Origin of the sequence: Pseudomonas sp. BF-R-24, assembly GCF_019947335.1 — a bacterium.
Lineage (GTDB): Bacteria > Pseudomonadota > Gammaproteobacteria > Pseudomonadales > Pseudomonadaceae > Aquipseudomonas > Aquipseudomonas jessenii.
Window position 1 is genome coordinate 57,672 of the sequence record NZ_JAGYGG010000007.1, and the last position, 56,986, is coordinate 114,657.

The following is a 56,986-nucleotide window of genomic DNA, read 5'->3' on the forward strand; positions in this document are numbered from 1 at the left end:
ACTTGCTGTCCAGGCGCTTGAACAGTAACAGCGCCTCGTCAGCATCGACGGGCCGATTGATGTCAACTCCCGAACGGTCGAGGATCTGCTCCACGGCACTTTTCGGCAAACCTTGGTACTCACGCTGAAACAGGCGAACCCACTCCTGGTCCGAGTGCTGGAGCGCCTGATATCGGGCATTGAACAATCCGGCCCGTGCTTGCGGGTCGGCGACGATTTCGAGTTCCTGATCGAGCTTGAAGCGTGTGATGGTGTCGGCAAGCAACGGCGTCGGCGGACGGCCAGTCTGCATCAGGCGCAGCATATCGTCGTCGACCGTACTGACCCGGGCGATCTGCGCCAATACCTCATCACTGAAGGCAGCAAGGGGTGTGCAAACGCCACGCATCAGCTCCACACGTGTCGACACGGGCGCCGGAGCCGATCCGGGTGTGGGCTCGGCCGGCGTTTCGGGATGCGGCTCGCTCCCGGGTTCCCGGGGTACGTGCAACGTTCCGGCGATTTTTTCTTCGCCCTTGAGCGCCGCCACCGCCCCGACCAGCGGGAGTGCATTGAGCAAGCCGAACACCGTGCGCGTCACGCCCTCGGAGCGCTGCTCCGGTGTTTTACCGTTGACGGCCTGATCGAGGCCATAACCGGCGTCGATCAGGCCGGCCAGTACCAGGACGCCTTCGCCTCCCGGAATGAACAATGCCAATGGCCCCAGCCGGTTGATCCACTGCACGAGCGGTTCCACCACCGCGCTCAGGTTGTCGCGATTGACCTGGGCATCGTCGCGGATGGTTTTGACGCTGGCCATGGAGGCCTGCTTCATGGTCAGCACCAATTGCGCGAACGGGTCGGTGTCAGTCGGCGCACGCTCAAGGTCGATGTAGTCCTGCGGGTCCCAGAAACCGTCGTTGTTGAACAACCCTGCGTTCTTTTTCAGCCAGTGTTCCTTCGGGTAAACCGCCATGCCCTCCAACGCCGTCGACACCCCCGCATGGAAGGTACCGTCTTCACGATCGTCCTCGGCAAAATGCGCGACCAGCGCTTGCCGTGTGGCGGCAGCCCTGCCTTGGTCCACGATCCATTGGCGCAGGTGCCGGAAGTCGGCGAATTCATGCAAGGGTGAGGAGTTGCCGGGAATGTTCAGCAAGACCCGGCCGCTGTGACGGTGGCGATAACACCAGATATCGTCCGACGTATAGCGATAGATCGTCAGCCGCCCGACCTCGATCGGTGCGCTGATGCGGGTGGGCGCCTGCACCTGGCCGATGGTCAACGCATTCCAGGTCTGCTGCGCTGGCAACCCGGCGGCCTGCATGGCCAAGACCAGGCCTTCCTGACTCAAACTGCCCTCCTGATGTTGCAGGCAGGCGCTCATGATAAAGGCGGCCTTGGCTGAGGTTCTCAGGTCGTACGGCGCCGCCTGGACGATACGCTTGTCGGAGGGCCACGCACGATCAAGGTAAGCCTGATAGCGGGTTTGCAGATCCAGATCCCATACCCACTGTTTGAACGCCGCTGGCCTCAGGGCAATTTGCGTTGCCGGCCCATAGACCTGGGGCGTGGTCTGGCGATAGATGCCTTCGTAGGTGTCGTGATTGCCATTGCCGTGGTCGGCGAATTCATCGACATGCTCCACGATGCGAACGGACGGACCGACATCGGGCGGTGTGTACAAGCCAAATGCGCTTTCGGCAAAACGCCCGTCACCGACGGTCTGGTAGTTCGCCAGCAACGCCTGCACCAGGGTTTGCGTGTTTGCCACCTGGCCTTGCTCGATACCGTCCTGCGGTGGGTGCCCGCGATAGCGGTAATCCAGGGTGACCAACAGGGCCTTTTGCGGGTCGATGTCTTGCCCCCATTTTGCCTTGATCAACTGGGCACCGAACTGCTCGGGAGACTGCGGCAAAGCCGCGCCCACCACAGACGTCAGTGTTTCGCGCAGCGGCGCAAGATCGGGATGAAGCGGTGTCTGATGGTCATTCATATGCGTTCCATGGCAATTATTCCGGAACACCAACATAACCAGCCGCCACATTACCGAAAGCAGGAACGGTCGCCTGCTGCCTACAGAGATTTCGCCGGGTCGTGGAGGACATCAGGCAAGTATTCGCAGGCAAAAAAAACCGGGGCAAATGCCCCGGCTGGATGTTTTGCAATATCTCCTGCCCCGTTACCAGAAGCGTTGCTGGGTCAAACGGCTCCACCAACTCAGCAGCACACGATCGACCGAGCCGCTGGCGGCCATGCCAATGCGCTCTTGCAGGCTTTTGCGCTCGGCATAGTGCAGGTGATAAAGCTCGGACTGCCTGGCGCGTTCGGCGAGGTACTCGTCGCTGGTCTTGAGTTCGTCGACCAGGTGTTTTTCCAGCGCCGCCACGCCAAGCCAGATTTCTCCGGTGGCCACTTCATCGATCGCCAGTTGCGGGCGATAGCGCGACACGAAGTTCTTGAACAACTGATGGGTGATGTCCAGGTCTTGCTGGAACTTCTCCCGGCCCTTCTCGGTGTTTTCGCCAAACACGGTCAGTGTGCGCTTGTACTCACCGGCAGTCAGCACTTCGAAGTCGATGTCGTGCTTTTTCAGCAAGCGGTTGATGTTGGGTAACTGCGCCACCACGCCAATCGAGCCGAGGATCGCGAAGGGTGCGCTGATGATCTTCTGGCCGATGCACGCCATCATGTAGCCACCGCTGGCCGCGACCTTGTCGATGCATACGGTCAAGGGCACGCCGGCCTCACGGATACGCGCCAGTTGCGAGGAGGCCAGGCCGTAGCTGTGAACCATGCCACCGCCGCTTTCCAGGCGCAGCACCACTTCGTCCTTCGGTGTGGCCAGGGTCAGCAAGGCAGTGATTTCGTGGCGCAGGCTTTCGGTGGCCGAAGCCTTGATATCGCCATTGAAATCGAGCACGAACACCCGGGGCTTGGCCTCGGGTTTTTTCTTCTGTTTCTTGTCGGTTTTAGCCTGGGTCTTGCGCAAGGCCTTGAGCTGATCCTTGTCGAGCAACGTCTGCTCCAGACGTTCGCGCAGCCCTTTGTAGAAATCATTGAGTTTGCTGACCTGCAACTGGCCCGACGACTTGCGCCGCCCCTTGCTGCGCAAGGCCGCAAAACTGGCCAGGACCACCAGAATGGCGATCACCAGGGTCACGGTCTTGGCCAGAAAAATGGCGTACTCGGAAAAAAACTCCACAGGGACTCCTCAAACGATGCGCGACTTGAACGCGCGCGGGATACCTCCAGCATACCCATGCGCCGACCTTGCTACCAGCCGTGAAAGCTCTGGTAACAGGCCTGTAACGGGCATTTCAAACAAGCGTATGTTTTTTCATTGACAGCACACCGCCATCCTCATAACCTCGCCAAACCTTCAACGTACCGGGAAGACGCGGACGTGGGCAGTATCTATTTGATTCGACATGGCCAGGCCTCCTTCGGTGCAGACGACTACGACGTGCTGTCGCCGACCGGTATTCGTCAGGCTGAAATTCTGGGTCGGCACCTGGCCGAACTCGGGATCAGCTTCGACCGCTGCCTGGCGGGGGATCTGCGCCGCCAGCAGCACACGGCCAACAGCGCGCTGGAACAATTCGCCGCGGCAGGCCTGCCGGTGCCGGTGCTGGAAACCGACTCCGCCTTCAACGAGTTCGACGCCGATGCAGTGATCCGCGCGCTGTTGCCAGCCATGCTGCCGGACGAACCCGAGGCCCTGGACATCCTGCGCAACGCCGCGCAAAACCGTGGTGAGTTCCAGCGTATCTTCGCCCTGATCATCGAGCGCTGGCTGGCCGGCACCTACGACACACCGGGCCTGGAGAGCTGGCTGGGGTTTGTCGAGCGGGTACGGGCCGGTCTGCACCGCATTCTCGACCAGGCCGACAACACCCAGAAAATCGCCGTGTTCACGTCCGGCGGCACCATCACCGCCCTGCTCCACCTGATTACGCAAATGCCTGCCCGGCAGGCCTTTGAGTTGAACTGGCAAATCGTCAACACCTCGCTCAACCAGCTTAAGTTTCGTGGTCGCGAGGTGTCCCTGGCTTCCTTCAACAGCCATGCGCACCTGCAACTGTTGAAGGCCCCGGAACTCATCACGTTTCGCTGAGTCCGGATTACTGTGACCCTGGCTGTAATCACCCAGCTCTTATTACCCAAGAAAGGATCGAACCATGACCTCCGTAGCTGATGCCGTACAAGCAATGAAAGCCAAGTTCAACCCAGCCGCTGCTGCCGGTCTGGACCTGGTCTTCGGTTTCCGCATCGACGACACCAAGAACTTCTCGCTGATCGTCAAGGACAGCACCTGCGAGCTGCAGGAAGGCGAGAACCCGGACGCCCAGGTGACCCTGGTGATGGACGGCGAAACCCTGCAAGGTATCGTCGACGGTTCGACTGACGGCATGCAAGCGTTCATGGGCGGCAAACTGCGCGCTGAAGGCGACATGATGCTGGCGATGAAACTGTCCGAGCTGTTCCCGTCGTAAGCACCTGGTTCCCGAACTTCGGGAGCGTGCCTGCTGCAAACGAATCCCGCCCTTAGTGGCGGGATTCGTCGTTTTTGCTGGTCCTGTGGCGAGGGGGCTCGCCCCCGTTCGACTGCGAAGCAGTCGCACAACCAGAGATTTCGACTTGTCGGAAGGACGTCAAGGGCCGCTTCGCGCCCAACGGGGGCAAGCCCCCTCGCCACAGGTCAGGTGGTGCTCTTACAATGCGGGTACTTACACCACCGGCCACCCCATGGACATCGACCTCGCCCGCACCTTCCTCGAAATCGTTCGCCATGGCAGCCTGGCCGCGGCTGCCGAGAAGCTCCATGTCACCCAGACCGCGATCACCGCACGGGTGCAAAAACTCGAGAGCCAACTGGGCAGCACCCTGTTCGTGCGCAATCGTGCCGGCGCCCGTCTGACGCCCAATGGCGAAGCGTTCGTGGTGTATGCCAATCAGCTGGTGCAAACCTGGGAAGCCGCGCGGCGTGATTTGCCGTTGCCCGAAGGTTATCGCGATGTGCTGCACATCGGTGGCGAGGTGAGTCTGTGCAACCCGTTGATGCTCGGCTGGGCCGGCGAAATTCGCAAGAACATCCCCAGCCATGCCCTGCGCATGGAAATCCGCGACGGGGAAAACCTGCTGCGCCAACTGGAGTTGGGCGTTCTGGATGCCGCGCTGGTGTATCAGCCCGAATATTGGCCGCGTCTGCAGGTCGAACAGATTCTCGAAGAAAAACTGATTCTCGTGCGCCTTGCCGACAAGCCCGATCCTTATGTGTACATCGATTGGGGCGCTGATTTCCGACGCCAGCACGACGCCGCGCTGCCGGAGAAGGCCAAGGCTGCGCTGAGTTTCAATCTGGGCCCGCTGGGCTTGCAGTATCTTCTCGAAAACGGCGGCAGTGGCTACTTCCGCACCCGCGTCGTGCAGAGCTATCTGCAAAGCGGCGCCCTGGAACGGGTGCCCAAGGCACCGGAATTCAACTACCCGACCTATCTGGTCTACTCACGCGATCGTGACTCGCCGACGCTGCAACACGCCTTCGACCTGCTGCGCAAAGTCATCGACTCCGACGAAGACTGGTCGCAGCGATGGGATCCGCTGACCTGAGACCGGTTTGCACCGGATCATGGCCGTTGTGTCCTTAAGGTTCGGTCCGTCAAATCACCGGGATCGGCTAATCTGAAAGAGATAACAAAAACGACAGGTGATTGCAGTGAGGCAGACCACCGAAGGATTCCGCGGCCGTTACCGCGCCGACATTCATCCACTCTACAACCCCTGGCTGCATGGCGCGTTTGTCCTCGTGTTCGGGGCACTGGCAATCAGCGTGTTCTGGAGCAACGTACAACAGGTGCGGCCAGCGGAATGGCTGGCGGTGCCCGTCACGCTGCTGCTGTTCAACCTCGGTGTGTACATGGTGCATCGCCACCTGGGGCATCATAAAAAGAGCTTCGCCCGGCTGTTTTACGCCCGTCACGCAGGCGACCACCACAGCTTCTTCACCCCCGGCCACATGACCTACGACAGCGCCCGCGACTGGCGGGTGATTCTGTTTCCGGCGTGGCTGATCGTGCTGCACACCCTCGCCGTCGCCCTGCCCCTCTGGTGGCTGCTCAAGCACATCAATACCAACGTCGCCGGATTGGTCGGCGGCCTTCTTGTCCTCGGCTACCTGACTTATGAAGTGTTTCATGCCTGCGAGCATCTGCCGTCGCGAAACCCGCTCACACGGCTGCCGTGGATCCGCCAGATGCGCCGGCTGCACGAACTGCACCACCGCCGTGAACTGATGCAGGCGCGTAATTTCAACATCGTTTTCCCGCTGATGGACTACCTGTTCGGCACCCTCTATTGGGAGCCGGAACCTGAGCCGCTCAACCCGACGAGAACCCCCATGACCCGTATGCAGCATCAGGTTGTCATTGCCGGAAACCCGATCCAGGTACTTGCCTACGCCAGCACCGTGACCCTTTGGCCGCAATGGCATCCGTCGTCGCTGCGCATCGACGGGCCAAAAGGCCCGCTGCATGCCGGCGCACGTTTCGAGGAAGACATCCGTGCCGGCGGGCGCGACGGGCACTTGCGCTGGGAGGTGGCGGAGTACCTGCCCGGGCGGCGCTGGAGCGCCGAGGCCCGGGGTGACCACGGCCTGTCGCTGGTGGTGACCTATGAATGCGATGCCACAGGCGAAGACACACGTTTCGTCCGCACCCTGGAATATCAATTCAGCGGCCTGGCAATGCGCATTGCCAACCGCTTGTTGCTCAAGCGGCGCATCGACCGGGAATCGGCGGCGTCGATGCTGGCATTGCGCGACATGGCCCAGAAGTATCTGGCCGCGACAGGAGTCGGCGTGTGAGCAGAACCTTCAAATGTCTGTTGCTGGTCATCGTCGTCATCGGCGCCTTCCTGCTGCTGATGCCGACCAAGGTGCGGCCGGTGGCCTGGACACCACAAGCCGCGCCGTCCCTCACCAGCGGAATCTACGCCGACAATCAGCGGCTCAAGGAGGTGGAACGCGTTGGCGCCGCCAATATCGACGGCCCGGAAGCCTTGTTGCTGGAAAACGACACGCTCATCACCGGCCTGCACGACGGGCGCCTGATCCGTACGAGCCTGGACGGCAAGACCACCAAAATCCTGACCGATACCGGTGGCCGGCCACTGGGCCTGGCCCGGCATCCCAATGGCCTGCTGGTGATCGCCGATGCCGTCAAAGGCTTGTTGTCCCTCGACGCCCAGGGACGCCTGGTGGCCTTGACCACAGAGGCCGACGGCGTTCCCTTCGGTTTTACCGACGACGTGGCCATCGACAAACCCGGTCACTACGCTTATTTCAGCGATGCTTCGAGCCGCTTCGGCTATGGCCAAGACGGTGAGGCCGTGATCGAACACGGCGGCGACGGTCGACTGCTGCGCTACGATTTCCAGACCGGCAAAACCTCGGTTGTGCTGGATAAGCTGGAGTTTGCCAACGGCGTGACCCTGGGACCGGACGATGCCTATGTACTGGTCAATGAAACCGGCGCCTACCGCATCACTCGTTATTGGCTCAGCGGTCCGAAGGCCGGCACCCACGACCTGTTTATCGACAACCTGCCAGGGCTGCCGGACAACCTGTCGTTCAATGGCCACGACCGGTTCTGGGTGGCGCTGTATGCCCCCCGAAACCCCTTGCTCGACGCCACGGCGGCGCATCCGTTCGTGCGCAAGATGATCGTGCGGGCCATGACCGTGTTGCCCAAGCCCGTGGAAAAACACGGATTTGCCCTGGGCCTGGACCTTGATGGCAAAGTGATCGCCAACCTGCAGGACGGCAGCAGCGACAATTACTCCCCCATCACCACCGTGCGCGAGTATGGGGACTGGTTGTATTTCGGTTCGCTGAAAGCCCGGAACATGGTGCGATTGCCGCTAAGCAAGGCATTGCAATGAACAGTCCCCCTTCCTGAATTCACCGAAGCCCCCCTGTAGGAGCGAGCTTGCTCGCGATGGACTCAAAAGCACTGCGTTTAGTCAGTAAACACGCGGCATCGTTAACGACCATCGCGAGCAAGCTCGCTCCTACAGAGGGCGGTGTTCACTCTGGATCGATGTCGACACCCTCATCATCCGGCCACTCATCGATGCCCGGCTCTTCCTCGGGATTGACCGTGGTGTGTTCGGGGCTCAGGGGTTCGGGATGTGTGGGGATAGGGTCGTAGCCACCCTGTTGTTCACTGGGGTATTTGGGCTGGGTCATGAGGCACCTCGTTGAGAGCCATAACAGCGGTCTCTGAACATTCGAGGTGCCGGTTGTGATGCCGTTCCAACTTTCCCGCCACCGGTCGTCGGTGGCAGCACGCTGGGTCAGGACGACGAGCCAAGTTGCTTGACGATCTTGTCCTTGACCAGCAGACGTGCCTCCTTGAGCTTCCTTACGGTGTCATCGTTGGACTTGGCCTCCTCTGCTTTCACCACTTCGGCATCCGCCTGGGAATACTTGTTAAGCAGTGAATCCAGTAACGGATCCTTGGTGCGTTTCTGCTGGACTTCTTCCTTTGAGCGTTTCAGATCCTGATAAAGGTCATGGGGCACCGGCATGGAACACCTCCGTTTGTTGATCGGCAGCGAAACGCGATCAATTGCGTTCACCAACTATCAGAATGGCCTCGGTTAGCCCGTTCTGTCGACCACCTGTCAGACCAGCGGTGTCCGTTCGTCGTCCGGTCGCCAATGGGATAAAACCTTGCCTGCGCCGGCGCCTCCACCGGTTGACGATCACTCGGTCACCTTTGAAAACCTGCGTGGAGAATCACCTGTTTTTGTCAGCCGTTAAGCACCGTGCGCACCATCTGCGTCAGTGCTTCGGGGTTGTAGGGTTTGCTCAGCAGGTGGGTGTCGGGGCTGAGCTGGTGATTGCGCGAGATGATGTCGCGGGTATGCCCCGAGGTGAACAACACAGCCACCGGTGGCTCCTGCACTTTCGCCCAGGCCGCCAGGTCCGAACTCTTGATCAGGCCGGGCATGACCACATCGGTGAAAATCAGGTCCACCGCCAGCCCTTCCAGCAACATTTTCATGGCGATGTCACCGTTGGTGGCCGTGAGGACCTGATAGCCCTCCTCGCGCAACAACTCCACCGCCGATACCCTCACGGCCTCATTGTCCTCAACCACCAGGATGCGTTCGTGCCCACCCCGTTGCGGCACATCAGGGCCCGGCGTTTCGCTGGGTGCCGCGCGTAAGGTGCGGGGGAAGTACAGCTGCACCCGGGTCCCTCGCCCCACGTCGCTGGCGATTTCGATATGACCGCCACTCTGCTTGACGAAGCCAAACACCATACTCAAGCCCAAGCCGGTGCCCTGCCCGTCGGCCTTGGTGGTGAAGAACGGCTCGAACGCCTGGGCCAGCACCTGCGGCGGCATGCCGACGCCGGTATCCGTCACGGACACCCGTACATAGTCCCCGGGGGCAATGCCCTTTGCGGCGCAAAATTTTCGATCCAGGACGATGTTTTCCGCGCACAGGTCAATCCTGCCCTCGCCTTGAAGGGCGTCACGGGCATTGATCGCCAGATTGAGAATGGCGTTTTCCAGTTGGTTGCGATCGACAAACACATTCCAGGAATCTTCGGGTGCCGTCATGTGAACCTGAAGGGTTTCACCCAGGGCACGCAGCAACAGCTCCGCCAGGCCATCGAAAATCTGCCGCAATGTGAAGACCGCGGGTGACAACGGTTGGCGGCGGGCGAATGCCAGCAATTGCGAAGACAGCTTGGCACCGCGCTCGACGGCGGCAATCGACGCCGAGACCCGGCGCTGCACATTGGCGTTACCCGGTTCATGGCGCGCGAGCAGGTGCAGGTTGCCGGCGATCACTTGCAACAGGTTGTTGAAGTCATGGGCCACACCACCGGTGAGACCGCCGATGGCTTCGAGCTTCTGTGACTGGCGCAGTTGTTCTTCCGCCGCCAGCCGCGCCTCGACCTCATCGGCCACCCGCTGTTCCAGGTTGCGGGTGAACTTGAGCAGGGACTCTTCGGCGGTCTTGCGTTCGTGGATGTCGATCAGCACGCCGGGGAAACGAAACGCCTCGCCCTGCTCATTGAACTCGCAACAACCACTGGCGAGTACCCAGAGGTAGCTGCCATCCGGGCGCCGGATCCGGTATTCGACGTTGTAGGGCTCGCCCGTCTCCACCGACAGTGTGACTCGTTCCTGAACCCAACTGCGGTCATCCGGATGGATCCGGCTTTCAGCGATTTCCTGAGACAGGTTTTGCAGGTCTTGCCCGGGTGGATAAGAGAACGCGCGAGCGAAGCGCTCGTCACCCGACAGCACGTTGGCCTTGATGTCCCAGACAAAGGAACCGAGCAAGGCGCCGGCGTTGAGCGCCAGGCGTACCCGTTCGTTGTCGGCGCGGTAGGCGTCTTCAGCCGCCTGTCGCCGGTGTTCGGAGATCACCCGATCGGTGGTTTCCACCACCATGGCCATGACCCCGGCCGGGCGCCCGTCATCGTCGGCCACCGGGCTGTAGTAGAGGTCCATCCAGACATCTTCCGGAACCCCGTCACGCAGCAGCACCAGTTCTTTGTTGCGATAGGACAAGGTGCCGCCCGCCAGGCAGGTGTCGACCACGTGGCGATTGAATTCGGCAACTTCCGGCCAACCCAGTTCCACGGCAGAGCCGAGCAGATACGGATGACGCCCACCGGCAAACTTGGAATAAGCGTCGTTATAGATCATGTACCCGGACTGGCCCCAGAGCATCACCATCGGCAATGGGGACGCGAGCATCAACTGCACCGCGCTGCTCAGGCTCCTGGACCATGAATCGAGCGGGCCAAGTTCGGTCCGGCTCCAGTCGAACGCACGAATGCGCCCGGCCATTTCGCCGTTCCACCCGGAGCACCCGTGGCTTTCCTCTAGAAACTGCATCGGCTGGCTCTATCCCGGTAAATTGCACCCGTTTGTTTCGAGCATCCTGCACGCTATTCGTTTCATAGAGGTATAGCTGATTCTCGCGGGCCACTGGAGATCCCTTGTGGGAGCGGGCTTGCTCGCGAAGGCGGTGTGTCATTCAACATATTCGTCTGCTGATACACCGCTTTCGCGAGCAAGCCCGCTCCCACAATTTGGTCCTCGGTAACCGAGAGTCCGTGCACTACACCTCGATCAAGTGCTTTAGCGGGTTGTAACTGCTTTTCAGCGTGGCCGCGACATCCAGAATGGCCTTCTCGATGCCATTCAAATGCATGCAGGTCAGCTCGATGGCCGCGCTCTGGTTGCCTGCTTCAATGTATTCGATCAGCCGCAGGTGTTCATCGTCGCGACAGGCTTCGTGGCTGTCGTCATCCAGAGCGGCGGCATACAGCGACGCCCGGGAAATCAGCTTCTGGAACCAGTCCAGCAGTACCGGGTTGTTCAGGCTGCGGGCCAGTTTGATGTGGAACTCGCCAAGCAGGTGAATCAGCCGTTCATGATCACCGCTCTGATGCGCTTCGTCTTCCAGCAGCAAGTGATCGCGCAGGTCCTGGGTCACCGCCGTATCACGCCGACGGCACAGTTCGCTGACGATGCCGATCTCGACCAGGCGACGGGTTTCGAACAGCGAACGGATCTCTTCGTCACTGGGCAGCGACACCGACGCACCTTTGTTGGGCTCGGTGGTGACCAGCCCGTCGGCTTCCAATTGCTTGAGCGCGGCCCGGACAGACGTACGGCTGACATTGAACAGCTCGGCCAAAGAGGCTTCGCCGAGCTTCATGCCCGGACGCAACGAACGCTTGCTGATCGCCTCGTAAACCCCTTGGTAGACGCGGTCGACCGTGGTTTCCAGTTTCTTTTCCGTCATTCATCAACTCCTTGCGCCCTGTGCAAACGACCCTGGCGAATGAACAGCCATTGAAAAAGGGGCTTGCATGGACAGATTAATCCGGGTATTTCTAAATTGCATCCAGATTTTGCATACAATAATTAGAGGAATGCACCATAATGGGTCATCCAACAGCAATCGAAGTGCGAAACGTCTCAAAGCGATATTCCGACGATCCGGGGCTGGCACCAGCCCTCGATAACGTCTCGGTAGACATTGCCGACAACGAATTCTTCACCCTGCTCGGCCCCTCCGGCTGCGGCAAAACCACCCTGCTGCGCACCATCGCCGGCTTCGAGCATGTCAGCGACGGTGAGATCCGCCTCGCGGGCGAGCCGGTCAACGATTTGCCGCCGTTCAAGCGTCGGGTCAACACGGTGTTCCAGAGTTACGCGCTGTTTCCGCACATGAGTGTTGCGCAGAATATCGCCTTCGGCCTCGAGATGCAGGGCCTTGATCGCAAACTGATTCCGCAGCGGGTCGATGAGATGCTCGCGCTGGTGCAAATGCAGCACCTGGCCAAGCGTAAACCGGCCGAGCTGTCCGGCGGCCAACAGCAACGGGTGGCTCTGGCCCGGGCCCTGGCGCCAAAACCCAAAGTGCTGTTGCTGGACGAACCGCTGTCGGCCCTGGACCTCAAGCTGCGCAAGGAAATGCAGGTCGAACTCAAGCGCGTACAGAAAGAAGCCGGGATCACCTTCATTTTCGTCACCCACGATCAGGAAGAAGCGCTGACCCTGTCCGATCGCATCGCCGTGATGTCCGCCGGCAAGATCCTGCAAATCGGCTCGCCCAATGAAATCTACGAACGGCCGCAACACCAGTTCGTCGCGCAATTCATCGGCGACATCAACTTCCTTCCCGGCCATATCAAACGTGGCCAACAGAACGAAAAGCTCTTCGTGCCCAACGGCATGCCCGTGGAAATCCCCTGCCCGGCCCATGGCTTTGACGGCAGCAAGGTGCAACTGGCTTTCCGCCCCGAGCGTTCGCAACTGGTCGAGCCGACGCAGCCGCATCACCTGCGCGGTGTGATCGAGGCCGTGCTGTATGTCGGCACGGCCACGCTCTATCAATGCCGCCTGAACAACGACATCAAGGTCATGCTGCGCGAGAACAACGAAGGCCTGAACCACGGTCGGGTGGTGGGTGATCGCGTCGCGGTCAACCTGCCGCCCCACGCCTGCCTGTTGATGGAGGCCTGAGATGAGCGTCAGCAGCACTTCCCCAGCCCTCAACCGCGCGCTGTTGCTCAGCCCGGTGGTCCTGACCCTGCTGGCCCTGATCGCCATTCCGCTGGGCATCATGGGCTACATCAGCCTGCTGCCGCGCAACGTCTATGGCGGCGTCGACTGGCAGGCCGACTGGCAATTGCAAAGCTACGTGCAACTGTTTTTCCAGGAAGGTTTCGACGGCGAACTGGAACTGAACTGGGTCTACGCCCAGGCATTGCTGCGTTCGGTGTTCCAGGCGGGTGGCACCACGGTCCTGTGTTTCCTGTTCGGCTTCCCCGTGGCGTTGTGGATGTCGAGCCTGACACCCCGTCGACGCAACCTGATGGTGTTGCTGATCACCATCCCGTTCTGGACCAACCTGCTGATCCGCAACTACGCCTGGCTGATCATCCTGCGCGAGCACGGCTGGGTCGCCCAGAGCCTCAACGCGCTGTTCCCCCAGGCCGGTGGCATCACCCTGCTCTACAACGACTTCGCGGTCAGCGTCGGCCTGGTCTACAGCTTCCTGCCGTTCATGATCCTGCCAATCTACTCGACCCTGGAAAAACTCGACTGGCGTCTGGTGGAAGCCGCCTATGACCTGGGTGCCAATCGCTGGCACGCGTTGCGGCGGATCATCCTGCCACTGTCGATGCCGGGGGTGATCGCAGGTGCCTTGCTGGTGTTCGTGCCAAGCCTGGGAGCCTTCATTACCCCGGCGATCCTTGGCGGCGGCAAGACGCTGATGATCGGCAACCTGATCCAGCAGCAGTTCGGTACCGCGCGCAACTGGCCGCTGGGCAGTTCGCTGTCGTTCCTGTTGCTGGGGATCATGTTGCTGTCCCTGGTGCTCTACGCCCTCTATAGCCGCAAAGCCGCCAAGACCCAACGCCCGGGAGCACAAGCATGATCGCCCTGCACCTGAAGAAACTGCCCCTGACCCGTGAAGTCAGCCTGTTGATGCTGGCCTACCTGTACCTGCCGATCTTTGTATTGATCGCCTACAGCTTCAACGCCAACCGCTCGGCGACGGTGTGGACCGAGTTCTCGTTCGACTGGTACGGGCGAATCCTGGCCAACCCGTCGATCCAGACCGCGGCGCTCAACTCGATCATCGTCGCCAGCATCGCTACGGTCTGCGCCACGGCGATTGCCCTGCTCGCGGCACTGGCGACCTACCGGCCGTTCTACGGACAGAAAATGGTCGAGGGCGGGATCAACCTGCCACTGATCCTGCCGGAGATCGTCACCGCCGTGGCCACCCTGCTGCTGTTCATGGCACTGGGGATCAAGCTCGGTCTGCTGACGGTGATCGTCGCGCACATCGGCTTCTGCATTCCCTTCGCCTACCTGCCGATCCGCGCGCGGCTCAACGACCTGGACAAGAGCCTGCTGGAAGCGGCGAACGACCTGTACGCCAACCCCTGGCAGGTGTTTCGCCGGGTGACCTTGCCGCTGCTGTGGCCGGCGGTGCTGTCCGGTTCGGTGCTGGCGTTCGTGGTCAGCCTCGACGATTTCATCATGACCTTCTTCGTCGCAGGTCCCGGTTCGACCACCCTGCCGGTGTACATCTTCTCGGCGATCAAGGCCGGCGTAACACCGGAGATCAACGCGATCTCGACCCTGATGCTGGTGATTTCCATCGTGCTGGTAGTGCTGGCCTTCTGGCTGGGACAGCGCGGCAAACAACAATAAGCCTGGAGACTTCTATATGAGCAAGAAAGTGAAAAGCATGCGTTTCGCCGTTGCCGGTCTGGCCTTGAGTTGCTTCACCGCGTTCACGGCGTTCAGCGCCCAGGCCGCCGAGCCCAAGGAACTGTTCTTCTACAACTGGACCGACTACTACCCGGTGGAACTGCTGGCCAAGTTCGAAAAGGAGACCGGGATCAAGGTCACCATGGACGGCTACGACAGCAACGAAACCCTGCTGGCCAAGTTGCAGGCCGGCGGCGCGGCGTACGACGTGATCGTGCCGTCGCAATCGATCATGCGCACCCTGATCAACCAGGACCTGCTGCTGGAAATCGACGCCTCGGCCCTGCCCAACTTCCAGTACGTCAAGCCGGCGTTCCGCGACCCGAGCTTCGACCCCGGCCGCAAGTTCTCGGCACCGTACCTGTGGGGCACCACCGGGTTCTCCTATGACAGCGCCCGGGTGCCCGGCGGCAAGCTCGACGACTCGTGGAAAGAGTTCTTCGAGCCGCGCAAGGAACTGCAAGGTCAGCTCGCCGCCCTCGACACCTCCAGCAGCGTGATCAACGCCGCCAGTCACTACCTGAATGTCGACGAGTGCAGCGAAAACCCGCAGGACGCCAAGCGCATCCTCGAACTGCTGCAAAAACAGAAACCCTTCCTGAAGATGTACAGCTCGGACAACACCGTCGACCGCATGGCCAGCGGTGAAGTGATCATGATGCAGAACTGGAACGGTTCCACCGCGCGGGCCACCTTGCAGAAGAGCACGATCAAATACGTGTATCCGAAGGAAGGCCTGGCGATGTTCCAGGACAACTTCGCCGTACCGAAAAGCGCGCCACACCCCGGCAACGCGAAGATCTTCATCGACTGGATGATGAAACCGGAGAACGCCGCCGCCGTGTCCAACGCCATCGCCTACGCCAACGGCATCCAGAGCGACAAGCTGATCGACGCCAAATGGCGGGTGATGGACGCCATCAACATGCCCGACGAATTCGCCGCGCGCCTGCGCCCGGAAAAGGAATGCAGCAACAAGGCGCGGGAGCTGCAGGACCGCATTTGGGCCAAGCTCAAGGGCTGATCGTCTGACTTGAAACCGCGTCGCGGCCTTCGCGAGCAAGCCCGCTCCCACAAGGGATCTCCAGTGTTCACACGGATATGTGGGAGCGGGCTTGCTCGCGAAGAGGCCAACACAGACACCACAGAATTCATTGAGGTTACTCATGACCCAACCCCGCTGGCTGCGCAACGTGCGCCCCTACGGCGCCACCGCCGAAGACCTGCTGATCGAAAACGGCCGCTTCAGCCAACGCCGACCCGCTTCGAACGAAGCCCTGTCGGCCACCGACATCGACGGCCAGAACCAGTTGCTCACCCCCGCCCTGGTGGAAAGCCACGTGCACCTGGACAAAACCCTCTGGGGCCAGCCCTGGCGCCCCAACAGTGCCGGCCCGACCCTCAAGGACTACATCGCCAACGAACGGCGCATCCTGCGTGAAGTCACCACACCGATTGCGCAACGGGCCGGCGCCCTGCTGGAAAACTGCATCGCCCGCGGCTCGCTGACCATGCGTTGCCACGTCGACATCGACCCGGAATTTGGCCTGCGGCATGTCGAGGCCATGCAGCAACTGCGTGAAAACTACCGCGACCTGATCGACCTGCAACTGGTGGTGTTCCCGCAAACCGGCCTGATCAGTCGCCCCGGCACCGCCGAACTGATGCGCGAAGCCATGGCTCTGGGCGTGGAGAACGTCGGCGGGCTGGACCCGTGCGGTATCGACAACGACCCTGTCGCACAACTGGATTTCGTCTTCAAACTGGCCAGCGAATTCGACCGGGGCGTCGACATTCACCTGCATGACAAAGGTGAGCTGGGGCTGTGGCAGATCGCCCTGATTGCCGACTACACCGAGCGCTTCGGCCGCCAAGGCCAGGTGATGATCAGCCACGCGTACTGCCTGGGGATGTTGCCGTGGAGCCAGGTCAAACCGGTGGCCGAACGTCTGGCCACATTGGGCATTTCGCTGATGAGCTCGGCCCCGGCCGATTGCGCGGTGCCGCCGTTCCTGGCCCTGCGCGAAACCGGCGTGAATGTGTGCCTGGGCTCGGACGGTATTCGTGATGCCTGGTCGCCCATGGGCAACGGCGACATGCTGGAGCGGGCGATGTTGCTGGCGTTCCGCTTCGACTTGAACAAGGACAAAGAACTGGCGACAGCGTTCGAGGCGGCGACCGTCAACGGCGCCCAGGCGCTGGGTTGCCAAGCCAATCGCCTGGAGATTGGCCAGCCGGCGGACTTCCTGTTGATGCCGGTACAAACACTGGGTGAGGCGGTGGTTTCACGGCCGCTGCGTCAGGTCTATCGCGCGGGTCAGTTGATTGCTGCGGGTGGCCGTTTGCTGGAAAGCCGTCTGTGAAGCGCATCGGCTTGCGGGCCAGTTGCGTGGTCGGCTTCGACGGCACGCGGCATGTGCTGTGGCGCGATGGCGAAGTGGTGTTCGAAGGCGCGCGCATCGAGTTTGTCGGGCGTGGTTATGCGGGGCCGGTGGATCAGTGGGTTGATTACGGTAATGCGCTGATCGGTCCCGGCTTCATCGATCTGGATGCCTTGGGCGATCTCGATTCCACGGTGCTGACCCTGGACAACGGCGACGAGCGCGACATGGGCCGGATGTGGTCGGCGCAGTATCTGGCGCGTGGATCGCGGGAAAGCTACAGCCCCGAAGAAGAAGTCTTCAAATACCGCTACGCCTTCACCCAACTGATCCGCAACGGCATCACCACGGCCATGCCGATCACGTCGATGTATTACCGCGAGTGGGCCGAGACCTACGACGAATTTGCGGCGGTCGCAGGTGTGGCCGCCGAACTGGGGCTACGCACTTACCTCGGTCCCTGCTACATGAGCGGCATGAGTTACTGGCAGGCCGATGGAACCCTGGCGCACCACTGGGACGAAGCCCGGGGCATGGCCGGGCTCGACGCCGCCGAGCGGTTTTTCCGGGATTTCGACGGCGCGCACAACGGCCTGATTCGCGGTGCACTGCTGCCCGATCGCATCCAGACCTGCACCCCGGCGTTGCTGCAACGCACCGCCGCGCTGAGCCGCGAACTCAACGCACCGATGCGTTTGCACTGCTGCCAAGGCCTCGGTGAAGTGGCGATGGTCGAGCAACTGCGCGACACCTCGCCACTGGGCTGGCTGCAGCAGCTTGGGCTTTTGACCCCGCGCAGCCTGCTGCCCCACGGCATCTACACCCGCGGCGATGACGACCTGCAACGGGTGGTGGATGGTGGCGCAAGCCTGGTGCATTGCCCGGTGGTGTTTGCCCGGGACGGCGAGGCGCTGAATTCGTTTGGTCGCTATCGGGCCAAAGGCATCAACTTCGCCCTGGGCACCGACACCTGGCCGGCGGACTTGCTGGACAACATGCGCCAGGGCCTGAACATCGCTCGCCTTATGGAAGGCGGTAACGATCTGACCAGCACGCTGGACCTGTACAACGCCGCGACCCTCGGCGGTGCCAAGGCACTGGACCGCGACGATCTCGGACGCCTGGCGCCCGGGGCCAAGGCCGACATCACCGTGTTCAACCTGCGCGGGATGCACCTGGGGCCGCTATTCGATCCACTGAAAAATCTTGTTCTGGCCGGTCGCGGTGACGACTGTATCGCCAGCTACATCGACGGCCGCTGCGTGATGCGGGACGGCCAGGTCGAGGGCCTCGACTACCCCGCCCTGCAAGGCCAGGCCCAACGCCAATTCGAAAAATTGATGCGCAGCCACAGCGACCGGGCCTTTGGCCAACCGGACTGGAAAAGCCTGTTCCAGCCCGCCATCCCGTTCGCCGACGACTACAGCGCACAGGCGCCACTGAGCGCGATTGATCCACTTCTCTAGAGATTTCTGCCCATGCAAAGCTTCGACTTCAGCACATTGAGCCCACGGGACAAATACAAGATCCTGATCGGCAGCGTCGTGCCACGGCCGATAGCCCTGGTCACCACCGTCGACGGCGAAGGCCGGATCAACGCGGCACCGTTCAGCTTCTTCAATGCGCTTTCCGCCGATCCACCGATCCTCGCCCTGGGCGTGGAAAACTACGGCGACCAAAGCCCCAAGGACACCACTCGCAATATCCAGCTCAATCAGGAATTCACCGTGAACATCGTCAGCGATGCCTTGGTGGAAGCCATGAACGTCTGCGCCGTGCCCTTCGCCCCCGGTTTCGATGAACTGACCGCCGCCGGCCTCACCGCCATCCCCGGCACCACGGTCAAATGCCCGCGCATCGGCGAAGCTCCGGTGGCGCTGGAGTGCCGGCGGATGATGGCCCTGTCCATCGGCCAATCCCGGGAGATTATCTTTGGTGAGGTGCTGATGGCCCATGTGCGTGACGAACTGATCGATCCGAAAACCCTGTACATCGACCAGTTGGGGCTGGATGCGATCGGACGCATGGGCGGGCATGGCTATGCGCGTACGCGGGATTACTTCGACTTGCCGACACGCTCGTTGCAGGCCTGGACGGATGCGCCGGGGGGTGGGGAACGGTTTTGGCCTGCCACCAAATAACCAGAGATTGCACAAAACCTGTAGGAGCGAGCTTGCTCGCGATGGTCGTCAACAATACCGCTGGTAACCTGACACCCCGCGGCGCTCTCAGGTTCATCGCGAGCAAGCTCGCTCCTACAGGGGAACGCGTCGTCAGCGGAAATCGCGACTGCGCACACTGATACCGTCCAGTAGCGGGCTCAAATCACTCAAGCGTCCGGCTATCAGATGCCGGACCTCACCCTCTTTCTCCCAGCGCCCATCGACCTTGAGCAACTGCGAGCCGACCAGCACCTGGCGCTGACGCTCGGCCAGGTCGCGCCACACCACCACGTTGACGTTGCCGAACTCGTCCTCAAGGGTGACGAACGTCACGCCGCTGGCGGTGGCCGGGCGTTGTCGGCCGGTGACCAGCCCGGCAACGCTGACTGGCCGACCGTGCTCGACGTCCAGCAACTCCTTCGAACTGCGGCAGCGCCGCGCCTTCAACTCACCGCGTAACAGGGCCAACGGATGCGGCCCGAGGGTGGTGCCGACACTGGCGTAATCGGCCTGCAGGTCCTCGCCCACAGTGGGCATTGGCAACGACACCGCGTCCTCCTCCCGGCTCGGCAGGCCGGCAAACAAACCCAGCTGCTTTTGTACCCCGGCCACTTCCCAACGTGCCCGATGCCGGTCGCCGGCCAGGCCACGCAACGCGCCGGCATCGGCCAGTTGCTCCTGGGCGCGGGCATCGAGTCGCGCCCGTTCGCCGAGGTCGGCAATGTCGGCAAACGCCCCTTTGGAGCGTGCCGCCTCGATGCGTCGGGCATCGTCCTCGCGAAAGCCCTTGATCATGCGTAGCCCCAAGCGAATCGCCGGTTGCGCACCGCTGATCGGTTCCAGACTGCAATCCCAGTCGCTGGTGCGCACGTCCACCGGGCGAACCTGCAAATGATGGCGCCGGACGTCCTGCAGAATCTGGTCCGGGCTGTAGAACCCCATCGGCCAACTGTTGATCAGCGCACAAGCGAAGGCCGCCGGCTCGTGGCATTTCAACCAGCAACTGGCGTAAGTCAGCAAGGCAAAACTGGCCGCGTGGGACTCGGGAAAACCGTAGCTGCCAAAACCCTTGATCTGCTCGAAGATCTGCGCGGCGAACTCCGGCGTGTAGCCTTTTTTCTTCATGCCGGCGGCCAGTCGATCCTTGTGCGGTTCGAGCCCGCCGTGGCGTTTCCAGGCAGCCATGGAGCGGCGTAGCTGGTCGGCCTCGCCGGGGCTGTAGTCGGCGGCGACGATGGCGATCTGCATCACCTGTTCCTGAAACAGAGGAACGCCAAGGGTGCGTTTCAACACCTCCCGCAACTCTTCGGAGGGGTAGGTTTCAAGCTCTTCCTTGTTTCGACGACGCAGGTACGGATGCACCATGCCGCCCTGGATAGGTCCGGGGCGAACGATGGCCACCTCGATCACCAGGTCATAGAACTTGCGGGGCTTGAGCCTGGGCAGCATCGACATTTGCGCCCGGGACTCGATCTGGAACACGCCGATGGTGTCTGCACGACCGATCATGTCGTAGGTCTGTGAATCCTCGGAGGGCACCGTTGCCAGGCTCAAGTCCCGGTTGCGATGACGGCGCAGCAAGTCGAAACAGCGACGAATCGCGCTGAGCATGCCCAGGGCCAGGATATCCACCTTGAGCAACCCGACCGCATCGAGATCGTCCTTGTCCCACTGGATGATAGTGCGCTCGGCCATCGCGGCGTTTTCCACCGGCACGAGGTGATCCAGCGGCTGCTCGGAAATGACGAAGCCGCCGGGGTGCTGGGACAGATGCCGGGGGAAGCCGATCAGTTGCTGCGTCAAGCTCAACACCCGGCGCAACACCGGGCTTTCAGGGTCGAAACCGCCTTCACGCAGGCGCTCCACGGGCGGCGTTTCATCACTCCAGTGACCACAGCAATCGGCCAGGGCATTGATCTGGTCTGGCGGCAAACCCAACGCCTTGGCCACATCACGCACCGCACCGGCCGCATGGTAAGTGCTGACCACGGCTGTCAGTGCCGCGCGGGTCCGACCATAGCGCTGGAACACGTACTGCAAGACTTCTTCGCGGCGTTCGTGCTCGAAGTCCACATCGATATCCGGTGGCTCGTTGCGCTCCCTGGAGAGAAAGCGCTCAAACAGCATGTTCATTCGCTCGGGGTCGATCTCGGTGATGCCCAAGGCGAAACACACCGCCGAGTTGGCCGCAGAGCCTCGGCCCTGGCAGAGAATCTTCTCGCGCCGGGCGAAGGCGACGATGTCCTGAACGGTCAGGAAATAGCTTTCATAACCCAGCTCGGCGATCAGCCCGAGCTCCTTGTCGATCAGCCCGCGAACCTTTTCGCTTGCACCGTCGGGCCATCGCTCGCGCATGCCGCGCTCGGTCAACGCCCGCAGCCAGGACTCTGCGCTGTGCCCTTCTGGCACCAGTTCGCGAGGATATTGATAACGCAACTGGCCAAGATCAAAGGTGCAGCGCCGGGCGATGTTCAGCGTTTCTGCCAGCAAGCCGGGCGGATAAAGTTCCCCCAGCACGTCCAGGCTGCGCAGATGGCGTTCGCCGTTGGGATGCAGGCGCAACCCGGCATCGGCCACCGGCAGGTGATGACGGATCGCGGTCATGGTGTCCTGCAAGGCGCGCCGGCCGCGAGCATGCATGTGCACATCGCCACTGGCCACGGCCGCAATACGCAACTCCCTGGCCAGGCTCAGCAGATCGTTCAGGCGCCGGGCATCGTCCTGACCGCGGTGCAACTGCACCGCCAGCCACACGCGCTCGGCGAAGACCTGTTTGAGCCAGCGCCCCTGTTCAAAGGCATCGACAGCGTCCGGAACCCACAACGCCAACAGGCCCGGCAGCGGTTCGCTGAAGTCTTCGCGCAGCACCTGATACTGGCCTTTCTGCGTTCGCCGCCGGGCGCGGGTGATCAATCGGCACAGCGCCTGATAGCCCTCGAGGCTCTCCACCAGCAGCACCAGTTTCGGACCGTTCTCGATGCGTATTTCACTGCCGATGATCAGCGGCAACGCCACGGACTTCGCCGCTTGCCAGGCGCGCACGATGCCCGCCAGGGTGCATTCGTCGGTGATCGCCAGGGCTTGATAACCCTGTTTTTTCGCGCGCTGGAACAGCTCGAGGGCACTGGAGGCACCGCGCTGGAAGCTGAAGTTCGACAGGCAGTGCAGTTCGGCATAGTCGATGCTCATGCGAACCAGCCCTGCAACCACAGCGGGCCGTCCTCACCGACCGCCCGGTAGGCCCAGCCCTGTTGGCCTGCACGGGTTTCGATCAGGTAATAGTCACGGCGTACGTCGTCACCGTCCCACCAACCGGACTCGATGCGTTCCGGCCCCATGAGGATCCGCGCCGAGCCCTGATGCACGGCCAGCGGTTCAGTCAGCAGCCAGCCCGGCCGTTTCACCGCGGCCGGCACCACGCAAGGCTGGCTGTCGGCACTGGCCTGCCATGCACACTCGGGGCGGTGATCGGCCTGGAAGCGCAGGCCATGTACCGCGTCATCCCCCAGCCGTGCACGCAGGCGTTCGCGCAGTTGCTCCCAGGGCAAGGACTGCTGCGGGCGATCGTCGAACAGTTCCTGATACTGGGGCACGAAGGTCGGCAAATCCTCGGCGCGCAGGCGAAAGCCGCGCACCGGCGCCTCGACCTGGACTTGCTCCAGCCGCCCCCGGGCCAGTTCGAAGAGCATCGCCGGATCGCGCTCGGCGCTGAGCAGGCCGACCTTGATGAGCGTATCCGGCAACCCGGCATGTTCCAGATGCAGGTCGAAACGCTGTACGCCGCTGTCGCGACCACAGAGGAACGCCGACAGGTCGCCGGTCAACCGGCGCAACGGAAACAGCAAGGCTTGATGGGACTGCACATCGAAATTGAGCTCGATCCGCACATCGAAGCGATCCGGCGGCAGGTAAAACGCCAGCGCCAGCCGCCGCAAACCCGACAGGGCATCCAGATGCTTGAGCACCTGAGCCTCGAAACGCCGGGCCAGGCTATGCCGGGGTAGCGCCTGCACCTGGCTCAAGGTGCGCAAGCCCATGCGTGACAAGGCCGTGGCGACCGAGGTTTCGAGGCCGATCCGGTCGACAGGCATTTGCCCCAGGTGATGCTGCAAGGCTTGATCGTCCGGCACCACCAGACCGTCATAGGCGTTGGCCAGCACCCGCGCCGCCACCGGGTTGGGCGCGGCCACGATGCGGTGCCGAAACCCCAGCTCACCGAGCTCACGGCGCAAAAGCGCTTCGAATTGCGGCCAGGCGCCGAACAAACCGAGGCTGGATTCGATCTCGAATACCACGGCCCGGGGGTAATGCACGCTGACCTGGGAGCTGAAGCGATAGGCCCAGGCGGCGAGAAACTGCTGCCAGTGTTCGATGTCGGCGGCGTCGTATTCAGCCGTGGCAAAGCCTTTGCTCAAGGCCTGTGCCGCACTCATGGACTGACCGGGACGCAACCCCAGCGCCCGCGCCGCGTCGTTAACCGCCTGCAGCACCCGGCGCTGAGCCGGGCCGGTCAACAACGCCAGGGGCTCATCGGGATCGGCGCGCTGACGCAATACCGCGTCCAGCGCCAATTGCGGGAAAACAATGCAGACCCAGCGCATGGCAACCTCAATGCCCTACGGCGAAGGCAATCGGCGCCGAACGGACCAGGCCGCCGCGGCACTTGAGCACGCGCAGTTGTACCGGTCGGGCATCGATGGCAATGCGCAGGGCCGCCGGCGAAGGGTTGATCGCTTCACTGAGGGGGCGATAGGCGAAGGCCAGGGTCTGGCCGGTTTCCGCCGCCACCTGCAAGCGGCGCAAGGCGCGGTCATCGGCCTTGTGCGGCCAGCACAGCACCGCGCCGCAACTGCCAGAACGCAGGCATTGTTCCGCGGCCCACAGCGCATCGCGCTCGCTGGCCTGGATGATCGACAGCTGACGCAGATCGACCCCGGCACCCTGCCACGCCTGGGGATACGGCACATAAGGCGGCGCCACCAGCACGATGCGCTCGCCCGCCGCCGACAGCCGTGCCAGCGTCGGCCACACCAGTTGCAACTCGCCCACGCCCTGCCCGGCCAAGAGGATTTCCGTCAGCGCCGCCTCCGGCCAGCCTCCGCTGGGCAATGCGGCGTCCAGCGCGGCATGCCCGGTGGGTTGCGGGCTGGCGGCCGGTGGCGCAGGCCGGCCCTTCCAGACCTGGCCGCCATTGAACAGCGTATCCAGCGCAACGACGGCACCCATCAGCCTTGCCTCACCAGGCCACAGAACACGCCTTCGATGGCCAGGTCCCGGTCGGCCTCGACAATGATCGGCCGGTAGGCCGGGTTGCGTGGCAGCAGGCGAACCACATCGCCGACCCGCTCGAAGCGCTTGATGGTGACTTCGCCGTCGAGCCGCGCCACGACGATCTGGCCATTGAGCGCCTCGGGGTTGCGGTGCACGCCCACCAGATCGCCATCGAGAATGCCGTCCTCGATCATCGAGTCACCCCGGACCCGCAGCATGTAGTCCGGCACCCGCGAAAAGATCGACGGATCGAGCAGCAAGCGGCTATGGACCTCCGCATCGGCCCCGATCGGCGCACCGGCCGCCACCCGGCCGAGCACCGGAATGTCCAGCAACTCGGGACGCGGCGGCTGCCCGAGCAGGCGAATGCCCCGGGCCTGATGCGGGTTGACCTCGATAAACCCGGCTTCGGTCAGCGCCAGCACATGCTTGCGCGCCACGCTACGGGAGGCAAAACCGAACGCCTCGCTGATTTCAGCGAGGCTCGGAGGCTGACCGTGCTCGGCGATGCGATCGCGGATAAAGGTCAGGATGGCGGTACGGCGGGGAGTCAGAGTCGTCATGGAGTACATTTGTACTCTTTTGGCTTTTGCCTGGCAAGGACCGTCAATCATCTGGTGGCAGGACCAGTGACCTGTGGGAGCGAGCTTGCTCGCGATGGTCTTTCATTCAACATGTGTATCGACTGACCGGGCCTCATCGCGAGCAAGCTCGCTCCCACATTGGATTTCAGTGACTCAAGAGGTGAGTCGTGCCAGATAAGCCCACGGATAAATCCCCCGCTCATGCCCATCACTGAACACCAGTTGCAGTCCGTACCCCTGCGAGTGCAATTCAATAACCCGGACCCGCCCATCAACCATCGGCACCATTCCCCGCATGCGAAACGCCCGGCACTGCGAACACGGGCACTGGCGACGCAATTCGGCATGGTCCAACACCTGTTCGCGACCATCCGGCCAGTTCAGTCGCAACTGCTGTTTGCTTCGAGAATTACCCACCGCCAGCGGATTCATTGCAGTTGACTCAAGGCAATGCGCACGGCCTTGCGCACTTCCGGGTCGCCGTCGTCCTGCGCGGCCTGCAATGCCGCTATGGCCCGTGGGTCGCTCAATTCGCCCAGGGCCAACGCGGCTTCCTTGCGCAGGTTGCTGATGCGGTGGCCGAGGGTGTCGATCAACGCATCGATCGCCGGTCCATAACGTAAGCGACCGAGGCTGCGGGTGGCGCGCAGACGCACTTGCCAGTAATCGTCGCCCAAGGCGTCGATCAGGGCCGGGCCGGCGTCGAGGTGGCCGACCTTGCCCAGGGTGGTGGCGGCTTCTTCGCGGACTTGCCAGGCAGCGTCGCGCAAGGCCTGGCGCAGGGCCGGCAGCACCTGCGCGTCAGACGCCAGGCCCAACGCCCCGGTGGCGGCACGCCGAACTTCAGTGTCCGGGTCAGCGCTGGCCAACCGCGCCAGGGCCGGCAAGGCATCGAGTTGCTTGAGCCAGCCGAGCACGCCCACCGCCTCGCGACGCACGCTGGCGCTTTCATCGTCCAATGCCCGGGCAGCCGCATCGGCGGCATCGGGGCAACGCAACTCGCGCAACGCCCTGAACGCGGCGATGCGTACGCCGCTGTCGGCGTGCCCGGTCCACGGCAGAATGACCCGGCCCGCCGCTTCACTCTTGAGCAGGCTAAGGCTCTGCGCTGCGGCCGCCTGCACCGCCGGGGATGGATCCGTCAGCGCCTGGCACAACGCCTCGACCACGGGCTCATCCTCCCAGGCTTCCAGCAACCGCGCGGCTTCGGCGCGAACGTCGGCAATCGGGTCTTCGGCCATTCGATCGATCAACCACAGCAGGCCATCCGGCTCCTCGAGATCGGCCAGTTCGATCAGCGCGATCCGGCGTATGCCGGGGTCGTCATCGGTCAGGCGCGGTTGCAGGGCAAGAATGTCGTCGTTATCGGTTACATCGAATAGTGAGGTCATAGGGCAAATCGCGGCAGTTTGTTTTCAGGGGGAAGACCGAGCGGATTCAAGCGTGGCAGTTGCCGACCGTCTTCGTGGCGCAGGAGTTCGAGGCAATGGCGCTTGAGGTGCGAGAATTCAGGGCGGGTCATCAGTTCCGTGCTGCGCGGCCTGGGGAAGTCCAGGCGCAGGTCTTCGATGATTCGCCCGGGGCGCGAGCTCATGACCAACAGGCGATCAGCGAGGAACAGCGCTTCGTCGATGTCATGGGTGACAAACACCACGGTGGTGCGGATGCGCGTCCAGATGTCCAGCAGCAGTTCCTGCATGTTCAACCGGGTCAGGGCATCGAGGGCGCCAAAGGGTTCGTCCATCAACAACAGGCGCGGACGGTTGACCAGCACCCGGGCGATTTCCACCCGTTGCTGCATGCCGCCGGAGAGCTGGTCGGGCCAGCGCCCGGCAAAACCTTCGAGGCCCACCAGGGCGAGGATTTCATCCGCCGCCTTGTGCCGTTCGGCCTTGCCGACGCCACGCATTTTCAGGCCGAAGGCGACGTTGTCACGCACCGTGCACCAAGGAAACAGTGTGTGCTGCTGGAACACCATGCCGCGCTGGGGCGATGGGCCCGACACCGCTGCGCCATCGACATTCAGCGTGCCGGTGCGCGGTTGCAGGTGGCCGGCCAGGGCGCCGAGCAAGGTGGACTTGCCGCAACCGGACGGCCCGAGAATGCACACGAACTGCCCTGGCTCGATCTGGCAGTCGAGGCCCTGTACCGCTTCGAAAGCCGCGCCCCCCTCGCCCAGGCTGATTGACAGCCCGCGAATGTCGATACGCCCTTCCAGGTGTTGAAAAACGCTCATCAGGCTTTTCCTCGTGGTCGATGCCAAGGCGTGAAAAGCCCGCCCAGACGCTTGATCAACAGGCTGCTGCCCATCCCGAGCACGCCGATCAGCAACATGCCGACGACGATGTCGGCGTAGTTCTGGATGGTGTAGGACTCCCAGGTGTAATAGCCGATGCCGAATTGGCCGGAGATCATTTCCGCCGTCACCAGGCAGAACCACGAGGTGCCCATGCCGATGGCCAGGCCGGTGATGATGCTAGGCGCAGCGCCCGGAAGAACGACCTCCAGCAGGATTGCCCGGCGCCCTGCCCCGAGGCTTTTCGCCGAGGCGATCAGCCGTGGATCGACGCCTTCGACGCCGTGCACGGTGTTGAGCAGGATCGGGAACAATGCGCCGGTGAAGGTGATGAACACCATCGACAGTTCCGACGAGGGAAACATCAGGATCGCCAGGGGAATCCACGCCACTGCCGGGATCGGGCGCAGCACTTCCAGGGGCGGCAGCAAGAGATCTTCGGCCCATTTCGAGCGACCGATGGCCAGGCCCAGGGCCACACCAATGATCAGCGCCGCGAGGTAACCGGCGAACACCCGGCCGAGGCTGCTGCCCAGGTGCTGGGCGAGCTTGCCCGAGTCGCCGAGGCCGAGGGCGGCTTCAATGACCGCCACGGGTGTCGGGACGTTGGCGAAGGTCACCAGGCCGAGGTTCCAGTGGTGGCTGGCGGCGAGTTGCCAGAACAGCAGGCAGAGCAGCAAGGATGCGGCTCTGGGGATCCAGCGTATAGATGATAGGTACACAATTCCTCCTCACAACCAAGATCTCTGTGGGAGCGGGCTTGCTCGCGAAAGCGGTGTTTCAGTCAACTCAGATGTTGAATGTTGATCCGCATTCGCGAGCAAGCCCGCTCCCACATTTGCCCGAGGGGTACTTGGGATTAGCGAACAGCCACGGCCTGGGCAGTGGCATCAGTGAAGTCGAGGACCTTGCCGCCCTGCGCCGTGGCGAACTGTTGGGCCTGGCCTTTGAGCAGGAACGCGCTCAATTGCCCTTTCCCGTCGGTGGCAAACCACGCCTGATCCGCCAGCAGCTTGATCCCGCTGTCACTGGCCTGGGCGTACACCGCGCGGATGCTCCGGCCTTCCTGCTTGAGGCTGGCCAGCGCGGCAAACGCCGCTTGCGCCGAGGCGTACTGGCGGACTTTAGGCTCGCCGCGCACCCAGATTTCCGCCACGTGGCTGAAGTCGGTGATGGTTTGGCCGCTGGCGGCATCGACGGCCTTGAGCGGCGCCTGCCCGTAACTGGCCAGTTGCGCGCTGTAGTCCAGGTTCGAGGCCTTGAAGGCGGCGCGGATGTATTGGTCGTCAATGAAGGTGTTGAGATCCAGACCGCGATCGGCCTTCTTCAACAACTTGAGGGTATCGATGGCGGTGCCCACGGCCTGACGGTATTCCGGCTTCCAGCTCAGGTCGCGGGTCTGCACACCGAGTGGGCCATGGAACAGATAATTGACCTCGGCATCGACCCCGGTGACCTTGGCGATCAACTCGCTGTATTTCTCCGGCTCAGCCGCCAGCAGCTGGTTGGCTTCGATACTCGCCCGCAGGTAAGCGACGACGATTTCCGGGTACTTCTTCGCATAGGCCTGATCGACCAGCGCACCGTGGAAGGTCGGCGCGTTGGCCTGGGCGCCGTCATAAATCTTGCGGGCGAAACCACGGCTGGGGAACAGTTCGGCGAAGGGCACGAAGTCAGCGTGAGCATCGATCTTGCCGGCCTGCAATGCGGAGCCGGCGACTTCCGGCGGCTGGGCGATGATGTTCACGTCCTTGAGCGGGTCCCAGCCCTGGGCCGCGACGGCGCGCAACAGCATGCCATGGGCGGTGGAAGCGAACGGCACGGAAATGGTCTTGCCCTTCAGCTCTGCCAGCGACTGCACACCCGATGCGCTCGGTACCACGATGCCGTTGCCACTGCCCTTGATGCTGCCCGACAGCACGCTGATAAACAGGCTGTGCTTGCCCGCCGTTTCGAACGCCACGCCGTTGAACGCGCCGGGGAAGTCGGCCATGGCGCCGAAGTCGAGTTTGCCGGCCACCATTTCGTTGGTCAGGGGGGCGCCGCTGGTGAAGTTTTTCCACTGCACCTCGTATTGGGCGTCCTTGTAGGGGCCATCGTGGGGCAGGTATTTGTCCAGCAGCCCAAGTTCGCGAATCAACAATCCGCCGGCGGCGCAGTTGATGGTGGTGTCCTGGGTGCCGATGGCAATGCGGATGGTTTCGGCCGAGGCCGACAGGGTGAATGAAGCCAGTACCAGACCGGCCAAAGCTGCACGCAACATCATGAGTGTTTCCCCTCGAATCATTTATAGGATGTTCGTCTCCGCCACGATCAGGGCGCGGTGGGAAACGAGGGGTGTCTTGAATCAGGCGTCCGGTGGTGCCGGATGGCGTTTTGGGTTGTTCGAGTGGGCCTCATCGCGAGCAAGCTCGCTCCCACAGGTTTTTCTGATGTATGCAGGACTTGCGACTGGCCTCGATCCACTGTGGGAGCGGGCTTGCTCGCGAATGCGTCCTTTGAGTCAATGAAGATGCCAGCTGTGCCGGCCTCTTCGCGAGCAAGTCGAATCGTCGCACCGCCGCTCCCACAGGGACAGTGTTTCAGCGCAGCAGGTACGGGATTTCGACTTTCACCGCACCCGTCGGGCAGTCCTTTTCACAGGGCATGCAGTACCAGCATTCGTCGAACGCCATGTAGGCCTTTTGCGTGGCCGGGTTGATCGCCAGCAGGTCCATCGGGCAGACATCGACGCACACGGTGCAGCCTTTGTGAGCGATGCATTTGTCCTCGTCGACGGTGACGGGGGCGTTGGAACGGAAGAAAATTTCCTGGGCTTGATAGGCCATTTCACAGTCTCTCTTGGGTGATGCTCAGGCGGCATCCGCGCCGACCCGCAGCCGGTCGTAGGCCTGCATCTCGTCGGCATCGAGCGGGATGATGTAAGGCTCGACGGCTTTCTTGAAACTGCTCATCAAACCGTTTTCGTCTTTCTTCAGGTGGCAATGGCAGAACCAGTCGCGGTCGTTGCGTTGCGGGTGATCGACGCGATGGTGGTAAAGCCCCCAGCGGCTTTCGGCGCGGAACAATGAAGCGCGGGCGGCCATTTCGGCGCAGTCGCGGATCATGCTGACTTCCATGGCGCGCATCAGCTCGTGGGCGTTGTGCGCCTTGATCTGGTCGAGATCGCGCTGGATGTCGCTGAAGCGCTGCAGGCCGATCTGCATCTTCCTGGTCACTTTCGGCGGTTGCAGGTAGTCGTTGACCAAGCGCCGCAGCTTGTATTCGACCTGGGCTGGCGGCAGGCCGTGCTCACGCTCCAGCGGTGCGTAGACCCGTTGTTTTTCGGTTTCGATCTGCCGGGCATCCAGCGCTGAAAACTCGCGCCCGGCGACAAAGTCCGCTGCGTTGTGGCCAGCGAACCACCCATAGGTAAACGCACCGAGCATGTAGTTGTGCGGCACCGCAGCCATGTCTCCCGCCGAGTACAAGCCCTTGACCGAGGTCTCGGCCTTCTCGTTGACCCACACCCCCGACGCCGAATGCCCGCTGCAAAAACCGATTTCCGAGATGTGCATCTCGACCATCTGCGTGCGGTAGTCGGTGCCGCGATTGGCGTGGAACTGGCCGCGACTCGGACGCTCGTTGCTGTGCAGGATCTCTTCGATGTTCTGGATGGTTTCCTCGGCCAGATGATCGAGCTTGAGGAACACCGGGCCATTGCCGCTTTCCAGTTCCTGATGGAACTCCCACATCATCTGCCCGCTCCAGTAGTCGCACTCGATGAAGCGTTCGCCCTTGTTGTTGGCGGTGTAGCCGCCCAAGGGGCCGGTGACGTAGGCGCAGGCCGGGCCGTTGTAATCCTTGATCAGCGGGTTGATCTGGAAGCATTCCAGGTTCGCCAGTTCGGCCCCGGCGTGGTAGGCCATCGAGTAGCCGTCGCCGGCATTGGTCGGGTTTTCGTAGGTGCCCATCAGGTAGCCCGAAGACGGCAACCCCAGGCGTCCGGCGGCACCGCAGGCGAGGATCACCGCCTTGGCCTTGATCACGTGGAAGTCCGCCGTGCGGCAGTCGAAGCCCATCACGCCGTTGACCGCGCCCTCTTCATCCGTCAGCAATCGGGTGCAGACCAGGCGATTGGTGATACTCACCCGCGCGCGCTTCAACTGCCGATAGAGGACTTTCTTGATGTCGTGCCCTTCCGGCATCGGCAACACATAAGCGCCCATGTGGTGGACCTTTTTCACCGCGTAGTCACCGGTTTCGTCCTTCTCGAATTTCACGCCCCAGCGGTCCAGTTGTGAGAGGGTTTCGAAGCTGTGGGTGGCATAGGCGTACACCGCGGCCTGATTGACGATGCCGTCGTTGGCGATGGTGATTTCCTTGGTGTACTGCTCCGGTGTCGAGTGGCCGGGAATGATCGCGTTGTTCAGGCCGTCCATGCCCATGCTGATCGCGCCGCTGCGCTTGACGTTGGCCTTGTCGATCAACAACACCCGCAGGTCGCGGTTGCGTTCCTTGGCCTTGATCGCCGCCATGGGGCCGGCGGTGCCGCCGCCGATCACGACAATGTCGTATTCCTGCTCCAATGTGCTTCGGGTCATGCCTGCTCCCCTTTTTCCCGGTCGATCCGCAGGCGGTACTGGAAGGCATCGCCACGGTAGTAAAGGTGTTCGAAGTCCAGCGGCCGACCGTCGACATCGTGGGTCAGGCGTTCGATGCGCATGATCGGCGAGCCAGGTTCAACGTTCAGCGCGTGGGTCAGGTCGCTGTCGGCCAGTACCGCATCGATGGCCAGGTCGGCGTGCCCCAGGGCCAGGCCGCAGTCGTTTTCCAGGATCAGGAAAATGTCGCGGGTGACCAGGTCGGCTTTTTCCAGGCGCTCGCCAATGGCCTTGGGCAGGTAAGTGATTTCCAGGGAAACCGGCTCGCGATTGATCAGGCGCACACGTTTGATCTGCGCCACGACCTCGCCTTCGGCGACCTGCAAACGCTCGGCCACGAGCTTGTCGGCGGCAATGAATTTGAAGCTGCGCAGGCGGTTGATCACCTCATAGCCGCGATCGGTCATGGACTCGGCCAGGCCTTGCAGGGTGCTGACGTTCTGGAAGGTTTTCGGCTTGGCGACGAAAGTGCCCTTGCCGTGGATCTTGAAGATCAGCCCTTCCTTTTGCAGATCGCCCAAGGCCTGGCGCACGGTGATGCGGCTGACCTTGAACAACGCGCCAAGCTCGCTTTCTGAAGGCATCTGGCTGTCTTGCGGGTATTCGCCGTCGAGGATGCGGGCGCGCAGCACATCTCGCAGCTGGGTGTGCAACGGGACGCTGCTCAGGGATAGAACGTTGTCGGTCATGGCAGATCACTTGTTATAACGAGTTATGACGTGATCTTAGATAAGTTATGACAGGGTTGAGAAATACCGAATGCGCATAAGGTTAGAAGTGCGGAGCAAGAACAAATGTGGGAGCGGGCTTGCTCGCGAAGGCGGTGTGTCAGTCAACTCAGATGTTGAATGTTGAACCGCATTCGCGAGCAAGCCCGCTCCCACAGGGGGTTATGTGTGATCTGAAGAATCAGTGGCGCTTGAGAATCTGGTCCATCACCCAATCGGTCTTCAGCGCCTGCTCGGCCACGGCGGGGTGCTGCGCCTCGCCACGAATATGCGCATTCATGCCCAATACGTGGTGCCACTGAATGTGTGCGTGATGCTCGATGGTCAGGCTGAGGTGCTCGCCAGCGTGCAGCTCGTCGGCGTGCAGTTCGACCGGGTGTTCATCGAACACTGAAAAGGTGATCCGTCCTTTGCTGCCAATCACTTCGACCCGGTCTTCGCGACGGTCTGCAACGAAGTTCCAGCAGCCCATCCCCAGCGCCCCGCTGGCAAACCGCCAAGTGGCGCTGACGGCATCTTCGGCCGCGTACAAACCGGCCTGCCGCGCGGTGAACCCGGCGACTTCGACGATATCGCCGAACAGGTACTGAAACAGGTCCAGGCCATGGCTGGCCAGATCGGCGAAGTAACCCCCACCGGCAATTGCCGGGTCGGTGCGCCAGTTATCGGTGCCATCGCGATCCGCCGCCGACGGAGCTTTGGTGAGGGTCCAGCTCAGGTGCCGGACCTCGCCGATCCGCCCCTCTTCCAGCCATTGCCGCACTTGCCGGAAGCGTGGCAGCGAACGTCGGTAATAGGACACGAACAGGTGCAACCCGGCATCGGCAAACACCTGCTGCATTTCACGGCTTTGTCCGGCATTCAGCGCCATCGGTTTTTCCACGCAGCAATGCTTGCCGGCCGCGGCCACCTGCAAAGCATAGGCGTGATGGCTGTCGGGCGGCGTGGCGATGTACACCGCGTCGACCTCGGGATCGTTGATCAGCGCCTGCGCATCGGTGTAGACCCGAGCGATGCCGTGGCGCGTGGCGTAGTCGGTGACGGCTTCCAGGCGCCTGCCCATCACCGCGACCAACGCCGATCCGGGCGCCTTGTAGAAGGCCGGCCCGCTTTTGCGTTCAGCGACACTGCCACAACCGATCATGCCCCAGCGCACCAGGTTCATAGGCACTCCTTGCGGCTCAGCCGACGCGCAATGCGCGCAGGTCCAGTCGACCGTCCTTGAGCGGCGGGCACCAGTAGTAGCCACCGGTGATCGGACGGCTGATGCGGTACAGACCGTCGGTGATGCCGTCTTCCAGGCCACTCATGCGGCGCAGTTGGGCTTCGAAGGCGTCGAGGGAAAAACCGAAGGCCAGGAACATCAGGCCAGCACGGTCACCTTCGATCCACGGCATCGAGCGGCGCACCACGAAGGCTTCAGGCGCAAAGCTTTCCTGGGCGGTGCGTTTGACGTGGGCGGAAACCGGCGCGTCGTCGATCTCTTCGTTATCGCTCAAGCGGCGACCCATGATGTTGTCTTTTTCATCCGCCGACAGCCCATGGAAACCTTTCAAGTCATGCTGCCACTGCTGGATCGCGGCGAAGCTGCCACCCACCGTGCCGTCCGCGCCCTCACCCACCAGGGCGGCGGTCACGGCGGCTGCGTCGTGGGGGTTCTCGGTGCCATCTTCGTAGCCGGTCAGGTCATGGCCGGTCATGTGGCGAAAGGTTTCGTTCATCTGCACCAGGCGCAACGCCGGGGCCAGTGCCGCCGAGATGGCGTTGCTGCGGTTGAGCAATTCGCCACGGTCTTCACCGTGCAGCCAGCACCAGAGCGCGTGTTGGGTCGACGGATTGTCGACACCGACGCCAGTCAGTGCCGGGAAAGTGCGCAGGCCTTCGATCTGCCCATCCAGCGCCTTGACCAGGGATTCACCGAAGCCGACCACCACCGATTTGCCGTCCACCAGGCCTTGCAGGTTATCGAGCGCGGTCGGTAGAGCAGCAACGGATTCGAGGGCGAAGAACATATGGCGAGCTTGAGGCGGAACGGGGGTGGCGAGAATGCCCGGCTGGTAATGACTCATATGAACTCCTCGAAAAAGAGCATGGAGTTTAACCGGAGTACGAGGGTTTGTGTGCCGTCAGAGGCCAGGAACCTGTGGCAAAGGGGGCTTGTGTGGCGAGCGGGCTTCTGTGGCGAGGGGGCTTGTCGGATCGCCGCACCGCCCCGTTGGAGCGCGTAGCGCTCCCCTGCATTTTCAGTCATACCGAGTCGCCAGGTTTTGGGGGCTGCTTCGCAACCCAACGGGGGCAAGCCCCCTCGCCACACAAGCCCCCTCGCCACAGAAGATCAAACCACGCTGGGGCTTTCGTTGCGGAACGCACTCGGACTCATGCCGGTCCAGCGCCTGAAAGCCCGGCGAAAGCTGCGCACGTCGCTGTAGCCGACTTCCTCGGTGATGCGTTCGATGGACATGTCCGGGTTGGCCAGCAGGCTCATGGTGCGGGCCTGGCGCACTTGTTCCAGCAGCGTTTCGAACGTCAGCGCATGTTCGGTGAGACGGCGGCGCAAGGTGCGGCTGCTCATGTTCAGGTCGCCGGCGATTTTCTCGATGTGGCTGCCCTCGGTCAGGTCCCGGGCAATCGCCCGTTCCACCGCCTGGATCAGATCCATTTTCCGGTGCACCTGCGCGGCTTCCAGTTCGAGCAATTTCACGGCCTGGCGCAGGGCCAGGGAATGGTGATTGGGCAACTGAACGTCCAGCCAATGCGCATCGATCACCATGCGGTTTTGCAGGCAACCGAAACGCACGTCCGGCCCCAGCAGGCGCGAATATTCGCCGAGATAGTCCGGCGCGGCATGCACGAACTCCACGGCCGTCGGCTTGAAATCCGCCCCGACCAGCGCCCGGCCGTACACCAGCAGGCTGGCGAAAAACTCCTCGACCGCGAATAACTGCACGTCGGCGAACGGCAAGCGGCATTCAACGTCGATAAACACCCGATCCCCCGCCTCCTCCACACTCGACACGACAATGCCGCCAGAGGTGTGTTGATGGCGAATGCCCAGTTCGAAGGCATCGCGCAGAGTCTTGCACAGCGACAACACATGCCCCAACAACCCCAGCGTGCCGAGCACATTCTGCGCGCCGACCCACAAGCCCAGCCCCTGATTGGGCAAGGCCTTGAGCGCGCGTTGAATCATGGCCACGGCCTGGCGATGGGAAATACGCTGCGCCGGGTCCTGCAGGTCTTCAAAGGTAAAGCCCAACCCTCGGCACAGGCTCTCGGGGTGGATGCCTTTTTGCTCGGCGACTTCGGCCAGGGTCTGCAGGAGAAACGGCGACACCAGCGCCAGTTCAAAGGTGGGATCGATCACTTTCATTTGCATGGGGCTATACATTCCGGGTCGAGCTGCATTCTTATTTTTGTAACCGGTTATGTCGAAGGAAGTTAGCACAGGGCTCAAAGACTGTCCGCAGAAGTCCCCCTAAATGGCCGCCAATACCCTGCCTTGCAGGGCACAGACAGCTTATTTCTATGTTGCGGCCCTCGTATGGATGCCGGACAACCCGACAACAATAATAATGAGTACACCCATGATCCCGACCCGCACGACACTCCCCCTGATGGTCATTGGCCTGGCCGGCGTCTGCGCCCTGCAACCGGCACTGGCCACCGAGACTGGCGTGGACAACATCGGCACCGGCACCGACGGCTTTTTCGTGTTGCCGCTTTCGCCCGACAGCCTTCCGGACAACATGGTTGCGTTCAACCTCTACTACAACCACTACAAAGCCACGAAGCTCAATATCAGCTCGCTCGGCGGCAAGGTGCCGAACGTCGAGATCGAGTCCACGGCGGTCATTCCGCGCCTGGATTACCTCAGCCCGGTGCGCGTGTTTGGCGGCCGGCTGGCCGGCTACATCGCGCAGCCCTGGCTCAAGCAGGAAGTCTCGGTGTTCGGACTGCCGCAGGACACCCGTGAAGGCATGGGTGACACAACGTTTGCGCCGATCATTCTCTGGGACATGGGCCCGAACCTGACCCTCGGCGCCGCTATCGAAATCACCGTGCCGACCGGCGAGTACAGCGTTGACCGCCTGGCCAACACCAGCAACAACTTCTACACCTACAAACCGTTGTTCTCCTTCACCTGGCTGCCGACGGACAGAACCGAGGTGTCGATGAAGACCACCTACAGTTTCAACGAGAAAAACAAGGACACCGACTACAAGTCGGGGCAGATTTTCCACTTCGATTATTCCGCCAGTTTCAAGATCACCGACGACCTGATGCTCGGATTGAACGGCTACTATCTCAAGCAAACCACCGACGACAAACAGTTCGGCCACACCGTGCAGTTCAATGGCCAGGACGTGAACGACGGGGTGCGCGGCCAGGTGTTTGCCATTGGTCCGGCGCTGCACTGGACCTTTCTCAAATACGCCAGCGCGGAGATTCGCTGGGCCAAGGAGTTCGACGTGGAAAACCGGCCTGAAGGGGAAATGCTTTGGGCCAAGGTCAGTATTCCCTATGCGTTCTGACTGAACTGACGCCTTCGTCGGAACGCCGCCCGGAGCAAGCCCGCTCCCACAGGGGAATGCATTCCAAATGTGGGAGCGGGCTTGCTCGCGAAGGCGTCGGGACAATCACCCAAAAAACATCAGGAATACACCGGCCAGCTATCCACAATCCGCCCACCCCGAACCGCCAGCAAATCCCCGAACTGCAACAACACCGACTCCGTCTGGGCAGGCCGCAAGAACACCTGGTCCTCAACCGTCAGCCCCACCGCGGCCGAACCATTGACCATTTCCTGGTTCGAGCTGCGGCCATACACGCCATTGCTCTGCAACCCCGCTGGCGATTCGAACTCCGCCATCCAGTTACCGCCATAGATGAAATACGTCTCGCGCTGATTGGTGTCCCACCAGGAAAACAGCCTGGACTTGCCATCCAGCGCCGGAATATTCACAGCCCCGGTGCTTTTCAGCACCGGCGTGGCGATAAAAGCGGCCGGCACATGCTCCGCCAGTGACGGCAAATCATAATGAGTGGGCTTGAGCAGCCCCGTCCCCACCGACACTTCGCTGCTGAGCTGTTCGTGTTCATGCATGCGATAGCTCGGGCTGCCGGCCGTATTGAGGGTCAGCCCTTCGCGCCACAAACCGGGGTATTGCTGACGGGTGAAATCGACGCAGCGGTTGTAAACCACCATCACCTTGGCGAACAGCTCCTCGGGCGAGCCCAGGATCCCCGGCACGCCCATGCCCACGAACGGGTCGTAGCCCATGTACCCGGCGAATTCCAGGTGCTGCGGGTGCTGGCTGATCAGCGCCAGCATCTGCCCGAGTACGCCAAGGTCACTGACGCCACCGCGATGCAGCCCGACATCCAGTTCGATGTTCACCCGTATTCGCGTGCCCAGCCCTTGAGCCAGGGCGAGGTATTGCTGCAAGCGTTGCGGCGTATCGAGCAACCATTGCAATTGCTTCGAAGGGTCGAAAGAACCCTTGTGCGACTGATAGAACAACTCGGCCGAACGCACCGGCAGCGGCTTGCCCAGCAGAATATCGGCCTCGGCAAACTGCACCGCGTCATGATTGAGAAACGGTTGGTGAAACGACATCAGCCGTTGCGTACCGGCGCGCTGGGCGATGTAGGCCAGAAGCCCCGGTGCCGGCAGTGATTTTTCCACCAGGCGCAGGTGCTTGCCGGCGCGCTTGACCGATTGCATCACCACATCGATGTTGTGATCCAGCCGATCAAGGTCGATCAGCATCACCGGTCGCATCGGGCCGTGGTCCTTGAGTTCGCGGTTCAGCGCAAGGAAGTAATCGCTGTACGGCGCGCCTCGGTCACCCGGCCGCAGCCACGCCCCGACACCCACCAACAAGGCGCCGACACCGGCGGTGCCGAGCAAGAAATTGCGGCGATTGACGGCCATCAGCTCACCCCCAGAATGGATGACAAGTGCGCGTTGAGAAATTTGCCGCTGGGGTCGAGCGCCTGCCGCACCTGGATGAATTCCTGCCAGCGCGGGTACAGCGGCTGCAGGTTTTTCGCATTCAGCGTGTGCAACTTGCCCCAGTGCGGCCGGCCGTTGTACTTCCAGAAAATCGGCTCGATGGCGGCGAAGAAATTGTGATGATCCATCTGGTAATGCTGGTGGACCGAGATCGAACAGCTGTCGCGACCTTCGAACATGCTCAGGGGAATGTCGTCGGCCTTGACGTAACGGTACTCGATCGGAAACCAGGTGCGCAGGTCCTTGTCCTGGATCAGTTTGAGGATCTCGCGCAAACAGGCTGGGCCGTATTCGGCCGGCACGGAGTATTCCATTTCATTGAAACGTACCGTGCGCACGTTGGCATAGATGTCGAACGAGTCACCCACCCGGTCATCGAAACTGGCCAGGTGGCGCAAGTTATTGAGCATCGTGCGACGCAGGTCCGGGAAGTCGCTGGCGTATTTGTCGATCTTCTCGATCAGCGTGACAAACTCGTTGCCGCCCTCCTCATCCGCCGGGACCAGTGGTGTAGCCGGGTCGCCGGTTTCGTTCAGGGCGATCGACAAGGCGTAGTCGGAATGCGTCACCACGAGCATTTCCCAGTGCTGGTTTTCCCGGGTGTTCTTGTCCAGGTCTTCCAGTAACTCTTCGGTTTTAGCGATCCATTGGCGCTCCCGCAATCGATACGCCGGGCGGTTTTGCAGGCGCACCCTGGTGGCCACGCCCAACGCGCCCAAGGACACCCTCGCGGCACTGAACACTTCAGGATGGCGGCTGGCATCGCAGTCGAGCACGTCGCCGTTGGCGGCCACCAACTGCATGCCGCAGACATGCGCCGAATACGATTGAAAGTGCTTGCCGGTACCGTGGGTCGAGGTCGAGATCGCGCCGGCAAGGGTCTGGTAATCGATGTCAGCCATGTTTTGCAGGGCCTGGCCGATGTCCTTGAGCGGCGTGCCCATGCGTGACATCGGCGTGCCGGCGGCGAACTCGGCCTGCAGCGTTTGCCGATCGTGATCGAGCAAACCCGTGAAATAGCTCAGCGACAGCAAGGTGCCGTCGGTGGGCACCAGCGCACTGAAGGAATGCGCCGAGCCCACCGGACGAATCTTGCCGGGGGCCTGGCGCACCACTTGCGTCAACTCATCCAGGTTCTTGGGCGCCAACCGCGCAGCCGGCAGGCAACTCTGGCCTCCCGACCAATTGCGCCAGGGAATCAGGCGTGGCGCGCGCAGCAGCTCGGCCACTGCCGGCGTTGAGCCGAGCGCGGTAAAGGCGCCAATGACGCTCGCCCGTTGCAACAACTGACGCCGTGTCAGGTCCATCGTCATGAATCGCACCCTGCCGTTCTTGTTATTGGATTTGCTGGCCGGACATAAAGGCAATCAGCGCCAGGAACTGTTCTTGCGAACACTGCATGCACATCCCCATCGGCGGCATGCCGTTGTAACCGTTGATCGCGTGATCGAGCAGCGTGTCGGCGCCCTGTAACACCCGTGGTTGCCAGGCCTTGATATCGCCGGTCAGCGGCGCCCCGGCCGCCGGATTGGCATGGCAAAGCTTGCAGCTGTTGTCGTAGACCTGCGCGAGTTCCGCGTCGGCGGGCCTCGCGGCACCTGCTTCGCTGCGGGTCGGCGGGTTGTTCGGCTCTTTGCCGCACCCTGCAAGCAACGCCGCAAAGACACAGCCCACCAAGGCCAAACAAAGGCTAGGCTTTTCAGTTAATCGGCTTGCCCGCATGGCTGTCCTCTCAATGGCTGCCCGGCCGGCCGGGTGCACTTTTTTGTTGTGATCAAGGAGAGTCAACATTAAGGCACCCCACGCGGGCAGGTTGAGGGCATTGGGGGCCAACAAGGGGCGCTTCTGAGGCCATGACGCAAGGCACCGATAAGTCCCCGGACATAATGCTGTTCGGCAAAACCCTGAGATGAGTCATGACAAGCGTTGCTGAGGTCTGCTAAAACGATTCACCAGTGCATCAGCCAATCCAGAGGGGTAGCGACATGACCACAGCCAATATTCTCCAGAACCTGTTCCCAAGCCCCGCCGAGATCCCGGAAAAGTACCGCCTTGACGGCCAGACCGAGCAGCGCGAGTACCTGGTCGATGGCCAACTCAGAACCTGGAACGGGCCGCTGGCCCTGGTCCGCAGCCCGGTGTACCTGGCAGGCCCGAATGGCGATGAACAGGTGATCCTCGGCAGCACACCGCTGCTGGATGCCGACACCGCCTTGACCGCCCTCGACGCCGCAGTCCGTGCCTACGACCGTGGCCAGGGCCTGTGGCCGACCATGCGCGTGGCCGAACGCATCCAGCACGTCGAAACCTTCCTCGCACGCATGCGCGAGCAGCGCGACGCCGTGGTCAAGTTGCTGATGTGGGAAATCGGCAAGAACCTCAAGGACTCGGAAAAGGAGTTCGACCGCACCTGCGACTACATCGTCGACACCATCAACGCCCTGAAGGAACTCGACCGCCGCTCCAGCCGTTTCGAACTGGAACAGGACACCCTCGGCCAGATCCGTCGCGTACCGATGGGCGTGGCCCTGTGCATGGGGCCTTACAACTATCCGTTGAACGAAACCTTCACCACGCTGATCCCGGCGCTGATCATGGGCAACACCGTGGTGTTCAAGCCGGCCAAGCTCGGCGTGCTGCTGATTCGCCCGCTGCTGGAGGCCTTCCGCGACAGCTTTCCGACCGGGGTGATCAACGTCATCTACGGCAGCGGCCGCGAGACGGTCAGTGCGTTGATGGCCAGCGGCAAGATCGACATCTTTGCCTTCATCGGCACCAACAAGGCCGCCAGTGACCTGAAAAAACTCCATCCGAGACCCCACCGTTTGCGCGCGGCGCTGGGCCTGGATGCGAAAAACCCGGGCATCGTCCTGCCGGAAGTGGATCTGGACAACGCGGTCAGTGAAGCGGTGACCGGTTCGCTGTCATTCAATGGCCAGCGCTGCACCGCTCTGAAGATCCTGTTTGTCCACGAAGACGTGGTCGAGTCCTTCATCGACAAATTCAATGCCAGGCTCGCCAACCTCAAGCCCGGCATGCCCTGGGAAAGTGGCGTAGCCCTGACACCGCTGCCGGAATCGGGCAAGGTCGACTATCTGCATGCACTGGTGGCGGATGCCGAAAGCAAAGGCGCCAAGGTAGTCAACCCCAACGGTGGCGAGGCTCGTGCGTCATTCTTCTACCCGGCAGTGCTGTACCCGGTCACGCCGCAGATGCGGGTTTATCAGGAGGAACAGTTCGGCCCCGTCATCCCCATCGTGCCCTACCGTCATCTGGATACCGTGATCGACTACGTGCTGGAGTCGGACTTTGGCCAGCAATTGAGCATCTTCGGCACCAACCCGGTGGCGGTTGGCCGGCTGGTGGACACCTTCGCCAATCAGGTCGGGCGCATCAACCTCAATGCCCAGTGCCAGCGCGGCCCGGACACCTATCCCTTCAATGGTCGCAAGAACTCGGCCGAAGGCACCTTGTCGGTCCATGACGCACTGCGGGTGTTTTCGATCCGCACCCTGGTGGCGACCAAGTTCCAGGAGACCAACAAGGACCTGATCAGCGAGATCATCAGCGGCCGCAGTTCGAGCTTCCTTACCACCGACTACATCTTCTGAGGAGAGCCAGCCTGAGTACATCCAGAGCCCAACGATTGCCACCGCTGTTGCGCCGATTGCTGCGTCCGTTGCTGGACCCGTACCGGCGCTACCGCCATGCCCGGGTGATCCATGCGGTGCGGGTGTCGCTCGGGTTGCTGGCGACGATCCTGCTGACCACCGGCATCAATCTACCCCACGGTGAGTGGGCGTCGGTGACCATGCTGGTGGTGATCGGCGGCTTGCAGCACCACGGCAACATCGGCAAGAAAGCCGCCGAGCGCGCCATTGGCACCTTGATCGGCGCCGGTGTCGGCCTGGTGTTGGTGGCACAACAGGCCTGGCTGGGGATGCCCTGGCTGACCTATTTCGCGATGTCGGTGGTCTGCGGGTTTTTCTCGTATCACGCCATCGGCAAGGGTGGTTACACGGCGTTGCTGTCGGCGATTACCGTGTTCATCGTCGCGGGGCACGGCGACAACCCGGTCACCGATGGCTTGTGGCGCGGGGTGGATATCCTGATCGGCATTGCCCTGGCCCTGGCGTTTTCCTTTGCCCTGCCGCTGTACGCGGTTTACTCCTGGCGCTACAACCTGGCCGATGCGCTGCGTGATTGCGCGAAAGTCTACGGGCGCATCATTGACGGCCAGGCCATCACCGCCGACGAACACCTCAAGCTCATGACTCGCCTGAACGCGGCGATGGTGCAACTTCGCTCACTGATGCCCTCAGTGTCCAAGGAAGTGAAGATTTCCATGACCGAACTCGATGCCCTTCAGCGCAACCTGCGCATGTGCGTCAGCACCCTGGAAATCCTCGGCAATACCCGACCGGATGCCAATGACCTCGAGGCGATGTCGCTGATGCAAACGGCATTGAAAGCCGAGCATCGACAGATTCGCGTGCAATTGATCGGCATGGCCCGGGCGTTGAAATCAGGCGCCGCCCAGCGGCTCAATCGCCCCGTGGATGTGCCGCTTGTCAGCCTTGATGCGCCGGTCTACAACACGCTGGACGGGTATCGTTTGCTGACCCAACAACTGGCCGCCAACGTCGGGGAGATGCGCCAGCGCTTGGCCAAGAGCGCGCCGCGCTGGAACATCTGACGCCCCTGGTTGGCACTCAAGGCGTCACCGTGCGCCGAAACTTCAGCGTCCAGCCTTGTTGCATGCCGGCAGCGGCCAACAGAATCGCCGCGACTCCAATCCATTGCAGTGGCTCCAGGCGATGACCGAAAGCAAACCAGTCGACGAAAATCGCCGCGATCGGGTAGATGAAGGACAGCGCGCCCGTCAACGCAGTCGGCAGTTTTTGAATCGCGCCGTACAGCAACACGTACATCACACCGGTGTGGACCATGCCCAGCGTCACCAGGCTGGCCCACGCGCTTGGCGCCTGCGGCAGCACCGAAAGATTCGCGAAGGGCGCGAGCAACAGCACGCCTGTGCTGACCTGAATCAGCGCGATCAAATGCGGTGGGGTTCCAGTCAGGCGCTTGATGATCAACGCGGCAATTGCGTAGAGAAACGCCGCGCCCAACGCCAAGGCAATGCCCATCAGGTAATCGCTGCCGCTTTCGCCCTGGCTGCCATGGGCACTGACAATCGCCAGCATCCCGAGAAACGAAACACCCAGCCAGGTCAGTTTCTGCGCGGTGATCTTTTCGTTGAGGAACAACGCCGCCAGCCCGACCAGCATGAAAGGCTGGACGTTATAGACGGCGGTGCCGATGGCAATCGACGCCCGGGAATAGGACGCGAACAACAGCACCCAGTTGCCGACGATCGCCACACCGCTGAGCACTGCGAGCAGGAACGTGGTGCGGGTCAGAATGCCGGGGCGCAGAAAGCCGAAAGCCGCGCAAATGAGCAGCAAGGTGCCAGCACCGAACAGGCAGCGCCAGAACACCACATCCAGCACCGGTTGCCCGGACACCAGCACGAACCAGCCGATGGTGCCGGAGATCAGCATGGCGGCCGTCATTTCGAACGAACCGCGGCGTAGGGTTTTGTCCATCATCAGACTCCTGTGTTTGTGGCCAAAGTATGCCAATGCACCCAGGGGCTACTCCAGAGTAAAAAGCAGGCTAAACTCTGGATCTGCCTTTTTTATCAAGGCCTTTTTGAAAAAATGCCTAACAGAGGGTTTCGCCATGACCGATGATATCGACCAGTTGCTGATCACGGCGCTGATGGAGGACTCGCGGCGCTCGCTCAAGGCCCTGGCGCAAATCAGCGGCCTGTCTTCCCCCAGTGTTGCCGAGCGTCTGCGCCGCCTGGAAGAGCGAGGCGTGCTCAAGGGCTACACCGTTGAAATCGACCCGAAATGCTTCGGCTATCAACTCCAGGCCATCGTGCGTATTCGCCCGTTGCCGGGGCAATTACAGGAAGTGGAGCGGCAAATCATGGCCATTCCCGAATTCACCGAGTGCGACAAGGTCACCGGCGACGACTGTTTCATCGCGCGCCTGCATGTGCGCTCGATGGAACAACTGGACACCCTGCTCGACCGACTCAACACCCACGCTGAAACCAATACGGCGATCGTCAAGAAAACCCCGGTCAAGCGCCGGTTGCCGCCCATGGCGTGAGTGATATTTGCTTCAGACTGAAGTAGATTGATGGTTTCCGGCGAAGGATTGACGGCATGAAAACTCAGGCAATACTACTGGTGGCTACGATGTTGGCGGGTTGCGGCACGATTCAGACGGTTGTGCGCAGTGACGAAGTGGCCTCGAAAAGTCTCAAGGAACAAAAGAGTTACTGCGGCGCGGTACCGCGAATCTACAGCGGCGTGACCTACGACTTCTGCTACCTGAACGCGCCCCTCGAAGACGGCCGGGATGCGCAGGTACATGGTCCCGCCCCCGCTATCGTGCTGCTCGACGTGGTCGTGTCCGGGGCGATGGACACACTGCTGCTGCCCTACACAATCTACCGCCAGCAAGCCGACGGCAGCATCGTCATTACAGAGTAGGCCTGGATTTGTGGTAATAAAAAACCCGCCTGAGCGGGTTTTTTAGTTCAAGGCCGAGGATCAGTCATCGCGGCTCATGATGCCGAACAGCTGCAACAGGCTGACGAACAGGTTGTAGATCGATACATACAGGCTGATGGTAGCCATGATGTAGTTACGCTCGCCGCCATGAATGATGGCGCTGGTCTGGAACAGAATGCAGACCGAGGAGAACAGCACGAAACCTGCGCTGATCGCCAGTTGCAGGCCGCTGATCTGGAAGAACAGGCTCGCCAGCGTCGCACCCAGCAGCACAAAGAAGCCTGCCGTGATGAAACCGCCGAGGAAGCTCATGTCCTTGCGGGTAATCAGCACATATGCCGACAGACCGCCGAACACCAGCGCCGTCATCGCGAAAGCCGAGCTGACCACTTCAGCGCCGCCCTGCATACCCAGGTAACGGTTGAGGATCGGGCCAAGCAGGAAACCCATGAAACCGGTCAGGGCAAATGCCGACACCAGGCCCCAGGCCGAATCACGGAGTTTGTTGGTGAGGAAGAAAAGACCGTAGAAGCCGATCAGCACCACGAAAATGTTCGGGTAGCCAACATGCATCTGCTGGGCAACGTAGGCTGTCACACCGCTGAAAGCCAGGGTCAGGGCGAGCAAGCCGTATGTGTTGCGCAGGACGCGGCTAACCTCTAGCTGCTCAGCCTGCACGCTGTTATTAACTGCGTAATCCTGTTCGCGCATGGCGACACTCCTGTTGGTTTGAAACGTTCAGTCGCAAAGATCATAACAGACGCTCTGTAACAAGCTATGCAGAGAGTTTGACAGTGTGTTTCATTCAGGTATTATGGCGCCCGCAACGCAAACGGAGGTGTGGCCGAGTGGTTTAAGGCAACGGTCTTGAAAACCGTCGACTGTAACAGGTCCATGAGTTCGAATCCCATCGCCTCCGCCATATTTGTACCGACAAAGCCCTGATTATTCAGGGCTTTGTCGTTTCTGGGGTTTGGGAATCGGTGCTGCTTTTCAGAGCCGTTACAAAACCATTTGGTACCCCTCGACCAAGCTGAAAGCGCCGCTATAGGGAAAAGGTCGCCAGCTGACCTTCTTGACCGGCAGTAAACGGCTGTGGATTCAGCCGGTCGCTACAGGCAGTAATCATCCAATCCGCTCTTCCCGCAGAGATCTCGCGGCCCTCGGCCCGAAACCTTCTCGGGCGCTTAAACCTTCCAGGCAATCCCCATCCGTTGCTGCTTTAGCAGAATCCTCAAAAAAACAAAATGATTCCACCTGGCCAATTCGTGACCGATTGGTTTTCGCTGTGAACGTTAAATTGGCACGTGTCGATATCAGGCAAGGAGGCGGCGTGGACAGGTAACTGAATTATCGAACAAGCCGGGTAAGGTGGCGCCTCTTTTCATGGAAATAACCACATCGCGACGATGGGTTTGATAAGTACGGCAGCGTTTGAAGGGTGCCACTTTCAGGAAGCGGCAGCAGGAAACGATGATGATCCGTTGCCCCCATCACTTCGCTTAAATGTCGATCAGCAGAGAAAAAAAACCCGATGATTAGCCCGAGCTCCAAGGATTCGAATGGCCAATTGGCACAGGGCTTCAAGCCTCGTCACGTAACAATGCTGTCAATCGCCGGGATTATCGGCGCCGGTTTATTCGTTGGCTCAGGACATGCCATTGCAGCTGCTGGCCCGGCCGTCCTGCTGGCCTACCTATTCTCAGGCCTGCTTGTGGTTCTGGTCATGCGTATGCTCGGTGAAATGGCGGTGGCCAACCCGGACACAGGCTCGTTCTCCACCTATGCCGACCAGGCAATAGGTCGTTGGGCAGGCTTCACCATCGGTTGGCTGTACTGGTGGTTCTGGGTACTGGTGATCCCTATCGAAGCACTGGCCGCCGGCCATGTGTTGAACCAGTGGTTTCCCCAGATCGATGCCTGGCTGTTCGCCCTGGTGTCGATCATTGCGTTGGTGATCACCAATCTGTTCAGTGTCTCCAAGTACGGCGAATTCGAATTCTGGTTCGCCATGGCCAAGGTGGTGGCGATCATCGGTTTCATCGGCGTGGGTTTTGCCGTGCTGATGGGCTGGGTTCCCGATCGGGAAGTCAGCGGCTTGAGCGGCCTGATGGCCGAGCATGGCGGATTTGCCCCCAACGGCCTGTCGGCGGTAGTCGGCGCTTTCATCACCATCATGTTCAGCTTCATTGGTACTGAAGCGGTCACCATCGCCGCCGCCGAATCCGACAATCCCTCGCAGAACATCGCCAAGGCCACGCGTTCGGTGATTTGGCGCATCGGCGTGTTCTACCTGTTGTCGATTTTCGTGGTCATCTCCGTGGTGCCCTGGAACGATCCGCTGCTCGCCCAGGTAGGCTCCTACCAGCGGGCACTGGAGATCATGAACATTCCCCACGCCAAGTTCATGGTGGACGTGGTGGTGCTGATCGCCGTGGCCAGTTGCATGAACTCCTCGATCTACATTGCTTCGCGCATGCTGTACTCGCTGGGTCGTCGTGGCGATGCGCCGAAGGCGCTGAAGGCGACCTCCTCCGAAGGCGTGCCGCGTGCAGCAGTCATCGCCAGCACCGTGCTGGGCGCGGCGATCACCGTGTGGAGCTACTTCATGCCCGCCGGGCTGTTTAACTTCCTGCTGGCCAGCTCCGGCGCGATTGCCTTGCTGGTGTACCTGGCCATTGCGGTGTCGCAACTGCGCATGCGCCGGATGTTGCGTCGGCAGAACGTTGAGCTGACCTTTCGCATGTGGCTGTTTCCATGGCTGACGTGGCTGGTGATTGCGTTCATTTGCGCAGCGCTGGCAGTCATGATGATCACCCCGGAGCACCGTACCGAAGTCAGCACAACCATTGGCCTGGCGCTGGCGATTTCCTTTATCGGCCTTGTGACGTCCCGTCACCCTGCGCAGGCTGCGAGGGTGACGTCAGTGGGATAAACCAAGGAGGTATTTGCGCCAAACCTGCTCCCTGCGCCAAGGCTGGGGAGTATTACCAGCTCCTGCGTCTCAGGCCGTAATCGCTCTCTGTGAGGACATGACCACGATGTCATCGAACTCCACCGTGTCCGACGGTACGACTCAATCCGTTGGTTTTCTGCTGCTGGATAAATTCACACTTATTTCCCTGGCGTCCGCAGTAGAGCCACTGCGCATGGCCAATCAGTTGTCGGGACGAGAGCTATATCGCTGGCATACGTTCAGCCCCGATGGAGAGCCTGTCTGGGCCAGTGACGGCGTGCCGATCACTCCGGATGCTTCGTGGAACAATCCATTAGTGGCGGACACTGTAATCGTGTGCGGTGGTGTTGGAATCCAGAACGTGATTACCCGCGAGCACATTACCTGGCTGCAAGCCTTGGCGCGTCAATCCAGACGGTTGGGAGGTGTGTGCACCGGCAGCTGGGCGCTCGCCAAAGCCGGGCTGCTCGACGGCTACGAGTGCAGCGTGCATTGGGAATTCTTGGCCGCCATGCAGGAAGCTTTCCCGCGAGTGAGCATCAGCGCGAGTCTCTTCACCCTGGACCGAAACCGATTCACAAGCTCCGGGGGAACAGCGCCGCTGGACATGATGCTGCACCTGATTGGTCGCGATCATGGTCGTGAATTATCCGCAGCCATCTCTGAGATGTTTGTTTACGAGCGCATACGCAACGAACAGGACCATCAGCGGGTTCCGCTCAGGCATGTGCTGGGAACTCATCAGCCTAAGCTGCAGGAGATCGTCGCGTTGATGGAGGCCAATCTCGAGGAACCGATCGACCTGAATAACCTTGCAGAATACGTTGATCTGTCACGTCGACAGCTGGAACGGCTATTTCAGAAATACCTTCACTGTACGCCGTCACGCTACTACTTAAGGTTACGTCTTATTCGAGCGCGACAACTGCTTAAGCAAACATCATTGTCGATCATTGAGCTGGCGTACGTATGCGGTTTCGTGTCCACACCACACTTTTCCAAGTGCTATCGCGAGTACTTTGGTGTTCCACCAAGCGACGAGCGCTCCGGCTCTGACATGAGTCGCAAACCGGCAACGCTTGCGACTACGCAGCAGTCATCAACTAAACCACTGACAGCGCTCGACCAGGCACGAAACGAATCGACTTTTGCCAGTGTTCGAATGATTGATCGTTTCGACTTGGCGGAGTCGTGCTGACAGGACGTCCCTGCCGCCCCCATTCATCCGTAGTGCATGGGTTTACTCAATAAGATCACGCAGGAGATTTGACGTGCACATTGGTGTTCCTCTCGAAACCCAGACCGGTGAAACACGGGTTGCTGCAACCCCGGAAACCATCAAGAAGCTGATCGGCCAGGGCCATAAGGTCACTGTACAAAGCGGCGCCGGCATTAATGCCAGCGTTGTCGACAGTGCCTATGAAGCGGCAGGCGCAAGCATTGGCAGCGCCAACGATGCGTTTGCTGCCGAGCTGATTCTCAAAGTCGTCGCCCCCAACGACAGCGAGCTCGCCCTGATCAAGAGCGGCACCGTAGTGGTGGGCATGCTCAATCCGTTCAGCAATGAAACCATCGCCAAAATGGCCGAATGCGGCATTACCGCCTTTGCCCTGGAAGCTGCGCCGCGCACCTCCCGCGCCCAAAGCCTGGACGTACTGTCGTCGCAAGCCAACATCGCCGGCTACAAGGCTGTGTTGCTGGCCGCGCACTACTACCCGCGTTTCATGCCAATGCTGATGACCGCAGCGGGCACCGTGAAAGCGGCGCGCGTGCTGATCCTGGGTGCCGGCGTGGCCGGCTTGCAGGCCATCGCTACCGCCAAGCGCCTGGGGGCGGTGATCGAAGCGTCTGACGTGCGTCCGGCGGTAAAAGAGCAGATCGAATCCCTCGGCGCCAAGTTCGTCGACGTGCCCTACGAGACCGATGAAGAGCGCGAATGCGCCGTCGGTGTCGGCGGTTACGCTCGCCCGATGCCGGCCAGCTGGATGCAGCGCCAGGCCGCGGCCGTGCACGAACGCGCCAAGCAGGCGGACATCGTTATCACCACCGCGCTGATTCCGGGCCGCAAGGCGCCGACGCTGCTCAGCGCGCAAACCGTGGCCCAGATGAAACCGGGTTCGGTGGTCATCGATCTCGCGGCAGCCCAGGGCGGCAACTGCCCGCTGACCGTGGCCGACCAGGTGGTCGTCGAAAACGGCGTGACCATCGTGGGCCCGACCAACCTGGCCAGCGCCGTGGCGGCTGACGCTTCGGCGCTGTACGCCCGCAACCTGCTGGACTTCATGAAACTGTTGTTCGATAAAGAAGGACAACTGGTGATCAACCTTGAAGACGATATCGTCGCCGCGTGCCTGATGTGCCGCGACGGCCAGATCGTGCGCAAGAACGGCTGAGGATAAAAACAATGGAAGACATGCTGATCTCTGACGGTATCTACAACCTGATCATCTTCGTGCTGGCGATCTATGTCGGTTACCACGTGGTCTGGAACGTCACGCCTGCGCTGCACACCCCGTTGATGGCGGTGACCAACGCGATCTCGGCGATCGTGATCGTCGGCGCCATGCTGGCAGCGGCTTTGACCGTGACGCCACTGGGCAAGACCATGGGCACCCTGGCCGTGGCCCTGGCCGCGGTGAACGTATTCGGTGGCTTTTTGGTCACCCGCCGCATGCTGGAAATGTTCAAGAAGAAAGCGCCGGCAAAAGCTCCGGCCGCCAAAGCTGAAGCAGTCAAGGCTGAGGTGCAGCAAGCATGAGCATGAACCTGGTTACCTCCCTGTATTTGATCGCCTCGGTCTGCTTCATCCAGGCGCTCAAGGGCCTCTCGCACCCCACCACGTCGCGTCGTGGCAACCTGTTCGGCATGCTCGGCATGGGCCTGGCGATCCTCACCACGGTCGGCCTGATCTACAAGCTCGGTGCCGAACTGGCCCAGGACGGTATCGTCTACGTGATCGTCGGCCTGCTGATCGGCGGCACTGCCGGGTCGATCATGGCCAAACGCGTTGAAATGACCAAGATGCCCGAACTGGTCGCCTTCATGCACAGCATGATCGGCCTGGCCGCGGTGTTCATCGCCGTGGCTGCCGTGGTCGAGCCGCAGTCGCTGGGCATCGTCAAGCAACTCGGTGACGCGATCCCGGCCGGCAACCGCCTGGAACTGTTCCTCGGTGCCGCCATCGGTGCAATCACCTTCTCCGGTTCGGTGATCGCCTTCGGCAAGCTGTCCGGCAAGTACAAGTTCCGCCTGTTCCAGGGTGCACCGGTACAGTTCAGTGGCCAGCACAAGCTGAACCTGCTGCTGGGCCTGGCCACACTGGGCCTGGGCGTGACGTTCATGCTCACCGGCGACTACACCGCTTTCGGCGTGATGCTGGCGTTGGCCTTCGTGCTCGGCGTGCTGATCATCATCCCGATCGGCGGCGCGGACATGCCCGTGGTCGTGTCGATGCTCAACAGCTACTCCGGCTGGGCAGCGGCGGGCATCGGCTTCTCGCTGAACAACTCGATGCTGATCATCGCCGGTTCGCTGGTAGGTTCGTCCGGTGCAATCCTCTCGTACATCATGTGCAAGGCGATGAACCGCTCCTTCTTTAATGTGCTGCTCGGGGGCTTCGGCAATACGGCGGACGCGGCCGGCCCGGCGGGTTCGAAAGAAGCCCGTCCGGTGAAGTCCGGTTCGGCCGACGACGCGACCTTCCTGCTAACCAACGCCGATACCGTGATCATCGTGCCGGGCTACGGTCTGGCGGTGGCACGTGCTCAGCACGCGCTGAAAGAGCTGACCGAGAAGCTGACCCATCGCGGTGTGACCGTGAAGTATGCGATCCACCCGGTTGCCGGTCGTATGCCCGGCCACATGAACGTGTTGCTGGCCGAGGCCGAAGTGCCTTACGACCAGGTGTTCGAGATGGACGACATCAACTCCGAGTTCGGCCAGGCCGACGTGGTACTGGTGTTGGGCGCCAACGACGTGGTCAACCCGGCCGCGAAGAACGATCCGAAATCGCCGATTGCCGGCATGCCGATCCTCGAAGCGTTCAAGGCCAAGACCATCATCGTTAACAAGCGCTCGATGGCCAGCGGCTATGCCGGCCTGGACAACGAACTGTTCTACCTGGACAAGACCATGATGGTGTTCGGCGACGCTAAAAAGGTCATCGAAGACATGGTCAAAGCCGTCGAGTAAGTCCTGCCTCAGCGCAACACTAAAATGACGCGCCTTCCCCTATCCTGCGAACGTTATGCTTTCGCAGGATAGGGGTGAAGATTTATAGACGAACGCTGGCAAAGGTTGACTCGTTACGTGCCTGGCTCAACGCTGACATCGAACCGGCCAACGGCGACAGCACCAATGCTTGCGGCAACGGCATCATCGCCACCTGCTGCGTGGTATTGGAGCCGACGCGCTCGTCACGCGGCGGAATGCCGAAGTACTCGCGGTAGCACTTGGAGAAGTGCGGCGTGGACACAAAGCCACAGATCGACGCCACTTCGATGATCGACATCGGCGTTTGCTTGAGCAACTGGCGCGCGCGGACCAGGCGCAGTTTCAGGTAGTAACGCGACGGCGAGCAGTGCAGGTACTTCTGGAACAGCCGCTCCAGCTGACGACGGGATACGTCGACATACACCGCCAGTTCGTCCAGGTCGATCGGTTCTTCGAGGTTGGCCTCCATCAACGCGACGATTTCCTGCAACTTCGGTTGATTGGTACCGAGCATGTGCTTGAGCGGTACGCGCTGGTGATCCTGTTCGTTGCGGATGCGCTCGTAGACAAACATTTCCGAGATCGCGGCCGACAGTTCACGCCCGTGATCACGGCTGATCAGGTGCAGCATCATGTCCAGCGGCGCGGTGCCGCCGGAGCTGGTGAAGCGATTACGGTCAAGGGTGAACAAACGGGTACTCATTACTATCCGCGGAAAAGCTTCCTGCATCGCCGCCAGGCACTCCCAGTGCACACTGCAATCGAAACCATCGAGCAGGCCGGCGCAAGCCAGGGCCCAGCTGCCGGTGCACACCGCACCGAGTCGGCAGGCCTTGCGGGCCTGGCCTTGCAGCCAGGATACGTGTTCACGGGTAACGGTGCGCTGAATGCCGATGCCACCGCAAACGATGATCATGTCCATCGGCGGGGCTTTGTGCATGGAAGCGTCAGGGGTGATTTGCAGGCCGTCACTGGCCCAGACCTGGCCGCCATCGACGGTGAGGGTGGTCCAGCGATAAAGCTCGCGACCGGACAACTGGTTGGCCATTCGCAGCGGTTCTACAGCGGACGCCAGAGAAATCAGCGTGAAATTGTCCAGCAACAGAAAGCCGATGGATTGAGGCGCACGGTTCTGGGGTTGAGCCCCGGAGTTGAACGTCGTCATCGCGGTATCTCCTCACACAAAGCGGGTGATTGGCCTCAGGCAAAGGCTCTTTTTATACCCCCATCCAAAAGTTGGTGGGTTTGTCCCTATTCAACCTGCAAAGGTCATACCCAATAACATATGTTTGAACGGATCCAAAAACGACATCATCCAATGTCTCTACGCTGAGGGTTTGCAGGGCGGGAGCCATAAGGAAAACGCTTGATTTTGAGCCCCTGCTTATCAAGCTTGTGCACATTCGTAGCACATGCGCGAGAGATGCCTATAAACGACGACTTATTTGTCACCGACACTCACATGTCGGTTTTTGAAAACAATAATGACCAATGCCCGATTTTGGGCTGGCACAAGCGCCATGCGCTATAAAAGTGATCTGCGACCGGGAGCAGAAAGGCTTGCGCAGTATTACGATCGTTTGGACGACTGCTATTGGCCGGTTTCTGCCTGTCACGAAGGGCCGCAGTCGACCCATTGCTGACGCTCGCAAGGGGCTGCATTCGGCTAGAAGCTGTGACTCGAAGGTGTCTACGGACCCAGAGGCGATTCACGTGGTATGGTTCCCGACGCTGATCTGATTATGGATGGCACCATTGACGTTATGTGGCAGGCAACGCCACAAGTGACCTTTTTTTACAAATTTTCAGGGGGCTAAAACATTACGATAGTCCGGCCGACTCCGCTTGGTGGTTCGTATAGTTTGTTGCTTCCTCGTTAAGTGAGATGACTATGCCCTAGGTGAAAAGTTTCGAAGGTTTATTGGATTTTTTGTCATTAGTTATTGTTCATGCTCCGGATGATTTTCCAAAAGAAGATTATTTACGTGATGAGGAGCAGCTAACTTTGGAAAAGGCTTTTGAAGAGATTGGCAACGGTATGCAGTTTGTTGCCAATAAAATTCCGGATGAAAAGGTTTTGCAGCAATTGCGGAGTTACTTAAATTCGTCCCTTGCGGCGTATAGGCAAGGGGATGACATAAAGGGTGCTCAATTGCTTCAAGATTTTGAGCGAATAATTTTAGAGCAAAATTATTGATATCTTTTAGTTAAAGCTACAAAAAACCCGGCGCTAACCGGTTTTTTTTATTTCTGCATCAGCCCTGCTGCGCGAGCATGGCATCGAGCATATCAATTACAAACTTCTGTTTGGTCTTCGGCAGCTTGGCGATGCGCAACAGCAGGTTTTTTGCTGTGAGTGGCTGCTTTTTGAGGCTCAATGTTTATATTAGCAATCGTGAGGCTTGCTTGGGCTCAGCTTGATCTCGTCTGACCTGAGGGGTCGTTTTCAGCGGGTCGCGACCGGCAGAGATCGACCCATAAGGGACGTTCGCAATTCCCGACAGCGGACATTTACAACGTAGCAATCGATGGAAACCGTTTATGCACGTTTAGCAGTCGGAGGCGTAAGGTAGCAATTCAAATGGCTTCCCGATGGCCTTTGCTATCGTTGCAGTGAGTTCACTCAGATCGTCAGGCCCCTCCGCCTCGCAGATCGTGAGATTTTTTAGTTCTTTCTCCGACGTTTTACTTCGGCACTGCACCTGCAGCCATGAACCACCAGGTCCCTTTGCGGGGCGTACCCGCACAACTTCAAATTGAATTACATCTTCCATCGACACCACGTAGAGTTCCGAACCGAAAGAAATCAGCGCAGAACAGTCGTCTGAGCGACCGATCCATCCATAGTGGGTACTGAAATTCCCATCGAGTAACCTGATGAACTCCAGTTCACTCTGCGATGCTGGGCGGCACTGGGCGTGCCTCATCGTTGACAAGTCACCAGGGATAGGGGCCACCGGGACAAAGCTTTCGATCGCGACTTTATCCTTCGCACTGCACGAACGACGATAGCCGGTTTTGACGCCTATATGGCACGCTACCTTTAGCCTCGGCTCTTTTAAGTGGGCCGAATTAGTAGCGGGAAACCGCTGCATTTCGGGCGGCCAGACATACAGTTCCACCGAAGCGGGACCAAACTTCCACTCATGTCCGAAGGTGTTCGATGTCCGTGTTTTTTTACCCTCTCCAAGGATTGGCTGCAGTTGTTCTACGGTGCGTTGGAGGTTTTCAAGAGCATCGTTCCCGAAATAGGCATGGCCTGAAAACTCGGTCGCGGGCATTGCCGCAGAAAACTGAGGAAAAACCTGGGCTGAAAGTGGCCATAGCAAGCCACGCACAAATGGGAGGCGCGTGACAATCTCAATTACCTCCCAACTGTAAGCGGCGTGTTGTCGTGTTCCGAATTTCTCCTCCAGAGAGCCACGTGAGCAATTCCAAGGAAGGCCTATCGCAGTTAGATAGTCATGCAACGCAGTTTGAATCGGAAATGCGCAATCAGCTTCCATGTTCTCCTCGGTATACATCTATCGCGATAGGGGACCGGCCTATTCGGTTATCGGCGATCTGACCGTCTCCGTCGAACGCCCCGTATGGCTGTCCGGCGCTCTGGTTGATAACGAGGATTTGCCACAATTTGGCCCACATTGATCTTCGATTGTCGACTATCTAAACCATGATGTCGACTGACCGCTTCTGGCCGATTGTTGCCTTTGACGAGGAGCAGCTAGCGACCCGTTGCTGAGATTCAGAACGCTGGTATTAACCGTCAGCGCATCCGTATTGATTGGGTCTTAGTTTTCTTTCGAAAACTCCTCACAAGCGTTGCCAAGTTCGTCTGAGCTTAAAATATTAGACTTCGATTCAATCTCGGCGAACACACGAGCATAGGATTCCGATGCCCGCAAATTTTTGAGGAAATCTGCATCCGTATCTTGTAGGAAGTGGGCGGCCACCGCATAGTATCGCTCCCGCATACCAGGATTCACCGAAGAGCACTTGGCCTCGAAAAAGTCATATGGTGCAATAAAGGAAGCCGATGCTTCGTCAATGCACCCATCACCTGTACATGGTGAAGTTGCACTGGCTAATGTGGCCCAAAGCATCGGTAAGCAAGCCAAAGTTTTCAAAGTGTTTTGCATCGGTTGATCTTGATTAGGGGTGAAGAGGTGCAATTTCGCTCCTGCCACTTGAACTCGACGTGGCGATTATTGAAGTCGAGGTTATCCTCATCGCCACCGTGTACGCAAAGTCCTGCGACCCTCTAGATTCGAAGCAGCAGCGGTAACGCTACCAATTTGCCATCATTGTGTCCATCGTCCGCTTTTGGCCGTTTTCTGCCT

At 60.8% G+C, this 56,986-nt stretch carries 53 protein-coding genes, 1 tRNA gene and 1 pseudogene (1 of these 55 running past the window's edge); 25 read left to right on the forward strand and 30 right to left on the reverse strand.

Annotated elements, in window-relative coordinates:
* Window positions 1–1,975, reverse strand: partial view of a dermonecrotic toxin domain-containing protein gene (locus KGA98_RS07885; protein WP_223501987.1) — the 5' portion only. Its footprint begins 1,913 nt before the window's first position; the window shows 1,975 of its 3,888 coding nt (coding positions 1–1,975); it begins with the start codon at window positions 1,973–1,975; the stop codon falls past the left edge of the window.
* 186 nt (window positions 1,976–2,161) lie between these two features.
* On the reverse strand, window positions 2,162–3,184 hold the full coding sequence (gene sohB, locus KGA98_RS07890; protein ID WP_090455662.1) for a protease SohB: 1,023 nt from the start codon (window positions 3,182–3,184) through the stop codon (window positions 2,162–2,164).
* A gap of 201 nt (window positions 3,185–3,385) precedes the next feature.
* Here sohB and KGA98_RS07895 point away from each other — a divergent pair, with 201 nt between their 5' ends.
* From KGA98_RS07895 to KGA98_RS07915, 5 genes are all read left to right on the forward strand, one after another.
* Window positions 3,386–4,096, forward strand: a complete 711-nt coding sequence (locus tag KGA98_RS07895; RefSeq protein ID WP_057714371.1) for a histidine phosphatase family protein — start codon at window positions 3,386–3,388, stop codon at window positions 4,094–4,096.
* Between the two features lie 64 nt (window positions 4,097–4,160).
* The gene (locus KGA98_RS07900) at window positions 4,161–4,475 is read left to right on the forward strand and encodes an SCP2 sterol-binding domain-containing protein (protein ID WP_007946492.1); all 315 of its coding nucleotides are present in this window, start codon (window positions 4,161–4,163) and stop codon (window positions 4,473–4,475) included.
* Window positions 4,476–4,728: 253 nt separating this feature from the next.
* Window positions 4,729–5,592: a LysR family transcriptional regulator gene (locus tag KGA98_RS07905; protein ID WP_223501988.1), complete on the forward strand. Its 864-nt coding sequence runs from the start codon at window positions 4,729–4,731 to the stop codon at window positions 5,590–5,592.
* Window positions 5,593–5,698: 106 nt separating this feature from the next.
* Window positions 5,699–6,844: a sterol desaturase/SRPBCC family protein gene (locus KGA98_RS07910; protein WP_223501989.1), complete on the forward strand. Its 1,146-nt coding sequence runs from the start codon at window positions 5,699–5,701 to the stop codon at window positions 6,842–6,844.
* Window positions 6,841–7,920 carry an SMP-30/gluconolactonase/LRE family protein gene (locus KGA98_RS07915; RefSeq protein ID WP_223501990.1) on the forward strand — a complete coding sequence of 360 codons (1,080 nt, stop codon included), beginning with the start codon at window positions 6,841–6,843 and terminating at the stop codon, window positions 7,918–7,920. The genes KGA98_RS07910 and KGA98_RS07915 overlap by 4 nt, the downstream gene beginning before the upstream one ends.
* A gap of 145 nt (window positions 7,921–8,065) precedes the next feature.
* Here the strand turns inward: KGA98_RS07915 and KGA98_RS07920 are convergent, their stop codons facing one another.
* From KGA98_RS07920 to KGA98_RS07935, 4 genes are all read right to left on the reverse strand, one after another.
* Window positions 8,066–8,227: a hypothetical protein gene (locus tag KGA98_RS07920; protein ID WP_173677945.1), complete on the reverse strand. Its 162-nt coding sequence runs from the start codon at window positions 8,225–8,227 to the stop codon at window positions 8,066–8,068.
* 107 nt (window positions 8,228–8,334) lie between these two features.
* The gene (locus KGA98_RS07925; RefSeq protein WP_057714363.1) at window positions 8,335–8,568 is read right to left on the reverse strand and encodes a DUF465 domain-containing protein; all 234 of its coding nucleotides are present in this window, start codon (window positions 8,566–8,568) and stop codon (window positions 8,335–8,337) included.
* Window positions 8,569–8,792: 224 nt separating this feature from the next.
* Window positions 8,793–10,904 carry a PAS domain-containing sensor histidine kinase gene (locus KGA98_RS07930; RefSeq protein WP_223501991.1) on the reverse strand — a complete coding sequence of 704 codons (2,112 nt, stop codon included), beginning with the start codon at window positions 10,902–10,904 and terminating at the stop codon, window positions 8,793–8,795.
* A 226-nt stretch (window positions 10,905–11,130) separates the two neighbouring features.
* The gene (locus KGA98_RS07935; protein ID WP_007973313.1) at window positions 11,131–11,820 is read right to left on the reverse strand and encodes a GntR family transcriptional regulator; all 690 of its coding nucleotides are present in this window, start codon (window positions 11,818–11,820) and stop codon (window positions 11,131–11,133) included.
* 140 nt (window positions 11,821–11,960) lie between these two features.
* On the opposite strand from KGA98_RS07935, the gene KGA98_RS07940 reads away from it, so the two are divergent.
* From KGA98_RS07940 to KGA98_RS07975, 8 genes and pseudogenes are all read left to right on the forward strand, one after another.
* Entirely contained in the window at window positions 11,961–13,046 is a 1,086-nt protein-coding gene (locus KGA98_RS07940) for an ABC transporter ATP-binding protein (RefSeq protein WP_102671334.1), read from the forward strand.
* 1 nt (window position 13,047) lies between these two features.
* The gene (locus tag KGA98_RS07945) at window positions 13,048–13,965 is read left to right on the forward strand and encodes an ABC transporter permease (protein ID WP_090455669.1); all 918 of its coding nucleotides are present in this window, start codon (window positions 13,048–13,050) and stop codon (window positions 13,963–13,965) included.
* A complete protein-coding gene (locus KGA98_RS07950; RefSeq protein WP_057714357.1) occupies window positions 13,962–14,750 on the forward strand; it encodes an ABC transporter permease in 789 nt (262 codons plus the stop codon). Before KGA98_RS07945 ends, KGA98_RS07950 begins: the two co-directional genes overlap by 4 nt.
* 16 nt (window positions 14,751–14,766) lie before the next feature.
* On the forward strand, window positions 14,767–15,834 hold the full coding sequence (locus tag KGA98_RS07955; RefSeq protein ID WP_057714355.1) for an extracellular solute-binding protein: 1,068 nt from the start codon (window positions 14,767–14,769) through the stop codon (window positions 15,832–15,834).
* Window positions 15,835–15,976: 142 nt separating this feature from the next.
* Window positions 15,977–17,173 carry an amidohydrolase family protein gene (locus KGA98_RS07960; RefSeq protein WP_223501992.1) on the forward strand — a complete coding sequence of 399 codons (1,197 nt, stop codon included), beginning with the start codon at window positions 15,977–15,979 and terminating at the stop codon, window positions 17,171–17,173.
* Entirely contained in the window at window positions 17,170–18,657 is a 1,488-nt protein-coding gene (locus KGA98_RS07965) for an amidohydrolase family protein (protein WP_223501993.1), read from the forward strand. Before KGA98_RS07960 ends, KGA98_RS07965 begins: the two co-directional genes overlap by 4 nt.
* Before the next feature lie 12 nt (window positions 18,658–18,669).
* The gene (locus KGA98_RS07970) at window positions 18,670–19,332 is read left to right on the forward strand and encodes a flavin reductase family protein (RefSeq protein ID WP_057714349.1); all 663 of its coding nucleotides are present in this window, start codon (window positions 18,670–18,672) and stop codon (window positions 19,330–19,332) included.
* Window positions 19,333–19,373: 41 nt separating this feature from the next.
* A pseudogene (locus KGA98_RS07975) lies at window positions 19,374–19,451 on the forward strand (outer membrane lipoprotein carrier protein LolA); the annotation flags it as partial.
* Window positions 19,452–19,464: 13 nt separating this feature from the next.
* On the opposite strand, the gene KGA98_RS07980 reads toward KGA98_RS07975, so the two are convergent.
* The 15 genes from KGA98_RS07980 to KGA98_RS08050 all read right to left on the reverse strand — a co-directional run bounded on the left by KGA98_RS07980 (window position 19,465) and on the right by KGA98_RS08050 (window position 36,251).
* Window positions 19,465–22,563 carry an error-prone DNA polymerase gene (locus KGA98_RS07980; RefSeq protein WP_223501994.1) on the reverse strand — a complete coding sequence of 1,033 codons (3,099 nt, stop codon included), beginning with the start codon at window positions 22,561–22,563 and terminating at the stop codon, window positions 19,465–19,467.
* The gene (locus tag KGA98_RS07985) at window positions 22,539–23,954 is read right to left on the reverse strand and encodes a Y-family DNA polymerase (protein ID WP_223501995.1); all 1,416 of its coding nucleotides are present in this window, start codon (window positions 23,952–23,954) and stop codon (window positions 22,539–22,541) included. Before KGA98_RS07985 ends, KGA98_RS07980 begins: the two co-directional genes overlap by 25 nt.
* Before the next feature lie 7 nt (window positions 23,955–23,961).
* A complete protein-coding gene (gene imuA, locus KGA98_RS07990) occupies window positions 23,962–24,579 on the reverse strand; it encodes a translesion DNA synthesis-associated protein ImuA (protein WP_218497289.1) in 618 nt (205 codons plus the stop codon).
* Window positions 24,579–25,196, reverse strand: coding sequence for a transcriptional repressor LexA (lexA, locus tag KGA98_RS07995; protein ID WP_008016176.1), 618 nt, complete (start codon window positions 25,194–25,196; stop codon window positions 24,579–24,581). The genes imuA and lexA overlap by 1 nt, the downstream gene beginning before the upstream one ends.
* A gap of 165 nt (window positions 25,197–25,361) precedes the next feature.
* Window positions 25,362–25,640, reverse strand: coding sequence for a DUF971 domain-containing protein (locus KGA98_RS08000; protein WP_057714340.1), 279 nt, complete (start codon window positions 25,638–25,640; stop codon window positions 25,362–25,364).
* Window positions 25,637–26,599, reverse strand: coding sequence for a HEAT repeat domain-containing protein (locus KGA98_RS08005; protein WP_223501996.1), 963 nt, complete (start codon window positions 26,597–26,599; stop codon window positions 25,637–25,639). The genes KGA98_RS08000 and KGA98_RS08005 overlap by 4 nt, the downstream gene beginning before the upstream one ends.
* Entirely contained in the window at window positions 26,596–27,444 is an 849-nt protein-coding gene (locus KGA98_RS08010; RefSeq protein WP_223501997.1) for an ABC transporter ATP-binding protein, read from the reverse strand. Before KGA98_RS08010 ends, KGA98_RS08005 begins: the two co-directional genes overlap by 4 nt.
* On the reverse strand, window positions 27,444–28,226 hold the full coding sequence (locus KGA98_RS08015) for an ABC transporter permease (protein WP_150815123.1): 783 nt from the start codon (window positions 28,224–28,226) through the stop codon (window positions 27,444–27,446). Before KGA98_RS08015 ends, KGA98_RS08010 begins: the two co-directional genes overlap by 1 nt.
* Window positions 28,227–28,363: 137 nt before the next feature.
* Window positions 28,364–29,770 (reverse strand): ABC transporter substrate-binding protein, encoded by a 1,407-nt coding sequence (locus KGA98_RS08020; protein WP_191629279.1) that lies wholly within the window; start codon window positions 29,768–29,770, stop codon window positions 28,364–28,366.
* A 316-nt stretch (window positions 29,771–30,086) separates the two neighbouring features.
* Complete coding sequence (locus KGA98_RS08025) at window positions 30,087–30,332, reverse strand: ferredoxin family protein (protein ID WP_008050632.1); 246 nt, start codon at window positions 30,330–30,332, stop codon at window positions 30,087–30,089.
* Between the two features lie 24 nt (window positions 30,333–30,356).
* On the reverse strand, window positions 30,357–32,087 hold the full coding sequence (locus tag KGA98_RS08030) for a fumarate reductase/succinate dehydrogenase flavoprotein subunit (protein WP_223501998.1): 1,731 nt from the start codon (window positions 32,085–32,087) through the stop codon (window positions 30,357–30,359).
* Window positions 32,084–32,836, reverse strand: coding sequence for a GntR family transcriptional regulator (locus KGA98_RS08035; protein WP_223501999.1), 753 nt, complete (start codon window positions 32,834–32,836; stop codon window positions 32,084–32,086). The genes KGA98_RS08030 and KGA98_RS08035 overlap by 4 nt, the downstream gene beginning before the upstream one ends.
* 220 nt (window positions 32,837–33,056) lie before the next feature.
* Complete coding sequence (locus KGA98_RS08040) at window positions 33,057–34,040, reverse strand: Gfo/Idh/MocA family protein (protein WP_223502000.1); 984 nt, start codon at window positions 34,038–34,040, stop codon at window positions 33,057–33,059.
* Between the two features lie 16 nt (window positions 34,041–34,056).
* Complete coding sequence (locus KGA98_RS08045) at window positions 34,057–34,944, reverse strand: Dyp-type peroxidase (protein WP_154946708.1); 888 nt, start codon at window positions 34,942–34,944, stop codon at window positions 34,057–34,059.
* A 266-nt stretch (window positions 34,945–35,210) separates the two neighbouring features.
* Window positions 35,211–36,251, reverse strand: coding sequence for an AraC family transcriptional regulator (locus KGA98_RS08050; protein ID WP_223502001.1), 1,041 nt, complete (start codon window positions 36,249–36,251; stop codon window positions 35,211–35,213).
* 238 nt (window positions 36,252–36,489) lie between these two features.
* Here KGA98_RS08050 and KGA98_RS08055 point away from each other — a divergent pair, with 238 nt between their 5' ends.
* Window positions 36,490–37,407 (forward strand): transporter, encoded by a 918-nt coding sequence (locus KGA98_RS08055; protein ID WP_411736661.1) that lies wholly within the window; start codon window positions 36,490–36,492, stop codon window positions 37,405–37,407.
* Window positions 37,408–37,526: 119 nt separating this feature from the next.
* On the opposite strand, the gene KGA98_RS08060 is transcribed toward KGA98_RS08055, so the two are convergent.
* The 3 genes from KGA98_RS08060 to KGA98_RS08070 all read right to left on the reverse strand — a co-directional run bounded on the left by KGA98_RS08060 (window position 37,527) and on the right by KGA98_RS08070 (window position 40,613).
* Window positions 37,527–38,735: a DSD1 family PLP-dependent enzyme gene (locus KGA98_RS08060; protein WP_223502073.1), complete on the reverse strand. Its 1,209-nt coding sequence runs from the start codon at window positions 38,733–38,735 to the stop codon at window positions 37,527–37,529.
* Window positions 38,736–38,809: 74 nt separating this feature from the next.
* Window positions 38,810–40,204, reverse strand: a complete 1,395-nt coding sequence (locus KGA98_RS08065) for a D-arabinono-1,4-lactone oxidase (protein WP_411736659.1) — start codon at window positions 40,202–40,204, stop codon at window positions 38,810–38,812.
* A gap of 22 nt (window positions 40,205–40,226) precedes the next feature.
* Entirely contained in the window at window positions 40,227–40,613 is a 387-nt protein-coding gene (locus KGA98_RS08070; protein ID WP_057714317.1) for a c-type cytochrome, read from the reverse strand.
* A gap of 263 nt (window positions 40,614–40,876) precedes the next feature.
* Between KGA98_RS08070 and KGA98_RS08075 the strand changes: the two genes are divergently transcribed.
* Complete coding sequence (locus tag KGA98_RS08075; protein ID WP_223502002.1) at window positions 40,877–42,502, forward strand: NADP-dependent glyceraldehyde-3-phosphate dehydrogenase; 1,626 nt, start codon at window positions 40,877–40,879, stop codon at window positions 42,500–42,502.
* Window positions 42,503–42,546: 44 nt separating this feature from the next.
* Complete coding sequence (locus KGA98_RS08080) at window positions 42,547–43,587, forward strand: FUSC family protein (RefSeq protein ID WP_154946792.1); 1,041 nt, start codon at window positions 42,547–42,549, stop codon at window positions 43,585–43,587.
* 16 nt (window positions 43,588–43,603) lie between these two features.
* Here KGA98_RS08080 and KGA98_RS08085 read toward each other — a convergent pair whose 3' ends face one another.
* Window positions 43,604–44,497: a DMT family transporter gene (locus tag KGA98_RS08085; protein WP_218497317.1), complete on the reverse strand. Its 894-nt coding sequence runs from the start codon at window positions 44,495–44,497 to the stop codon at window positions 43,604–43,606.
* A 136-nt stretch (window positions 44,498–44,633) separates the two neighbouring features.
* Here KGA98_RS08085 and KGA98_RS08090 point away from each other — a divergent pair, with 136 nt between their 5' ends.
* Entirely contained in the window at window positions 44,634–45,071 is a 438-nt protein-coding gene (locus KGA98_RS08090; protein ID WP_046038550.1) for an Lrp/AsnC family transcriptional regulator, read from the forward strand.
* 56 nt (window positions 45,072–45,127) lie between these two features.
* Window positions 45,128–45,457, forward strand: a complete 330-nt coding sequence (locus KGA98_RS08095; protein WP_057714311.1) for a YceK/YidQ family lipoprotein — start codon at window positions 45,128–45,130, stop codon at window positions 45,455–45,457.
* A 60-nt stretch (window positions 45,458–45,517) separates the two neighbouring features.
* Here KGA98_RS08095 and KGA98_RS08100 read toward each other — a convergent pair whose 3' ends face one another.
* Window positions 45,518–46,189: a Bax inhibitor-1/YccA family protein gene (locus KGA98_RS08100; protein ID WP_057714309.1), complete on the reverse strand. Its 672-nt coding sequence runs from the start codon at window positions 46,187–46,189 to the stop codon at window positions 45,518–45,520.
* A gap of 123 nt (window positions 46,190–46,312) precedes the next feature.
* On the opposite strand from KGA98_RS08100, the gene KGA98_RS08105 reads away from it, so the two are divergent.
* The 6 genes from KGA98_RS08105 (at window position 46,313) to KGA98_RS08130 (ending at window position 52,625) form a co-directional block, all read left to right on the forward strand.
* Window positions 46,313–46,400, forward strand: a tRNA-Ser gene (locus KGA98_RS08105).
* Between the two features lie 612 nt (window positions 46,401–47,012).
* Window positions 47,013–48,413, forward strand: coding sequence for a GABA permease (gabP, locus tag KGA98_RS08110; protein ID WP_223502003.1), 1,401 nt, complete (start codon window positions 47,013–47,015; stop codon window positions 48,411–48,413).
* A gap of 106 nt (window positions 48,414–48,519) precedes the next feature.
* A complete protein-coding gene (locus KGA98_RS08115; protein ID WP_411736660.1) occupies window positions 48,520–49,632 on the forward strand; it encodes a GlxA family transcriptional regulator in 1,113 nt (370 codons plus the stop codon).
* 73 nt (window positions 49,633–49,705) lie between these two features.
* Window positions 49,706–50,827: a Re/Si-specific NAD(P)(+) transhydrogenase subunit alpha gene (locus KGA98_RS08120; protein WP_223502005.1), complete on the forward strand. Its 1,122-nt coding sequence runs from the start codon at window positions 49,706–49,708 to the stop codon at window positions 50,825–50,827.
* 11 nt (window positions 50,828–50,838) lie between these two features.
* Window positions 50,839–51,192 carry an NAD(P) transhydrogenase subunit alpha gene (locus tag KGA98_RS08125; protein ID WP_057712569.1) on the forward strand — a complete coding sequence of 118 codons (354 nt, stop codon included), beginning with the start codon at window positions 50,839–50,841 and terminating at the stop codon, window positions 51,190–51,192.
* Window positions 51,189–52,625: an NAD(P)(+) transhydrogenase (Re/Si-specific) subunit beta gene (locus KGA98_RS08130; RefSeq protein ID WP_057712570.1), complete on the forward strand. Its 1,437-nt coding sequence runs from the start codon at window positions 51,189–51,191 to the stop codon at window positions 52,623–52,625. Before KGA98_RS08125 ends, KGA98_RS08130 begins: the two co-directional genes overlap by 4 nt.
* 82 nt (window positions 52,626–52,707) lie before the next feature.
* On the opposite strand, the gene KGA98_RS08135 is transcribed toward KGA98_RS08130, so the two are convergent.
* Window positions 52,708–53,811 carry a GlxA family transcriptional regulator gene (locus KGA98_RS08135; protein WP_090455992.1) on the reverse strand — a complete coding sequence of 368 codons (1,104 nt, stop codon included), beginning with the start codon at window positions 53,809–53,811 and terminating at the stop codon, window positions 52,708–52,710.
* Window positions 53,812–54,546: 735 nt separating this feature from the next.
* On the opposite strand from KGA98_RS08135, the gene KGA98_RS08140 reads away from it, so the two are divergent.
* Window positions 54,547–54,843, forward strand: a complete 297-nt coding sequence (locus KGA98_RS08140; protein WP_223502006.1) for a hypothetical protein — start codon at window positions 54,547–54,549, stop codon at window positions 54,841–54,843.
* Window positions 54,844–54,901: 58 nt separating this feature from the next.
* Here KGA98_RS08140 and KGA98_RS28430 read toward each other — a convergent pair whose 3' ends face one another.
* The 3 genes from KGA98_RS28430 to KGA98_RS08150 form a co-directional block, all read right to left on the reverse strand.
* Window positions 54,902–55,024, reverse strand: a complete 123-nt coding sequence (locus KGA98_RS28430) for a hypothetical protein (RefSeq protein WP_263287819.1) — start codon at window positions 55,022–55,024, stop codon at window positions 54,902–54,904.
* A gap of 171 nt (window positions 55,025–55,195) precedes the next feature.
* On the reverse strand, window positions 55,196–56,152 hold the full coding sequence (locus KGA98_RS08145) for a hypothetical protein (RefSeq protein WP_223502007.1): 957 nt from the start codon (window positions 56,150–56,152) through the stop codon (window positions 55,196–55,198).
* A gap of 285 nt (window positions 56,153–56,437) precedes the next feature.
* On the reverse strand, window positions 56,438–56,818 hold the full coding sequence (locus KGA98_RS08150) for a hypothetical protein (RefSeq protein ID WP_223502008.1): 381 nt from the start codon (window positions 56,816–56,818) through the stop codon (window positions 56,438–56,440).
* Between the last annotated feature and the right edge of the window lie 168 nt (window positions 56,819–56,986).

Excerpts from the sequence above, each read along its gene's own strand:
- KGA98_RS07900 (WP_007946492.1), top strand. The coding sequence starts at position 4,161 with ATGACCTCCGTAGCTGATGCCGTACAAGCAATGAAAGCCAAGTTCAAC.
- KGA98_RS07905 (WP_223501988.1), top strand. The coding sequence starts at position 4,729 with ATGGACATCGACCTCGCCCGCACCTTCCTCGAAATCGTTCGCCATGGC.
- KGA98_RS07920 (WP_173677945.1), bottom strand. The coding sequence starts at position 8,227 with ATGACCCAGCCCAAATACCCCAGTGAACAACAGGGTGGCTACGACCCT.
- KGA98_RS07925 (WP_057714363.1), bottom strand. The coding sequence starts at position 8,568 with ATGCCGGTGCCCCATGACCTTTATCAGGATCTGAAACGCTCAAAGGAA.
- KGA98_RS07930 (WP_223501991.1), bottom strand. The coding sequence starts at position 10,904 with ATGCAGTTTCTAGAGGAAAGCCACGGGTGCTCCGGGTGGAACGGCGAA.
- KGA98_RS07935 (WP_007973313.1), bottom strand. The coding sequence starts at position 11,820 with ATGACGGAAAAGAAACTGGAAACCACGGTCGACCGCGTCTACCAAGGG.
- KGA98_RS07940 (WP_102671334.1), top strand. The coding sequence starts at position 11,961 with ATGGGTCATCCAACAGCAATCGAAGTGCGAAACGTCTCAAAGCGATAT.
- KGA98_RS07945 (WP_090455669.1), top strand. The coding sequence starts at position 13,048 with ATGAGCGTCAGCAGCACTTCCCCAGCCCTCAACCGCGCGCTGTTGCTC.
- KGA98_RS07950 (WP_057714357.1), top strand. The coding sequence starts at position 13,962 with ATGATCGCCCTGCACCTGAAGAAACTGCCCCTGACCCGTGAAGTCAGC.
- KGA98_RS07955 (WP_057714355.1), top strand. The coding sequence starts at position 14,767 with ATGAGCAAGAAAGTGAAAAGCATGCGTTTCGCCGTTGCCGGTCTGGCC.
- KGA98_RS07960 (WP_223501992.1), top strand. The coding sequence starts at position 15,977 with ATGACCCAACCCCGCTGGCTGCGCAACGTGCGCCCCTACGGCGCCACC.
- KGA98_RS07970 (WP_057714349.1), top strand. The coding sequence starts at position 18,670 with ATGCAAAGCTTCGACTTCAGCACATTGAGCCCACGGGACAAATACAAG.
- KGA98_RS07985 (WP_223501995.1), bottom strand. The coding sequence starts at position 23,954 with ATGCGCTGGGTCTGCATTGTTTTCCCGCAATTGGCGCTGGACGCGGTA.
- imuA (WP_218497289.1), bottom strand. The coding sequence starts at position 24,579 with ATGGGTGCCGTCGTTGCGCTGGATACGCTGTTCAATGGCGGCCAGGTC.
- lexA (WP_008016176.1), bottom strand. The coding sequence starts at position 25,196 with ATGTACTCCATGACGACTCTGACTCCCCGCCGTACCGCCATCCTGACC.
- KGA98_RS08000 (WP_057714340.1), bottom strand. The coding sequence starts at position 25,640 with ATGAATCCGCTGGCGGTGGGTAATTCTCGAAGCAAACAGCAGTTGCGA.
- KGA98_RS08005 (WP_223501996.1), bottom strand. The coding sequence starts at position 26,599 with ATGACCTCACTATTCGATGTAACCGATAACGACGACATTCTTGCCCTG.
- KGA98_RS08010 (WP_223501997.1), bottom strand. The coding sequence starts at position 27,444 with ATGAGCGTTTTTCAACACCTGGAAGGGCGTATCGACATTCGCGGGCTG.
- KGA98_RS08020 (WP_191629279.1), bottom strand. The coding sequence starts at position 29,770 with ATGATGTTGCGTGCAGCTTTGGCCGGTCTGGTACTGGCTTCATTCACC.
- KGA98_RS08025 (WP_008050632.1), bottom strand. The coding sequence starts at position 30,332 with ATGGCCTATCAAGCCCAGGAAATTTTCTTCCGTTCCAACGCCCCCGTC.
- KGA98_RS08030 (WP_223501998.1), bottom strand. The coding sequence starts at position 32,087 with ATGACCCGAAGCACATTGGAGCAGGAATACGACATTGTCGTGATCGGC.
- KGA98_RS08035 (WP_223501999.1), bottom strand. The coding sequence starts at position 32,836 with ATGACCGACAACGTTCTATCCCTGAGCAGCGTCCCGTTGCACACCCAG.
- KGA98_RS08040 (WP_223502000.1), bottom strand. The coding sequence starts at position 34,040 with ATGAACCTGGTGCGCTGGGGCATGATCGGTTGTGGCAGTGTCGCTGAA.
- KGA98_RS08045 (WP_154946708.1), bottom strand. The coding sequence starts at position 34,944 with ATGAGTCATTACCAGCCGGGCATTCTCGCCACCCCCGTTCCGCCTCAA.
- KGA98_RS08050 (WP_223502001.1), bottom strand. The coding sequence starts at position 36,251 with ATGCAAATGAAAGTGATCGATCCCACCTTTGAACTGGCGCTGGTGTCG.
- KGA98_RS08055 (WP_411736661.1), top strand. The coding sequence starts at position 36,490 with ATGGTCATTGGCCTGGCCGGCGTCTGCGCCCTGCAACCGGCACTGGCC.
- KGA98_RS08065 (WP_411736659.1), bottom strand. The coding sequence starts at position 40,204 with ATGACGATGGACCTGACACGGCGTCAGTTGTTGCAACGGGCGAGCGTC.
- KGA98_RS08070 (WP_057714317.1), bottom strand. The coding sequence starts at position 40,613 with ATGCGGGCAAGCCGATTAACTGAAAAGCCTAGCCTTTGTTTGGCCTTG.
- KGA98_RS08075 (WP_223502002.1), top strand. The coding sequence starts at position 40,877 with ATGACCACAGCCAATATTCTCCAGAACCTGTTCCCAAGCCCCGCCGAG.
- KGA98_RS08085 (WP_218497317.1), bottom strand. The coding sequence starts at position 44,497 with ATGGACAAAACCCTACGCCGCGGTTCGTTCGAAATGACGGCCGCCATG.
- KGA98_RS08090 (WP_046038550.1), top strand. The coding sequence starts at position 44,634 with ATGACCGATGATATCGACCAGTTGCTGATCACGGCGCTGATGGAGGAC.
- KGA98_RS08095 (WP_057714311.1), top strand. The coding sequence starts at position 45,128 with ATGAAAACTCAGGCAATACTACTGGTGGCTACGATGTTGGCGGGTTGC.
- KGA98_RS08100 (WP_057714309.1), bottom strand. The coding sequence starts at position 46,189 with ATGCGCGAACAGGATTACGCAGTTAATAACAGCGTGCAGGCTGAGCAG.
- gabP (WP_223502003.1), top strand. The coding sequence starts at position 47,013 with ATGATTAGCCCGAGCTCCAAGGATTCGAATGGCCAATTGGCACAGGGC.
- KGA98_RS08115 (WP_411736660.1), top strand. The coding sequence starts at position 48,520 with ATGTCATCGAACTCCACCGTGTCCGACGGTACGACTCAATCCGTTGGT.
- KGA98_RS08125 (WP_057712569.1), top strand. The coding sequence starts at position 50,839 with ATGGAAGACATGCTGATCTCTGACGGTATCTACAACCTGATCATCTTC.
- KGA98_RS08130 (WP_057712570.1), top strand. The coding sequence starts at position 51,189 with ATGAGCATGAACCTGGTTACCTCCCTGTATTTGATCGCCTCGGTCTGC.
- KGA98_RS08135 (WP_090455992.1), bottom strand. The coding sequence starts at position 53,811 with ATGACGACGTTCAACTCCGGGGCTCAACCCCAGAACCGTGCGCCTCAA.
- KGA98_RS08145 (WP_223502007.1), bottom strand. The coding sequence starts at position 56,152 with ATGGAAGCTGATTGCGCATTTCCGATTCAAACTGCGTTGCATGACTAT.